The sequence below is a fragment of the Enterobacter cloacae complex sp. FDA-CDC-AR_0132 genome (assembly GCF_003010695.1).
In the GTDB taxonomy this organism is placed as follows: Bacteria; Pseudomonadota; Gammaproteobacteria; order Enterobacterales; family Enterobacteriaceae; genus Enterobacter; species Enterobacter ludwigii.
Genome location: NZ_CP027618.1, coordinates 2992422 through 3050092, shown reverse-complemented (window position 1 = coordinate 3050092; position 57671 = coordinate 2992422). Strand labels below are relative to the sequence as shown.

Here is a 57671-nt window from a genome sequence, read left to right as displayed (position 1 = left end):
ATAAATTTACCGTCGCTGCTCACATCTGCGTTTTGGTTCTGCGAACCTTCCCAGGTAATACGCTGTGGAGCACCGCCGTTGACGTTCACTTTATAGATTTGTGGACGACCTGCCTGGTCAGACGTAAATGCCAGGTTCTGGCTGTCCGGGAACCAGGACGGTTCGGTGTTGTTGCTACGACCATCGGTCACCTGGCGAATTTGACCAGAGCCAATGTCCATCACGTACAGGTTCAGGCTACCGGTTTTAGAGAGCGCAAACGCCAGTTTGGTACCGTCCGGAGAGAACGAAGGCGCACCGTTGTGACGAGGGAACGACGCAACCTGGCGAACAGCACCGTTAGCCAGCGTCTGGATAACCAGCGCTGAACGACCGCTTTCGAAGGTAACATAAGCCAGTTTAGAACCGTCCGGAGACCAGGCTGGAGACATCAGCGGCTGAGAAGAACGTTTCACCAGGAACTGATTGTAACCATCGTAGTCAGATACGCGCAGCTCATACGGGAACTGACCGCCATTGGTCTGTACCACATAAGCAATACGGGTACGGAACGCACCTTTAATGCCGGTCAGTTTTTCAAATACCGCATCGCTGGCAGCGTGTGCCGCGTAGCGCAGGTACTGTTTAGTGACCTTGTAAGAGTTCTGTGCCAGAACGGTACCCGGTGCACCGCCGGTATCAACCAGCTGCCAGGCAACGTTGTAAGAGCCGTCCGGGTTAGGTGTAACCTGACCAACAACGACAGCATCAATACCGAGTGCAGACCATGCAGCAGGCTGTACTTCCTGCGCGCTGCCCGGCTGCTGAGGCAGACGAGAACGATCTAATGGGTTGAATTTACCGCTGTTACGCAGGTCAGCCGCAACGATGCCACCGGCATCTTCAGGCGCAGCGCCAGGACCGGCCCACTGGAACGGAACAACACCGATTGGTCGTGCCGAATCCACCCCCTGGGTGATCTCGATACGTACTTCTGCGTGCAGTACTGCTGCCCACAGCATTAAAAAACCAAATGCTACACGTAATGCCTGCTTCATCATATCTCCCTTATCCGGGTAACCTTACCCACGATAATTTAGCAGAATGTTAACAAACCCAAATAGACAAAACTACTAAACCCTGTGACTAACCCTGGTCTATTTTTCCCCGTTTGCACGGGGAAAATGTAACTTAAGGTTTGAAGTCCAGCGGTGCATTTTTAAAGACTTCGTAGACTGCCTGTGACGGCGGCTTAGGCATCTTAGCCTGCCGCGCTGCGGCAAGTGCTGCAGTACATAAAGCGGGATCGCCACCTTCGGACTTAATATCAAGGAGCATGCCATCCGGCGCCAGTTTTATACGCAGCGTGCACGTTTTACCGGTGTAGGAAGACGCATCATAGAATCGGCTTTCGATAGCGGATTTAATCTGCGCGGCATAACCGTTGATTTCTGCACCAGAAGCACCGTTACTCTTAGTGTTACCACTTCCTGTTGGTGCTGCATTGTTTCCTTTCGCACCACCGCCCGCTTTCGGCGCATTCTTACCAGAACTCAGGTCGCCCAGGAGATCGTCAACGCCAGCGGCATCCGCGGCTTTCTCAGCGGCGGCCGCTTTTTTGGCGGCGGCTTTCTCTGCAGCTGCTTTCTTATCGGCAGCAGCTTTTTCTGCTGCAGCTTTTTTGTCAGCAGCCGCTTTCTCGGCGGCGGCTTTCTTCTCTGCTGCGGCTTTTTCAGCAGCGGCCGCTTTTTCTGCTGCAGCCTTCTCGGCAGCAGCCGCTTTCTTCGCAGCATCGGCAGCAGCTTTCTTCTCTGCTTCCTGAGCGGCTTTCTTCGCGGCTTCCGCTTCAGCTTTTTTCTGAGCATCAGCAGCAGCTTTTTTTGCCGCTTCCGCTTCAGCTTTCTTCTGAGCATCAGCAGCGGCTTTCTTCGCCGCTTCGGCTTCAGCTTTCTTCTGAGCATCGGCTGCGGCTTTCTTCGCTGCTTCCGCCGCTAATTTTGCCTGGGCATCAGCTTGTGCTTTCGCGTCCGCCGCGGCTTTGGCTGCCGCCTCTTCCGCCTGCTTCTGCTGTTCCTGAGCTTTCTTCGCGGCCTCTTCAGCTTGCTTCTGCTGTTCCGCCTGCTCTTTCGCCGCTTCCTGCGCCTGCAAACGTTCTTTCTCAAGCTGCTTCAGTCGCTCCTGCTCAGCGGCCTGCTTTTCACGCAGTTCTTCCGCTTGCTGTTGCGCCTGTTTTTCACGCTGCTCTTCAGCCCGTTTTGCACTCGCCTTCTGCTGTTGCTCGCGGTTATAGTTCTGCACTACCGCACCGGGATCCACCATGACGGCGTCAATGGAAGAGCCTCCACCGCCGCCCGATGATGCATCAATGTGCTCGTCGAACGAACTCCAGATCAGCACTGCAAAAAGAATAACGTGCAGCACTGCGGAGACGATTATCGCTCGCTTAAGCTTGTCGTTCTGTTCGGTTGCCTTTGACACTATCGGTTCCCAAAAACTACGCAGATGATCAAATAGGCTGAGTCATTAAGCCAACTGACTTAACGCCCGCGCTATGTAGCAAGTTCAGCGCTTTAATAATTTCATCGTATGGTACGTCTTTCGCGCCACCGATTAAGAAGACCGTTTTCGGATTTGACTCCAGGCGTCGCTGCGCTTCAGCAATAACCTGCTCAGGTGGCAGTTGATCCATACGATCTTTTTCTACCACTACGCTGTATTGCCCTACACCGGAAACCTCAATGATGACCGGAGGATCGTCATTGGTGCTTACCGCCTGTGATTCTGTCGCATCCGGCAGATCAACCTCCACGCTCTGGGTAATGATGGGTGCTGTCGCCATGAAGATCAGCAGCAGTACCAACAGAACGTCCAGCAGTGGAACGATATTGATTTCGGACTTGAGCTCGCGACGATTTCGTCCACGCGATCTGGCCATGGTTTACCCCTTGTTACTCTCGGTACTGGTAAACGCCTGACGGTGCAGAATCGCGGTGAACTCTTCCATAAAGTTGTCGTAGTTCAGTTCCAGTTTATTCACGCGCTGGTTCAGACGGTTGTAAGCCATAACCGCCGGGATCGCCGCAAACAGACCGATAGCGGTCGCAATCAGTGCTTCTGCAATACCCGGGGCAACCATCTGCAACGTCGCCTGCTTCACCGCCCCCAGGGCGATAAAGGCGTGCATAATCCCCCAGACCGTACCAAACAGACCGATATACGGGCTGATGGAACCAACGGTCCCCAGGAAAGGAATATGCGTTTCAAGGTTTTCCAGCTCGCGATTCATGGAGATACGCATCGCACGCGAGGCACCTTCCACGACCGCTTCGGGCGCGTGGCTGTTTGCGCGATGCAAACGAGCAAACTCTTTGAATCCGCTATAGAAAATCTGTTCGGAGCCTACGAGGTTATCACGGCGTCCCTGGCTTTCCTGATACAGACGAGAAAGCTCAATACCCGACCAGAACTTATCTTCAAACGCTTCTGCTTCACGGCCAGCCGCATTGAGGATACGCGTTCTCTGGATGATGATGGCCCAGGATGCGATTGAAAAACCAATCAAAATCAACATGATAAGTTTAACCAGAAGGCTTGCCTTCAGGAACAAATCAAGGATATTCATGTCAGTCACTGCTTAAACTCCGCGACAATAGACTTAGGAAGCGCACGAGGCTTCATTATGGTTGGATCAACACAGACGATCAGGACTTCAGCTGAGTTCAGTACCGTATTTTCTGCATTGACTATCCGCTGCGTGAAAACCATTGAGGTTCCGCGCATTGATGTAATTTCAGTTTGGACTTCGAGCATATCGTCGAGTCTGGCAGGCGCAAAATACTCAAGCGTCATCTTGCGAACCACGAAGGCAACTCGCTCAGCCAACAGCTCCTGTTGACTAAAGTGATGATGGCGCAGCATCTCTGTGCGTGCCCGTTCATAAAAAGCAACGTAGCTGGCGTGGTAAACCACACCCCCGGCATCGGTATCTTCGTAATAGACACGAACCGGCCATCGAAACAGCGTTGTATTCACTTTACATCCCGGTAATGCAACAAAAGTTAGAGCTTTTAAACTTCGCTACTATACGCGCGGGAAAGATGGTTTGGAATGGGAGAAAGTAAACGGAGAGTAAATTTTTATGGGCCAGGGTAAGCCCATATCATTAACGGACATTTCTTATTCAGAAGAAGAAGAAAATCAAGCCAGCGAGAAGCACCAGATCGGCGATAAGTGGGCAGAAAATCCCCTGCCAGTGCACCGCTTTCGGACGAAAGCCTACGCCGTGGATCACACCTGCGCACACCGCCCACATAATGAGGAAGCCGTGCCAGATCTCAAGCTCGCTGGTCTTCGCTGCAAAGCGCGAAGGGTCCCAGAAGATACAACCTGCCAGCAGTAATGCCATCACTAAAGAAAGCGCCCTTAACGGGCGCTTATCCATTACCGCGTAAAGCGTCGCGATAATGTTCATTAGTGTTTGTCTTCACCTGCTTTAGACGCTTCGACGTGCTCAAGCGCCAGGGCAGTAATGACACCAAATGCACAGGCAAGAAGCGTCCCTAAAATCCATGCGAAATACCACATATTCAGCTCCTTACTTAGTACAGAGAATGAGTGTTGCTTTCAATATCTTCTTTCGTGATACGACCGAACATTTTCCAGTAACACCAGGCGGTGTACAGCAGGATAATCGGTACGAACACGCAAGCAACATACGTCATCAGGTTAAGCGTCAGCTGGCTGGACGTTGCATCCCACATGGTCAGGCTTGCATTCATCATCGTGCTGGACGGCATGACGAATGGGAACATCGCGATACCTGCAGTCAGAATAATGCACGCCAGCGTCAGTGAGGAAAATACAAATGCCAGGGCACCTTTTTCCAGACGTGACGTCAGTATCGTCAGCAGCGGCAGCAACACACCCAGAGCCGGAATAGCCCACAGAACAGGCATATTGTTGAAGTTCACCAGCCACGCGCCAGCCTGACGCGCCACTTCTTTCGTCAGCGGGTTAGACGGTGCCGTGTGGTTAATTGCAGACGTAATGACATAACCGTCGATACCGTACATCACCCATACGCCGGCCAGTGCGAAGCACACCAGGGTAATAAGCGCAGCAACCTGCGCCGTTGCACGAGAGCGAAGATGCAATTCACCTACGGTACGCATCTGCAGATAGGTCGCACCCTGAGTAATGATCATTGCCACACTCACCACGCCTGCCAGCAGACCAAACGGATTCAGCAACTGGAAGAAGTTACCGGTGTAGTAAAGACGCATGTATTCATCGATGTGGAACGGTACACCCTGCAGCAGGTTACCGAACGCCACGCCAATCACTAGCGGTGGAACGAAGCTACCAATGAAGATGCCCCAGTCCCACATGTTGCGCCAGCGGGTGTCTTCAATCTTGGAACGGTAGTCGAAACCAACCGGACGGAAGAATAAAGAAGCCAGCACCAGAATCATCGCCACATAGAAACCGGAGAACGCAGCCGCGTAGACCATCGGCCAGGCAGCGAACAGCGCGCCGCCTGCGGTGATCAGCCACACCTGGTTACCGTCCCAGTGCGGGGCGATGGAGTTAATCATGATTCGACGCTCGGTGTCATTACGACCGAGGAAACGGGTGAGCATCCCCACCCCCATGTCGAAACCGTCAGTGACTGCGAAACCGATCAGCAGAATACCGACCAGCAGCCACCAGATAAAACGCAATACTTCATAATCGATCATTTGATGACTCCTGTCTTAGCGTGCCGGCTGAGTAGTCGCACCGGACTGCTCGTAGTGATAGCGACCGGTTTTCAGGCTGCTTGGGCCAAGGCGCGCGAACTTGAACATCAGGAACAGTTCAGCCACCAGGAACAGGGTGTACAGACCACAAATCAGCAGCATGGAGAAGATCAGATCGCCTGCAGTCAGAGAGGAGTTCGCTACCGCCGTTGGCAGCACCTCACCGATCGCCCATGGCTGACGGCCATATTCCGCAACAAACCAGCCGGATTCGATAGCAATCCACGGCAGTGGGATACCATACAGCGCGGTACGCAACAGCCATTTTTTCTCACCGATGCGGTTACGAATCACGGACCAGAAGGACGCCGCAATGATCAGCAGCATGATGATGCCGCAGCCCACCATGATACGGAATGCGAAGTACAGTGGCGCCACGCGTGGAATGGAGTCTTTGGTCGCCATCTGGATCTGCGCTTCCGTCGCGTCGGAGACGTTCGGGGTATAGCGTTTCAGCAGCAGACCGTAACCCAGATCTTTCTTCACATCGTTGAACTGGTCACGCACGGCCTGGTCGGTAGAACCCGCACGCAGCTGCTCCAGCAGCGCGTAGGCTTTCATACCGTTACGGATACGGCCTTCATGCTGCACCATCAGCTCTTTCAGACCCGTCACCTGCTTGTCGACGGAGCGGGTAGCAATGATGCCGAGCGCGTAAGGAATTTGAATGGCGAAGCGGTTTTCCTGTGCATCCTGGTCGGGAACACCGAACAGAGTAAAGGCAGCAGGCGCGGGTTGGGTTTCCCATTCGGCTTCGATAGCGGCCAGTTTGGTTTTCTGCACGTCACCCATTTCGTAACCGGATTCATCACCCAGCACGATAACAGAGAGGATTGCAGCCATACCGAAGCTTGCAGCGATAGCAAAGGAGCGCTTAGCAAACGCGAAGTCACGACCACGCAGCATGTAGTAAGAGCTGATGCCCAGTACAAACATCGCACCGCACACATAGCCAGACGCCACGGTGTGAACGAATTTAACCTGTGCGACCGGGTTCAGCACCAGTTCGGCAAAGCTGACCATCTCCATACGCATAGTTTCGAAGTTGAAATCAGACGCGATAGGGTTCTGCATCCAGCCGTTCGCGACCAGGATCCACAGTGCGGACAGGTTCGAACCGAGTGCCACCAGCCAGGTCACCGCCATATGCTGGACTTTGCCCAGACGGTCCCAACCGAAGAAGAACAGACCTACAAAGGTGGATTCGAGGAAGAAGGCCATCAGACCTTCAATGGCCAGCGGCGCACCGAAGATATCCCCAACGTAGTGAGAATAGTAAGACCAGTTAGTCCCGAACTGGAACTCCATGGTCAAACCGGTAGCCACGCCCAGTGCAAAGTTGATACCAAACAACTTGCCCCAGAACTTGGTCATATCTTTATAAATCTGTTTGCCGGAGAGGACGTAGACCGTTTCCATGATGGCCAGCAGGAACGCCATACCGAGCGTTAGTGGCACAAACAGGAAGTGGTACATCGCGGTCAAGGCAAACTGTAAGCGCGACAGTTCGACTATATCTAACATCATGACTCCTTGCTCATCGCATGAAGACTCCGAGAGTGAACCCCGTTAGAAAAGGATTCACACACATGCCCCAATACAAATTATTCGCATCCATGTCGTCGCGCTTAGCCTGAGAAAGGATAAAAGCAATGACGATAGGTTACAAATACGTTAATAAAAAACTCAAATTGATCCCGCAAATATAATACGCTGCAAAACCCTTACAATAAACAGGTTTTTATTGAATCACATTTACGTTTTTCGACGGCGATCAATTTATAGCAAAATTACCACTTTTCAGCCATTTTGATCGGGGACAATTTACCGCCTTTCGACACCTTTTTCCAAGGATTAAACTTTGATTTAAATCAAAAAGCACCGTTTCTGTTAACCATGTTTAAATGTGGTGTGAATGGTAAAAACCTTGTTAATGCTATGTGTACGACGAGATATTTGGAGTTATCAAAAGCAAGAAAGAATATAAACAGACGTGATTTATTTTAACGCTGAAGAACAACGCATCTTTACATTCGCGTTAACGTATAAAGGTAGTCGTCAGCGCGTTTTTTTTCCATTATGCGACGACAGCCGCAGATAATTACATTTATTTTACCTGCGACACGCTTAAAATTAACACCTCAATGTGACTATTCAATAAAAAAGGCTGCCCTGCGTGCAGCCTTTTGTTCACTTCAGACGCTACCTTTCCGTTTTCAGGCTAAAAGTCCGCGATTGCCCAGGCCTGAACAGGCCCGTAATGCCCTTTTCTTCTCCCCTGCCTGCCAGCACCTGTTCATTTAAATCCGTCTCGCAACAGCCTTTAAGGGTCTGATTCCACGATAAAGAGGCATCACAGGACACAGATTCCGACGGATTGAACAGACGAAGGATAAGCGCGTCCCGATCCTCCGCCTTTTTTATCGCGCTCATAACACAGCCTGTCGGCGAAAGGGTCAGCAGGCTGTATCTGTCCGGCGTGCTGAACGGCGCACGGTTAAGCTTCATGGCATCCCAGGGGATTTTGTTATAACACTGGACGGGGGTAAGCCACGCTTTCGCCTGCTGAGCAACGCCGGCGTTCTCGGGAGAGCCGCTAAAACTCAGAAGGCTAAAACGGCAATCGAGCCTGCCCCGAAGCTGCGAGTCCGGAACGGCCATTTTTATGCCGGACGGTCGGCCCGGGCGCAACAGCAAATCTTTCTTTCCCAGCACGCCCACACCGCGTAGAAGGGTCAGAGCAAACGCTTTTTCTGCCTCCCCGACCACTTCAAATTCGCGTAACCCTTCTGTGAACAGGGCAAGCCCGTTTCGTTTCTGCTGCAGCACGGCGTAGTTAAGTAAATTCCAGACGGGAACCGGTGCCTCTTTCCAGCCCTCTTCTTGCCAGTTAGCCATCGCGTCATCGCGAACCGGGCGCGTTATGGAGCCAAACTGCGTATCTGACAGTACCTGCTCCGTCATAAACGGCGTCGGGATAAGCACGCGGACCCGGTGATCGTCAGCCTGATTATCCAGACGCGCCACAACATCTACACGCCTGCTGTTATGGCTGAGTGTAACCTCAAATTCCACCGCAAGAGCGCCATTGCGCAGGCGGGCCGACCGCTCGGCCAGGTTTGCCGGAACGGCGATGCGATGCTGGATCACCGCCCTGCTCTGCCAGGCTTCCTGTATCACCTCAACATGATGCTGCCCGTGCGCTGAAGTGAGCCGCCACTCTTCCCGGGAAGGCGAGTAGTCGTACTCATCGCCATCATCCGACCCCTCTTCAATTTCCAGTACGCGGTCATAAATAAGTCCGGATTCTTTATCACGCAGGCGCAGCGTGCCATCGTCATTTATATCAATTTGCCAGAAGGCGTTTTCCAGCAGAGCATCCGTTTTTGCCCTCGCGGGAAGCCTCTTTTCAGGAGCCTGGGGCTCGATGTAAAGCGTGCGGTATCCCATCGCGGGCAGGATCTGACAGATTTGGATATCAAACTCCATAAACGGATCGTAATTACCATAGTGCACGATTTGCCGGTCAATCAGCCCCGGGTCAATTTCCCGGGCGCGGCGAATAAAACAGGGGATCTCATTGCCTTTATCATCCCGCAACCGGAACTGGCTCGCGCGCAGACGAAGGGTGGTGTTAATCACCTCTTCACGGGGCCAGGGCATCAGATTGAACATCACCAGCTTGTCGGCCTCGCTTTGCGGCATATTGTCGACAATCTTGCGCATCGAGAAACGCGTGAGGTTATCGGCCATGTCTTCAGCGAGCGCAAACCGGGCCATAATCTCACGATGCACTTTGTCGCTGCAGCAGCAGCCAATGCTGTCGTGAGCATGATTCTTGAGGATCTCTTTCCACATTTTCTCCAGCAAACCGTGGTGATACTCGAAGCCCAGCATCCAGGCGAGGGCCGCCAGCGGTTCGAGGATATTCACGATTTTGTTTTCAATGCGGGCATGGGCAATTTTGATGTCCATCCGTGTGGAGCCGATTGTCCGGTGTACACGCATGTATTTGCCGTCGATAAACTCCCCTTTCAGCGTCGCCAGTTCGTCACGGTGCGCTTCAGTATGTTCAAAGACCTCCTCAAACCGGCTCATCACAAATTTCCGCTGCGGGTAAATCTTTCGAAGGGTATCCATCACCGCGAAAATGTTCTGCTGGAGGGGCATCTGGTCGTGACCGTTAGGCAGCAGAATCTCTTTCGTCACGGAAGCGTTCTCCAGCAATGTAAGCCAGGTATCGAGCCGTTTACGCAGCCCCGCTTCATCCTCCGGTAAGTACTTACCAATCGCGTAGCCCAGCGGTAGTACCTGCGCCGTAACTTCGCTGCCGTCTGCGCTCTGCCATAAAAATTCTGTTTTATCGGTGCCGTGACGCTCAGAACATCCGCGCCAGAACAGCGTGCGGGTGATACCAAAGCCGTTATAGATATGCGGAAGTTGCCCGGACATGCCAAACGAATCCGGCAGATACCCTATTTTCATCGGCTCACCAAATTCCATGCAGTCGCGCATCCCATACATCAGATTGCGAACGATCGATTCGCCGCTGACTATCGTGGTGTCGGTCTGGGTATACCACGGCCCGATAATCAGCTTTCCGCGCTCAACCAGCGCTTTTATCCGGGGCCGGTTGTCCGGCACGACGGCGAAGTAATCCTCCAGTACCGCGGTCTGTCCATCAAGAACGTAGTATTTATACTCTTCGTCCTGCTCCAGACGGGTCAGGATCTCCTCCATGTTATTGACCAAAAGGATCCGTGACGCTTCGGTGGTGAAATACCACTCACGGTCCCAGTGCATATGTGGCGTGATATGAACGCGAGATACAGCTTTCATCTTCGTTTCCTGTAAATGAATTTATGGCGTGACGTCTTCCGTCAGGTATTTGCCTTTTTTTACGCCCTGACGTCGCCAGAACAGTAAGATGAGCGTAGAGAGCGTCGTTCCCCCCAGCGCAGCGCCAAACCAGCCTGCCGCCGCGATCGCGCCACCCATCCCCGCGTCATGCAGTAAAAAGAGAGAGAAGATGCCCGCTCCCGGCGTAGACAACCCGATGCCCATTGCACCGATAATCGCCCCTGTTGCCATCGAGCCAACAACAAACGAGCCAATCACCCGCAGCGGATCTTCAATGGCCATCGGAATTGCCCCTTCGGTGATCCCCGCAAGGCCCAGCAGCCACGTCGACTTGCCGGTTTCGATTTCAAACGGTTTAAAGAGATGCGGTGCCAGCATGGTTGAAGCCGTGACGGTAAAAGCCGAGACCATTTTGACGGAAGCAAAAATGGCATACGGCCCGTAAACGCCGTTGGCCATGGCCCCCAGACAGAACGCATAGGCCGCTTTGTTGACCGGTCCCCCTAAATCGAACGAGCACATAAAACCGAGCAGAGTGCCCAGTAGCAGCGCATTGGCACCGGAGAGCCCGTTAAGCCATGCCGTGAGGGAGGTGTTGATCCACGCGACCGGCTCGCCGATCACGAACAGCATCAGGCTGCCCGCGCCCAGCACGCCAATCACCGGGTAGAGGTAATAGGTTAAAAAACCGTTATAGCGCTGACTCAGACGGATATGGTTTTTCACCCAGCGCATCAGATAGCCGGCAATCAGGCCACCTGCAATCGCCCCTAAAAAACCTGAACCGATCATATTGGCGGCAAGACCGGCCGCAAAACCCGACGCCAGAGCAGGTTTATCTGCCAGCGAGTAGGCGGTATACGCGGCCAGTACCGGCACCATTAACGTGCCTAACATCCCCCCGCCGAGTTTGCGATACATCCACAGCCATGAGTTCTCTTGCTCAAACAGATGCTGTAATCCCAACATCTGTGCCAGCAATACCGCGACGGCCAGCACCGTGCCTCCCGCCACAATCAGCGGCACGGCAAAGGAAATACCGCTGAGCAGGGCCTGCTTAAGCTCCGTTTTAAGGCTTTTGCTCACATCATTGCCGGTTTGCACATGGCGATGCGTTCCCTCGGGGGGTAAGGCCAACGCACGCTTAATAAGCGCTTCGGCATGGCGAAGCGGTTCCGCGACCGGCACGGACAGCGTCGGGATACCCTGAAAACGCTCGCTCTCTTTGAGGGCCACTTCTGCGGCAATGATACAGGCCTGCGCAGTGCGTAACTGCTGCGCGGTCAACCGCCCTTCGATACCGTTCGCCCCCTGCTTTTCCACCACCACGTTTACGCCAAGCTTACGCCCCGCTTTTTCCAGATACTCAGCGGCCATATAGGTATGCGCAATGCCGGCGGGGCATGCAGTTACACAAACGATGGTTGGCGCATCCACGAACGCGACAACGTCATCTTCCTGTGGCGCATCGTCCAGCGCGGCGAGTAGCGCTGCTGCCGTGGTAGCCGCCATGACGCGCGCCCGAAGAGTTTCATCCGCCAGACGAGAAGTAAGTTCCGTCAGCACCTGGATATGGGTTGAGCCAGCTTCAGTCGGCGGAATGGCAAGCAGGAAAATCAGCTCGACATTTTCCGGGCCATCCACGCCTTCCCAGTTCAGCGGTTCACGCAGGGTGGCTACGGCAAAAGCCGCCTCTTTCACCACCGCTGATTTACCATGCGGGACTGCCAGCCCTTCGCCGAGCGCGGTAGGGCCTAGCGATTCCCGATGAAAGACTTCGGTTAAAAACGCATTGCCGTCGGTAATTTTGCCGAGCGTCACCAGCCGCATCGTGAGCTGGCGTATTGCTTCATCACGACTGGTGTACTGCGCCTGCACGCAGACAGCGTCGGGATGGGTCAGGGTCGTCAGGTTCATCAGGATCCTCACACTCAAGGGGAATTATTCCGGAGCAATTGTGACAGACAAACTAATACCTTTATGTGATCATTTTCACTAACACCAACAATTTGTATTTAATTTGTATTATTTACAAATTCTGTGCTGGAGGCATAATTCCGTGAAAAGGTATTAGAAGGCAGACGACATGGGCAATAAACCGATGTACCGGCAGATAGCGGATGCGCTTCGCGAGAAAATTACCGCCGGCGAGTTAAAACCCGGTGACGCGTTACCGACGGAATCCAGCCTGCAGGAGACATTTAGCGTCAGTCGCGTCACGGTGAGGCAGGCACTGAAGCTCCTCACTGAAGAGCAGATTATCGAGAGCATTCAGGGCAGCGGTTCCTATGTGAGAGAGGAGCGCGTCAATTACGACATTTATCGGCTTACCGGCTTTTATGAAAAACTGGCGGACCGAAACGTCGATACCCACAGCGACGTAAAAACATTCGAAGTGATCAAAGCGGATGTGAAACTGGCTGAGACGCTTAACATTCGCCCGGATGACAAAGTGTGGCATGTCAAACGGGTCCGCTTTATTAAGCAAAAACCGGTGAATCTGGAAGAGACGTGGATGCCGCTGGCGATGTTCGCCGACCTCACCTGGGAGGTGATGGAAAATTCCAAATATCACTACATCGAACAGATCAAGAAAATGGTTATCGATCGCAGTGAACAGGAACTGGTTCCGATCATGCCCTCTCAGGAGGCGATCGACGCGCTGGCGCTGGATCCGGCAAAACCGATACTGGAAAAGGTGTCACGCGGCTTTCTGAAGGATGGGCGGGTGTTTGAATACAGCCGTAACGTGTTTAACAGCGACGATTACAAATTCACGCTGGTCGCGAAACGCAGGCATTAAAAAAGGCCGCTTTACAGCGGCCAACCATGTCGAAACGGACACTTATTACTTCAACGCTCCCTTTTACAGGGAGCAGAGAGGATTTACTTAATGATGGATTTCAGTGCTTCGCCGATATCCGCCAGGCTGCGAACGGTTTTCACGCCTGCGGCTTCCAGCGCGGCGAATTTCTCATCAGCCGTACCTTTACCGCCTGCGATAATCGCGCCTGCGTGACCCATACGCTTACCTTTCGGCGCTGTCACACCTGCAATATAACCGACCACCGGCTTGGTCACATGTTCTTTGATATACGCAGCCGCTTCTTCTTCTGCGCTACCGCCGATTTCACCGATCATCACGATCGCTTCGGTCTGCGGATCTTCCTGGAACATTTTCAGGATATCAATGAAGTTAGAACCTGGGATAGGGTCACCACCGATGCCCACACAGGTGGACTGGCCGAAACCGTAGTCGGTAGTCTGCTTAACCGCTTCGTAGGTCAGCGTACCGGAACGGGAGACGATACCCACTTTACCCGGTTTGTGAATGTGACCCGGCATGATGCCGATTTTGCATTCGCCTGGGGTGATAACGCCCGGGCAGTTCGGGCCGATCATGCGCACGCCCGCTTCATCCAGCTTCACTTTCACGGTCAGCATATCCAGCGTCGGGATACCTTCGGTGATGGTGATGATGAGCTTGATGCCCGCGTCAATCGCTTCCAGAATCGAGTCTTTGCAGAATGGAGCCGGAACGTAAATAACGGTCGCGGTCGCGCCCGTCGCTTCAACTGCTTCGCGCACGGTGTTGAATACCGGCAGGCCCAGGTGCGTGGTGCCGCCTTTACCTGGCGTTACGCCACCAACCATCTGCGTGCCGTAGGCAATCGCCTGTTCGGAGTGGAAAGTCCCCTGGCTACCGGTGAAGCCCTGGCAGATAACCTTGGTATCTTTATTAATTAAAACTGACATTATTTCCCCTCCACTGCGGCAACAACCTGCTGAGCTGCATCCGTCAGACTTTTCGCTGCAATAATATTCAGGCCGCTGTCAGCCAGTTTTTTCGCGCCGAGTTCAGCGTTGTTACCTTCCAGACGCACCACAACCGGGACGTTAACACCCACTTCTTCTACCGCACCGATGATACCGTCTGCGATCAGGTCGCAACGCACGATACCGCCGAAGATGTTAACCAGCACGGCTTTGACGTTGTCATCAGAGAGGATGATTTTGAACGCTTCGGTTACACGCTCTTTGGTTGCGCCACCGCCCACGTCGAGGAAGTTTGCAGGCTCACCGCCGTGCAGCTTAACGATGTCCATGGTGCCCATCGCCAGGCCTGCGCCGTTAACCATGCAGCCGATGTTGCCATCCAGCGCCACGTAGTTCAGTTCCCACTGTGCAGCCTGCGCTTCACGCGGGTCTTCCTGAGACTGGTCGCGCATTTCACGCAGATCCGGCTGGCGGAACAGTGCGTTGCCGTCAGCGCCCAGTTTGCCGTCGAGGCAGATCAGGTCGCCCTGAGTGGTGATGACCAGCGGGTTGATCTCGATCAGCGCCAGGTCGCGCTCCAGGAAGATGGTGGCCAGACCCATGAAGATCTTGGTGAACTGCTGAACCAGCTTGCCTTCCAGACCCAATTTGAACGCCAGCTCACGGCCCTGGTAAGGCATTGGGCCTGCCAGCGGATCGATCGCCACTTTGTGGATCAGGTGTGGCGTCTCTTCTGCCACTTTCTCGATTTCCACGCCGCCTTCGGTAGACGCCATGAACACCACACGACGGGAGCTACGGTCAACAACCGCGCCCAGGTACAGTTCTTTCGCGATGTCAGTTGCAGCTTCAACCAGGATCTGGTTGACAGGCTGACCGTTCGCATCTGTCTGGTACGTTACCAGACGCTTGCCGAGCCAATGTTCAGCAAACGCACGAATCTCTTCTTTACTCTTAACAACCTTCACACCGCCCGCTTTACCACGGCCACCAGCGTGAACCTGACACTTAACTACCCAAGGGCCGGAACCGATTTTAGATGCGGCTTCTTCTGCTTCACGCGGGGTAGTACAGGCATAACCCACCGGAGCCGGTAAGCCATACCGGGCAAACAGCTGTTTGGCCTGATATTCATGTAAGTTCATGTGTTCTATCCATCCTTCAGGTAATCGTTAGGTAGTGCTTTTGTAGGCCCGGCAGACAACGCGCCGCCGGGCAAGACTGCTAAAACTAGACGTCCAGCAGCAGACGCGTTGGATCTTCCAGCAGCTCTTTAATGGCAACCAGGAAGCCCACGGACTCGCGGCCGTCGATCAGACGGTGATCGTAAGAGAGTGCCAGATACATCATTGGCAGGATCTCCACTTTGCCGTCTACCGCCATTGGACGATCTTTAATGGCATGCATACCCAGGATCGCGCTCTGCGGCGGGTTGATGATCGGGGTAGACATCAGTGAACCGAAAACGCCGCCGTTGGTAATGGTGAAGTTACCGCCGGTCAGATCGTCTACGGTCAGCTTGCCGTCGCGACCTTTTACAGCCAGCTCTTTAATCTTTTTCTCGATGTCAGCCATACCCAGAGTATCGACATCACGCAGAACCGGGGTAACCAGACCACGTGGCGTAGAGACTGCCATGCTGACGTCGAAGTAGTTGTGGTAAACCACGTCATCGCCATCGATAGAGGCGTTAACTTCCGGGTAGCGTTTCAGCGCTTCAACAACCGCTTTCACGTAGAAGGACATAAAGCCCAGACGGATACCGTGACGTTTTTCAAACGCGTCACCGTACTGCTTACGCAGGTCCATGATTGGCTTCATATTCACTTCGTTGAAGGTGGTCAGCATCGCGGTGGAGTTTTTCGCTTCCAGCAGACGCTCAGCCACACGCTTACGCAGGCGAGTCATCGGCACGCGTTTTTCGCTACGGGCACCCAGCGCAGGCTGTGCTGCCGGCGCCGCTGCCGCTGCCGCTGCTGGCGCTTTAGCTTCTGCCTGAGCAGGGGCTTTCGCCAGGTGCTTCTCGATATCTTCACGGGTCAGACGACCACCGACACCGGTGCCTTTAATGGCAGCCGCATCCAGGTTGTGCTCGGCCAGCAGGCGACGGATCGCCGGGCTGAGCGCGTCGTTAGTTTGCTCTTCCAGAGAGGCCTGCTGACGCTGGGCTGGGGTAGACGCTTTTTCGTCAGACTTCGCGCTGGACTCTTTGCCCGCGCTGTTGCCTTCACGCAGGCGACCCAGGATCTGACGGGAGGTTACGGTTGTCCCTTCGTCTTCCAGGACTGCATCCAGAATGCCATCCGCTGAAGCCGGTACTTCCAGTACCACTTTGTCAGTTTCGATTTCTACCAGCACTTCATCGCGCTTAACGCTATCGCCCGGTTTTTTGTGCCAGGTGGCGACGGTCGCATCTGCTACGGACTCAGGCAGGTCGGGAACAAGAATATCTACGCTACTCATTATGTATCCTTTAATTAATCGACGTTCAGCGCGTCATTGACCAGATCTTGTTGCTGCTTCTGGTGAACGGACATATACCCTACCGCCGGAGAGGCGGAGGCCGGGCGACCTGCATAACGCAGGGCAGACCCAAATGGAATGACTTCACGGAAATGATGCTGACTGCAGTACCAGGCGCCCTGGTTGAGCGGCTCTTCCTGGCACCAGACAAAATCATGCACGTGAGCATACGGTTTCAACGCTTCCTGCACCGCCTGGTGCGGGAATGGATAAAGCTGTTCGATACGCACGATGGCGACATCTTTCTGGTCGTTCTTACGGCGCTGTTCCAGCAGGTCGTAATAAACCTTACCAGAACACATCACAACACGCTTAACGGCCTGCGGATCCAGTTCGTCAACCTCACCGATGGCAGGCAGGAAGGTGCCGTTCGCCAGTTCGTCCAGGCTGGACACCGCCAGCGGGTGGCGCAGCAGGGATTTTGGCGACATGACCACCAGCGGACGGCGCATACCGCGCAGCGCCTGACGACGCAGCATGTGGTAGACCTGAGCCGGAGTAGACGGCACGCAGACCTGCATGTTCTGCTCAGCGCAGAGCTGCAGATAACGTTCCAGACGAGCAGAGGAGTGCTCCGGACCCTGACCTTCGTATCCGTGTGGCAGCAGCATCACCAGGCCACACATACGGCCCCATTTCTGCTCGCCGGACGAGATGAACTGGTCGATAACGACCTGGGCACCGTTGGCGAAGTCACCGAACTGCGCTTCCCAGATAGTCAGGGTGCGCGGTTCCGCGGTGGCGTAGCCGTATTCGAATGCCAGTACCGCTTCTTCAGACAGGACGGAGTCCCATACCTTGAACTGACCCTGACCGTTATGGACATGCTGCAGCGGAGTATAGGTTGAACCGTTAGTCTGGTTGTGAACTACCGCGTGACGGTGGAAGAAGGTGCCACGGCCCGCATCTTCACCGGACAGACGAACAGGAATGCCTTCATCAACCAGCGTTGCGTAAGCCAGTGTTTCCGCCCCGCCCCAGTCGAACAGCTTCTCGCCCGCCGCCATTGATTGACGGTCAGCATAAATTTTCGCTACGCGAGACTGCATCTCGATAGCGTCTGGTACGGTGCTGATGCGTTTAGCCAGCTCCTGCAGGCGCTTCATCTCTACCTTATTCGGGTAGCTCTCATCCCACTCGTGGTTGAGGTACGGCGACCAGGTAAAGGAGTGCATGTTCATCGGGCGCAGCTCTTTCACTACGCATTCACCCGCATCCAGCGCGTCGCGGTAGAGGTTGACCATTTCGGTCGCATCTTCCAGCGTCGTCACGTTGTCGCCTTCCAGCTTGTCAGCATAGATTTTGCGTGGCGTCGGGTGTTTTTTGATTTTCTGATACATCAGCGGCTGCGTTGCACTTGGCTCGTCAGCTTCGTTGTGGCCATGACGGCGGTAGCAGAACAGGTCGATGAACACATCGCGTTTGAAGGTGTTACGGTAGTCCAGCGCCAGACGGGTAACGAACGCCACGGCTTCCGGGTCATCCGCGTTAACGTGGAAGATCGGCGCCTGAACCATCTTACCGATGTCGGTGCAGTACGGGGTAGAACGCGCATCCAGTGGGTTAGAGGTCGTGAAGCCCACCTGGTTGTTGATAACAATGCGAACGGTACCGCCCACTTCGTAACCACGCGCCTTGGACATGTTCAGCGTTTCCTGAACCACGCCCTGCCCTGTGACCGCCGCGTCACCGTGAATGGTGATTGGCAGAACTTTGTTGCTGCTCGGCTCGTCCAGACGATCCAGACGCGCACGTACAGAACCGATAACCACCGGGCTCACGATTTCCAGGTGTGACGGGTTAAACGCCAGCGCCAGGTGAACCAGACCGCCTTCGGTTTCGATATCAGACGAGAAGCCCATGTGGTACTTCACGTCACCGGTGCCGAGGTGTTCTTTATGTTTGCCCGCGAATTCGTCGAACAGGTCCTGCGGTTTTTTACCCAGCACGTTGACCAGTACGTTCAGACGACCGCGGTGCGCCATACCCAGCACCACTTCACGGGTACCGCTTTTGCCCGCGTGACGAATCAGCTCTTTCAGCATAGGTACCAGCGCGTCGCCGCCTTCCAGCGAGAAGCGTTTCGCACCCGGGAATTTCGCGCCCAGATAGCGCTCAAGGCCTTCTGCTGCGGTCAGTTCGCTGAGGAAGCGTTTTTTCTCTTCAGCAGAGAAATTCGCGTGGCCCGCCACAGATTCGATGCGCTGCTGGATCCAGCGTTTCTCTTCTGTAGAGGTGATGTGCATATATTCCGCGCCGATGGAGCCGCAGTAGGTTTGCTTGAGCGCGTCAATCAGCTCGCCCAACTTCATCGTGTCTTTGCCGATGGCAAAGGAACCTACGTTAAAGCTTTCCTGGAAATCGGCCTCGGTCAGATCGTGATACGCCGGATCGAGATCCGCCACACGATCTTGTTTCCACAGTCCCAGCGGATCGAGATTCGCATGCTGGTGACCACGGAAGCGATAAGCGTTGATAAGCTGCAGGACTTTAACCTGCTTCGCATTGGTGTCAGGGTCGGAAATCGCAGAAGAGTAACGTGAGGCATCCTTCGCCAGACGACGGAAATAATCACGTGTTTTGGAATGGAATTGATCCGGTTTGACTCCAGTGCCAGGTAACTGCTGGAACATGGAACGCCAGTTTGCGTCCACTGAGTCAGGATCGGTTAAGAAGTCTTCATAGAGCTGTTCTATCCAGCTCTGGTTTGAACCAGAGAGGTAAGAAGAGTCCAGCCAGGCTTTCATTGCGCCGTTCTGCATCGTGATCCCTTAAGCATTTTTATGCTTACTTTCGCCGTAGAAACTACCACGTACAACACGTACGTGCCGGGGTTCACCTGCGAGCTCTTATGTTGTCTTGGGCTCGCGAAGGAACCTTTAAAAACTGTCTGCACCTCGGGGCAGTTTTTAGAGGTTTCCTACATTTTATCCCCTCTCCTGTCAGGAGAGGGTCAGGGTGAGGGGAACAACGCTCCCCTCCTGTTACTTATGCACTGCGCTGCAGCAGCATCGACTTAATATGGCCGATGGCGCGCGTCGGGTTCAGTCCCTTAGGACATACACTGACGCAGTTCATGATGCTATGGCAGCGGAATACGCTGAAAGCATCACTCAGTCCTTCCAGACGACTGTCGGTTTCGGTGTCGCGGCTATCGATCAGGAAGCGATAGGCAGCCAGCAGACCGGCCGGGCCGATAAACTTGTCCGGGTTCCACCAGAACGACGGGCAAGAGGTCGAGCAACATGCACAGAGAATACACTCGTACAAACCGTCGAGTTTTTCACGCTGCTCAGGAGACTGTAAGTGCTCACGAGCCGGTGGATTTTGCCCATTATTCAATAAGTAAGGCTTAATCTTCTCATATTGTGCATAGAATTGCCCCATGTCTACCACCAAATCACGAACGACTGGCAGACCTGGCAAAGGACGGATAACAATTTTCTGGCCCGCGCGCTGCAACGCTGAAATTGGCGTGATGCAGGCCAGACCATTTTTACCGTTCATGTTCACACCGTCAGAGCCACAAACGCCTTCACGGCATGAGCGACGGAACGACAGTGTCGGATCTTTTTCTTTCAGCTGGATTAAGGCATCCAGCAGCATCATGTCACGGCCTTCTTCCGCTTCCAGGGTGTAATCCTGCATACGCGGAGCATCATCTACATCCGGGTTATAACGATAAACTGAGAATTCGAGTTTCATTATCCTGTCTCCGCATTAGTAAGTACGAATCTTCGGCGGGAACGCCGGACGCAGTTTCGGTTCCATATTGACGCTACGACGCGTCATGGATTCCGACTCTGGCAGATACAGGGAATGGCACAGCCAGTTTTCATCGTCACGATCCGGGAAGTCGAAGCGGCTATGCGCGCCACGGCTCTCGGTACGGAAGTTTGCCGACATCGCGGTAGCGAACGCCGTTTCCATCAGGTTATCCAGCTCCAGACACTCAACGCGCTGGGTATTGAACTCGCTGGATGTGTCGTCCAGACGGGCATTTTTCAGACGCTCGCGGATCGCTTTCAGCTGCTCAAGACCTTTGGCCATCGCATCCCCTTCACGGAATACCGAGAAGTTGTGCTGCATACATTCCTGCAGCGCTTTGCGGATTTCCACCGGATCTTCACCATTACGGTTGCCGTTCCAGCGGTTCAGACGCTCAAGCGACGCATCAATTTCATCGTCGGTGGCATCACGCAGCGCACCCTGCTCGGCAATAGACTCTTGCAGATGCAGACCTACAGCACGACCAAATACCACCAGGTCAAGCAGGGAGTTCCCGCCCAGACGGTTTGCACCGTGTACGGATACGCAGGCAATTTCACCGACGGCAAACAGGCCCGGGATAACAACGTCTTCACCCTGCTCGTTCACGGTCAGCGCCTGGCCGGTCACTTTGGTCGGAATACCGCCCATCATGTAGTGACAGGTTGGGATTACCGGGATAGGCTCTTTCACTGGATCGACGTGCGCGAAGGTACGAGACAGCTCCAGAATGCCTGGCAGACGTGATTCCAGAACCTCTTTACCCAGATGGTCGAGTTTCAGCTTCGCGTGTGGACCCCATGGGCCGTCACAGCCGCGGCCTTCACGGATTTCGATCATGATGGAACGCGCCACCACGTCACGACCCGCCAGGTCTTTCGCATTCGGGGCATAACGCTCCATGAAGCGCTCGCCGTGTTTGTTCAGCAGGTAACCCCCTTCACCACGGCAGCCTTCTGTTACCAGCACGCCGGCACCGGCGATGCCGGTTGGGTGGAACTGCCACATTTCCATATCCTGCACCGGTACGCCGGCGCGGATAGCCATACCTACGCCGTCACCGGTGTTGATGTGGGCGTTGGTGGTAGATTGATAAATACGGCCTGCACCGCCGGTCGCCAGCACGGTAGCACGCGCTTTGAAGTAGACCACTTCACCGGTTTCAATACACAGGGCAGTACAACCCACAACGGCGCCATCGGCGTTTTTCACCAGATCCAGCGCATACCACTCGGAGAAAATAGTCGTGTGGTTTTTCAGGTTCTGTTGATACAGCGTGTGCAGCAGTGCGTGACCGGTACGGTCAGCCGCAGCTGCGGTACGTGCCGCCTGCTCGCCGCCGAAGTTTTTCGACTGGCCGCCAAACGGACGCTGATAAATGGTGCCATTTTCCAGACGGGAGAACGGCAGACCCATGTGGTCCAGCTCCAGAATCGCTTCCGGGCCAGTCTTACACATATATTCGATAGCATCCTGGTCGCCGATGTAGTCGGAACCTTTGACCGTGTCATACATGTGCCATTCCCAGTTATCTTCATGGGAATTGCCCAGCGCAACGGTAATACCGCCCTGCGCGGAGACAGTGTGGGAACGGGTCGGGAAGACTTTAGAGAGCAGCGCACAGGTCTGGCCGCTCTGGGAAATTTGCAGTGCTGCACGCATACCTGCGCCACCAGCACCAATCACAACAGCATCAAATTCTCTGACTGGCAGTTTCATTACACACCCCACACCACAACGAATCCATAAATAACGTAAACCACCAGTGCAACGACAATGACCAGCTGCAGAGGAAGGCGAATCGCCAGTGGTTTAACGTAATCGGTCAACACCTGCCACATACCAATCCAGGCATGAATAAGGATGGAGAACAGAGCCAGCAGGGTGAACACTTTGGTGAAGGCAGATCCGAAGAACCCACTCCAGATTTCCCACGTCAGCGTGCCGCTGGTCGCGAAGAAACCAATCATATAGATGATATAAAGGGTGAGAACGATGGCGGTAGCACGGACCAGAATGAAGTCATGTACGCCGTTGCGTCCTAATGCGGAGGCGTTGCTTACCATACGAGAACTCCTGCGAGAAGTGAAAGCACGACAGTCAATACAAATGAAATATTAGCGGAGCGTTTACCGGCTTCGAAAGTCTCTTCCAGGTAGCCAAAGTCCATCAGCATATGACGAATGCCCACAACAACGTGGTACGCCAGCGCAGTCAGAATGCCCCACATGATAAATTTCACGAAGAAGCTGTTCATGATGGCAGAGGCCTGGAGGAATCCTTCAGGAGAAGAGAGGCTGGTACCCAGTAACCACAGCAGAATGCCGACCGCCACAAACGTAATCACACCAGAAACGCGGTGCAGAATGGACGCTATTGCTGTTACAGGGAACCGGATCGTTTTGAGATCCAGATTGACAGGTCTTTGTTTTTTCACATTTCTTATCATGAATAACGCCCACATGCTGTTCTTATTGTTTCCTTCCTCCGGACTGCGATGCGGGTCAGACAGCGTTCCTTTTCTATAACTGCGCGTCATGCAAAACATTGCTTCCAAATGCTAAAACGACACGTTACAACGCTGGGTGGCTCGGGATTGCAGGGTGTTCCGGAGACCTGGCGGCAGTATAGGCCGTTCACAAAATCATTACAATTAACCTACATACAGTTTGTCGGGTTTTCTCTGGAACAGTGATCAGGGTCACGATAACAACATCTTTTTAATTTTTAATCATCTGATTTGACAAATGTTAAACAATATTGTTACAAACGTCATCAGAAAAGGCATATAATGCGCAAAAGTTATGAGGTCTCACTTTCACCTGACAAATAGTTATGTAACAGTGTGATGGTATTGACCGAAGTTATCAGGACAGTTATTAGTGATATACAGGTTTGAATAATTCGGACTGCGAAGACACTGATTTGCTGTTGTTTCACTGATTTTTCATGTTTTTACCTGCAAGGCGCCATAGCTCTGTACCCTGGTTTCTCCTCGTGAGCTGAGCGGTAAGCCAAATAACAAACTGGTAACGGTGAGAAATCAGCAGAATGCAAATCCGGTAATTGGCAGTCTTAAGCAATAAGGCGCTAAGGAGACCGTAAATGGCTGATACAAAGGCAACGCTCACCCTAAATGGTGACACTGCTGTTGAACTGGATGTGCTAAAAGGCACGCTCGGTCAGGATGTTATTGATATCCGTACGCTGGGTTCTAAAGGTGTATTCACCTTCGACCCTGGATTTACCTCTACCGCATCTTGCGAATCCAAAATCACCTTCATTGATGGTGACGAAGGTATCCTGCTCCATCGCGGCTTCCCCATCGATCAGTTAGCCACCGAATCCAACTATCTGGAAGTGTGCTACATCCTGCTGAACGGCGAAAAACCGACGCAGGCACAATACGATGAATTCAAAACCACCGTGACCCGTCACACCATGATTCATGAGCAGATTACCCGTCTGTTCCATGCTTTCCGTCGTGATTCTCACCCAATGGCGGTGATGTGCGGTATTACCGGTGCGCTGGCAGCGTTCTACCACGACTCGCTGGACGTGAATAATCCACGTCACCGCGATATCGCGGCGTTCCGCCTGCTGTCCAAAATGCCGACAATGGCAGCGATGTGTTACAAATACTCCATCGGCCAGCCGTTTGTTTATCCACGTAACGACCTCTCCTACGCCGGTAATTTCCTGCGCATGATGTTCTCCACGCCGTGTGAAGAGTACGAAGTGAACCCGGTACTGGAACGTGCGATGGACCGTATTCTGATCCTGCACGCCGACCACGAACAGAACGCCTCCACCTCCACCGTCCGTACCGCAGGCTCCTCAGGCGCGAACCCGTTCGCCTGTATCGCTGCGGGTATCGCCTCCCTGTGGGGACCGGCGCACGGCGGCGCGAACGAAGCGGCACTGAAGATGCTGGAAGAGATCAGCTCCGTTGAGCACATTCCTGAATTCGTGCGTCGCGCGAAAGACAAGAATGACTCCTTCCGTCTGATGGGCTTCGGTCACCGTGTGTACAAAAACTACGACCCACGCGCTACCGTTATGCGTGAAACATGCCACGAAGTGCTGAAAGAGCTGGGTACAAAAGACGATCTGCTGGAAGTGGCGATGGAGCTTGAGCACATCGCGCTGAACGACCCGTACTTCATCGAGAAGAAACTCTACCCGAACGTCGATTTCTACTCTGGCATTATTCTGAAAGCGATGGGCATTCCGTCTTCCATGTTCACCGTGATCTTCGCCATGGCACGTACCGTTGGCTGGATTGCGCACTGGAACGAAATGCACAGCGAAGGCATGAAAATCGCCCGTCCTCGTCAGCTGTATACTGGCTACGAGCAGCGTGATTTTAAGTCTGACATCAAACGCTGATGTTAACGGGGTGTGGCCTGATGTCCTCACCCCATCTCTCTCTTACTCCGAGAGAGTGAAGACATTAAAAACGGTAACCCCCTGGGTTACCGTTTTCATTTTACTTCTGGCAGTGCGGACACCAGTAAAACGGTCTCGACGACAGCGTGGTTTTCGCAATTAACCCGCCGCACCGTTCACACGCCTTCCCTTCACGATGAAACACCTTAAAGCGGAACAATGCCCCATGGTGCCTGTTGTCATCCACAACGCCACGCGTGTTGTACGACAGGCGCGGGATATCCAGCAGTGCGTGGGATAACGCCTCCAGCTGTTCATCACTGAGTTGCGATGCCTTATGCTGCGCCGCCAGGCCCACTTCCCAGAGGATTTCCACCCGCAGGTAATTTCCTAATCCAGCCAGAAACGCCTGATCGAGCAACAGTCCGGAAAACTGTCGGTTACGAAACCGAGGTGATACCAGACGGGCTTTCACCTCGCCCGGGGTCAGGCTCATATCCAGCACATCCGGCCCGACGCGCTGCAGGAACGGATGAGTGAGCAGCTGCTCTGGCGTTAACATTTCGATATCGGATGCGCTGTAGAGCAGAATCGCGTTGTCTGCCGTCTGTAGCCTGACGCGCAGCACGCGGGTAGTTTGCGGTTGCTCGTTTGCCTTCACCACGCGCCAAACGCCGTACAGCTGATTATGGCTATATAACGTCAGGTTATGGGAGAAATGCGTGAGCAGCGCTTTGCCGCGCGTTTCAATGTGCGTCACCGTCTGCCCCACCAGCTGGGCTTCAAACGGTTTCAGTTGAGGAAAAGCAAACCAGACATCCGTCAGCGGTTCGCCCTTTATCGCCGCCTCGAGGCTATCCGCAGCACGGCGGATCTCCGGGCCTTCAGGCATTTTTCTGTCCTTATCGTTATGTCATGCACTCACGAGAATACCCTGCTCCGCAAAGGCCGCCCGTAAGCGGCGTGCAAACTGCAGCGCATGCTCACCATCACCGTGTAAACACACCGTATCCGCCTGGACTCTGGCCGTTGAACCATCAATTGCCTTTACCGACCCCTCACATACCATCGCCAGCGTTTGCGCCAGCGCCTGTGATTCATCGGTAATAAGCGCACCGGGCAGTGAACGGGGAACCAGGCTGCCGTCCGGCTGGTACCCTCTGTCAGCAAAAACTTCCTGACGGGTGGTTAACCCCAGCCGCTGTCCGGCGCGAATAAGCTCGCTCCCCGCCAGCGCCACCAGGATGAGCTGCGGGTTGCAGTCCCGCACCGCGCGGGCAATGGCATCCGCGAGAGCCGGATCTTTGGCCGCCTGATTGTAGAGCATGCCGTGGGGTTTCACATGGCGCAGCACGCCCTGCTGGGAACGCACAATCGCCTCCAGCGCGCCCGTTTGATAGAGCGTCTGGGCATACACCGTCTCAGGAGGGAGATCCATTGCCGTGCGGCCAAAATTATCCCTGTCAGGAAAACTGGGATGTGCCCCTATCGCCACGCCGTGCTTAATCGCATTACGCACGCTGACCAGCATGGTTTGCGCGTCACCCGCGTGAAACCCGCAGGCAATATTGACCGAAGAGACCAGCGTCATCAGTTCAGCATCGGCACTTCCGCCCTCACCCAGATCGGCGTTTAAATCAATCTTTGCCATCGAGCCTCCATGCCAGTTGTTCCAGATAACGCTGCTGATCCTGGCGTGCCTTCAGCGCCTCCTCCAGCGAACATTGCACAAAATGAATCGGCTGTCCGAGAGGAATTTGCGCCAGATGGTAGCGATCCGCTTCAATGATGCAGGCAATACGCGGGTATCCCCCCGTTGTTTGCGCATCGTTCATCAGCACGATCGGCTGACCGTTACCCGGCACCTGAATGACGCCAGGTAATAAACCGTGTGAGAGCAATTCCCGATCTGTCGTACGGGTCAATGGCTGCCCCTGCAGGCGGTATCCCATACGGTTACTTTGCGGGCTGATCTTCCACGGCGAACGCCAGAACGTCTCCTGAGCGACTTCATCGAACTCCTGATATTCCGGCCCCGGTAAGGCACGGATCTGGTTGGTCCATAACAGCTGTTTTACCCCCTGGGCCGTTGAGAAGTGGCGCGTTGAGGGTTTAACCGCCAGACGATCGCCGTCACGCAGCAGGCGCCCTTCATGACCGCCAATGCCGGCTTTCTGATCGGTACTGGATGAACCCAGAACCTCTGGCACATCAATCCCTCCTGCGACCGCAAGATAGCTTCGCACGCCGTGCACAGGACGTTTGAGGGTCAGACGCTGCCCGGCTTTCGCTCGCAGCCGCCAGCCTGTCCAGACCGCTTTGCCATCCAGCTCGGCGTCACAGGCGGCCCCGGTTAAGGCAAACCAGGTCTCCTCGCCGAATTCAATCACACACTGGCCAAGCGTAATTTCGAGTGCCGCCGTGCTGCCAGGGTTGCCCACCAGCACGTTAGCAATCTCCAGCGCAGGCCTGTCCAGCGCACCACAGTAGCTCACGCCCGACTGACGCATGCCAAAGCGGCCGGCATCCTGTACGGACGTGTAAAGCCCGGCGCGAATCAGCGTTAACATACCCCCTCCTTCTGCGGGATAAAGCGCAGGGTATCGCCGGGACGAAGGAGTATGGGAACCTCCTGCCCTGGTTCAAATAACGGCCTGGACGTATGCCCGATAAGCTGCCAGCCCCCCGGTGACGTCAGAGGATAAATGCCGGTCTGTTCACCACCGATAGCCACCGTGCCCGCCGGCACGCTCAGGCGGGGTTCGGCGCGACGCGGCGTATGCAACTGCGGTGAGAGCCCCCCCAGATAGGGGAAGCCCGGCTGGAAACCTAAGAACCAGACCACGTAATCAACGCAGGCGTGCAATTCAACCACCTGCTTTTCCGTTAATCCGCAGTGTTCCGCCACCACGCCAAGATCGGGTCCATGCTCGCCGCCATACACCACCGGGATCTCAATTGTCCGGGAATCCGGCTCCAGCGCCTCGCTCTCTTCCCACCAGCGCTGCAAACGTTCAATAGCATCCAGCGCCAGCGTATGCGGATTACGCAGCACCACGGTGATGTTATTCATACCCGGAATCGCTTCAACCACTTCAGGCACATCGGCCAGGCGCTGCGTTAGCCGCCAGATACGCTTTTGCGTGGCAAGGGTCACTGGCGGTTCCAGCTCCAGAACCACTGCCGTTTCCCCCAGAAGATAACAACGCGCTCGCTGCACTCAGATACCTCTCATCAGGCCGGGTTAGGGATATCAATAAACGTGACATCCAGATCGGTATTTTCGGTCAGCCATTCACTGAGGGCGCGAATTCCGCCACGCTCGGTGGCATGGTGACCTGCCGCGTAAAAATGCAGACCTTGTTCACGCGCCGAATGGACGGTCTGCTCGGACACTTCTCCAGTGATGAAGGCGTCGACACCAAAGCGTGCCGCGCTGTCAATAAAGCCCTGACCACCACCAGTACACCAGGCAACCCGCTTCACCGTATCCGGACCGGTGTCACCGCACCAGAGCGGACGGCGTCCCAGACGCGCTTCAATCCAGGAAGCCAGCTCCAGGCCGGGCACCGGCATGGCCAGCTCTCCCCAGGGCACCAGCGGCTCAATTTCACCCATTACGGTAATCCCCAACAGCTGCGCGAGCTGTACGTTATTGCCCAGCTCCGGGTGCGCATCCAGCGGCAGATGGTAACCGTACAGGTTGATATCATTTGCCAGCAGCGTTTTCAGGCGGTTTCGCTTCATACCGCGAATGATCGGTGCTTCGTTTTTCCAGAAATAACCGTGATGGACAATAACGGCATCCGCTTCCTGACGGACGGCTTCGTCCAGCAGCGCCTGGCTTGCCGTCACGCCAGTGATAATTTTCTGCACCGTTTCGCGTCCTTCAACCTGGAGGCCGTTCGGGCCGTAATCGCTGAAGGAGGCGCTGTTCAGTTTTTCGTTAATCAGGCTTTCCAGTTCGCTGTTTTTCATCATCACTCTCTTAAGCTTTGCGGGCGGCCTCGTACGCCGCCAGCGTGGCGACACGCGCCTGTTTATGGTCAACAATCGGACGGGGATAATCGAGCTTCACACCCTGTTTATCCGCCCATGCCCACGGGTCGTGGATCGCTTTTGCAGGGACATTGCTCAGCGCGGGCAACCAGCGGCGGATAAACTCGCCGTCTGCATCAAATTTTTGTCCCTGCGTGGCAGGATTAAAAATACGGAAATAGGGCGCGGCGTCGGTTCCGGTGGACGCCGCCCACTGCCAGCCGCCGTTATTCGCCGCCAGATCGCCATCGATCAGCTGAGAAATAAAATACCGCTCCCCGACACGCCAGTCGATAAGCAGATCTTTCACCAGGAAGCTGGCGGTAATCATTCGCAGCCGATTGTGCATCCATCCGGTTTCATTGAGCTGGCGCATCGCGGCATCAACAATCGGGAAGCCCGTTTCGCCTTTCTGCCAGGCCTGTAAGTGGCTCTCGTTGTGTTGCCAGTTTACGTTATCAGTCCAGGGTATAAACGGTCGATGCTTACATAAATCAGGGTGATACGTCATCAAATGGCGATAAAACTCGCGCCAGATAAGTTCGTTAAGCCAGACGGAGCCGGGCCCCCCGTCCAGTGCCTGCGGTTGTTCCGCCAGAAGACGATGCAGACACTGGCGCGGAGAGAGCACGCCCAGTGCCAGACAGGCCGATAAACGGCTGGTGCCCTCAGTCGCGGGAAAATCTCTGCGCGCGTCGTAATCGCCAGCCCCCGCTTTACAAAACTGGCGCAGCTTCGCGATAGCGTTTTTTTCGGTAGCCGGGAACAGAGTCTCATCAAACGCCTGTTGCGGATAGTCAAACTCCCGCTGGGGTATCTCCGTTATGGCCTCTCCCCTCACGGTGGGTGCAGCCACGCATTCCGGCAGTGCCTCCTTCAGTCTTTTAATGAAGGCATTTTTAAACGGCGTAAAGACTTTATACATCTCGTGGTTGCCGGTCATGACACTGCCCGGCGGCAGCATGACGCTGTCATCAAAACCCTGACACTCTACACCCTGCAGGATTTTCTCCAGCTGACGATCCCGCTGACGTTCATTGAATTCGTACTGATAGTTGTAAAAAAGGTGGGTGACATCGTACTGCTCACAGATTGCCTTCACAGCCTGGCATTGCGCGGAGAAGTCACTGACCTCTTTATAAATGAGCGGGATCCCTTTTTCGGCAAGCGAACACTGCAAACCATTCAGATGTGAGCTGAGGTAAGCCGCCTGGCGTGGTGCCATAGCATGCTGCTGCCACTGCCCGGGGGTGGCGATAAACACCGCCAGCACGCGGGCTTCCGGGGAGCGGCAGGCAGCCGCAAGGGCGAGATTGTCATGTACGCGCAGGTCCGCGCGAAACCAAACCAGATGGGTGGGCATAAAACTCCTGTCAATTATCCATTATGTCCGTAAGGCCATGCCACTAAAGAGAAAATGCGGCTGGCTTTTATCTACTTTGCCATGAAGTGTAGACGCGATGAAATAAAAAAGGCCGCCCGGGGCGGCCTTAACGCTACGTGTCCTGCGCCAGCATGGTAAAAGCAATAAACAGTGTCGGTTCATCACGTCTTACCACGAGTACGCTGGCGATAATGAACGCAATGCAAAAAGAGCGTTTCATCATGCGGTCCCTGCTGCTAACCGCTCCACCGTTCACCACTGGTGATAAGTCGGTGGACACACGCTCTGACGAGAGCCCAAAAACGGCCCAACGGACCGCGGACCCTGAGGAATAAAAAAAACCGCCACATTGCTGTAGGCGGTTTTTTTTATTGCTGTGTGTCGTCTTCGTATCAGTAAAAATCGCAGGTCGCTTTCTCGGCCTGATCCATCCACACCGGCTTCTCGCTGGTTTTGGCCCAGACGCGGTGCAAATAGCTATAAAAACGTGCGCGGTCTTTCCAGAAGAGCATCACCGGCAGGGCCAGCACGCCAGCCACTACGGCGAAAGTGCGACGCATGAAAACGATATGAGCCGGATACGCTTTATAAAGATCCATATTTTCTCCCCTATAGTTGGCCGGAAACATGCTCCGGAAAATTTGAAATCTGTGATCTGGCTAAAATAATACCGCTTTGTTTGTAATTTTACTACTCATCAGACCAGTTATTTTCATCCATTTAGTGAATATTTACATTTCCGCCGTAAGTAAGTTACAAAAAAGTTAACGATTTACTTACCAATAGTTAAATTGTGCCTTTTCCATTTTTATACTTTTTTTACACCCACCCTGCCGATTTTTGCGAAATCTTTGCGCCATAAATCCTACCGTTAACACAAATACAAATGTCACTCGGAGGTGGATTGTGAGTGCAGGTCTGATTACCGGCATCGTGCTGGTGTTCCTGTTATTGGGTTATCTGGTATACGCCCTGATTAATGCGGAGGCCTTCTGATGGCTGCTCAGGCGTTTTTACTTATAGCCAGCTTTTTACTGGTCTTATTGGTGCTTGCCAGACCGCTGGGAACGGGGCTCGCGCGGCTGATCAACAACGTGTCCTTACCGGGTACGGGAAGTATCGAAAAAGGGATCTGGCGCGTACTGGGAATACGCGATCAGGAGATGAACTGGCGTCAGTATCTGGTCGCTATTCTGCTGCTGAATATCGTTGGACTGGTCGCGCTCTTTGTCATGCTGATGTTGCAGGGTAGCCTGCCGCTGAATCCGCAACAGTTACCGGGCCTGTCCTGGCATCTTGCGCTGAATACGGCCGTCAGCTTTGTCACCAATACCAACTGGCAATCCTACGCCGGCGAAACCACGCTGAGCTACTTCAGCCAGATGGTGGGATTAACCGTACAAAATTTCCTCTCAGCAGCCAGCGGTATCGCGGTTGTCTTCGCGCTGACGCGTGCGTTTGCACGTCAGAATATGGGTACGCTGGGCAATGCCTGGGTTGATCTCACGCGCATTACTCTGTGGGTCTTACTTCCGATTGCTCTGCTCATCGCGCTGTTCTTTATTCAGCAAGGTACGCTGCAAAACCTGCTGCCTTACGCCCCTTATACCTCGCTTGAAGGGGCAAAACAGCTTCTGCCGATGGGGCCTGTGGCCTCACAGGAAGCCATTAAGATGCTCGGTACGAATGGTGGCGGTTTCTTCAATGCCAACTCATCGCATCCGTTTGAAAACCCAACGGCACTGACCAACGCTGTGCAAATGCTGGCGATCTTCCTGATTCCCGCAGCGCTGTGCTTTGCTTTTGGCGATGTAGTGAACGATCGTCGTCAGGGCCGCACCCTGCTCTGGACCATGTCGCTCATCTTTGTCGTCTGTGTTGCGCTGGTGATGTGGGCCGAATGGCAAGGTAACCCGCATTTCCTGACGCTGGGCGCTGACGGCACCATGAATATGGAAGGGAAAGAGAGCCGCTTTGGCATTCTCGCCAGCAGCCTTTATGCCGTGGTCACGACGGCGGCATCCTGCGGGGCGGTCAATGCTATGCACGACTCCTTCACAGCACTGGGCGGCATGATCCCGATGTGGCTGATGCAGATTGGTGAAGTGGTGTTCGGCGGCGTAGGCTCGGGTCTTTACGGCATGCTGCTGTTTGTTCTGCTGGCGGTGTTCATTGCGGGTCTGATGATTGGTCGCACCCCGGAATATCTGGGCAAAAAAATCGATGTCCGTGAGATGAAGTTAACCGCGCTGGCGATTCTGGTCACCCCCGCCCTCGTGCTGGCTGGTACCGCACTGGCACTGATGACGGAGGCCGGACGCAGCGGCATCTTCAACCCTGGCATCCACGGCTTTAGCGAAGTGCTTTATGCCGTCTCTTCTGCTTCTAACAATAACGGTAGTGCCTTCGCAGGCTTAAGCGCTAACTCACCGTTCTGGAACTGTCTGCTGGCGTTCTGCATGTTCGTGGGCCGTTTCGGGGTCATTGTGCCGGTGCTGGCGATTGCCGGGTCGCTGGTGAGCAAAAAAATTCAACCGACCACCAGCGGGACGTTGCCGACCCACGGCGCGCTGTTTATCGGACTGCTGGCCGGTACCGTGCTGCTGGTCGGTGCCCTGACCTTTATCCCCGCCCTCGCGTTAGGCCCGGTCGCGGAATACCTCTCTTTACGCTGATTTTGCGGAGAATTTGTCATGAGTCGTAAACAAATGGCCCTGTTCGAACCGTCGTTAGTTCGACAGGCCCTCATGGATGCGGTGAAAAAGTTGAGCCCGCGCGTGCAGTGGCACAACCCGGTGATGTTTATCGTCTGGATAGGGAGTTTACTCACCACCGCGCTGGCAATTGCCATGGGAACGGGTCATCTGCAGGGGAATGCGATGTTCACCGGCGCTATCAGCCTGTGGCTGTGGTTCACCGTACTGTTTGCCAACTTTGCGGAAGCGCTGGCGGAAGGCCGCAGCAAAGCGCAGGCCAATAGCCTCAAAGGGGTGAAAAAGACCGCTTTTGCGCGCAAATTACGCGAACCGAAATACGGTGCCCAGATGGACCATGTCCCGGCAGATGAACTGCGTAAAGGTGACGTGGTGCTGGTCGAAGCCGGGGACATTATCCCCTGCGATGGTGAAGTCATCGAAGGCGGCGCGTCGGTAGATGAAAGTGCCATCACCGGGGAATCCGCTCCCGTCATACGTGAATCCGGGGGTGATTTCGCCTCCGTAACGGGCGGGACACGCATTCTCTCCGACTGGCTGGTGATCCAGTGTAGCGTCAACCCGGGTGAAACCTTCCTTGACCGTATGATTGCCATGGTGGAAGGCGCGCAGCGTCGTAAAACACCAAACGAAATTGCCCTGACCATCCTGCTGGTGGCGCTGACAATTGTCTTTCTGCTGGCAACCGCCACGTTGTGGCCATTCTCCGCTTACGGCGGTACCGCGGTCACCACCACCGTCCTGGTGGCGCTGCTGGTCTGCCTGATCCCGACCACCATCGGGGGGCTGCTGTCGGCCATCGGCGTGGCCGGTATGAGCCGTATGCTGGGCGCGAACGTCATCGCGACCAGCGGACGTGCGGTAGAGGCCGCAGGGGATGTAGACGTTCTGCTGCTGGATAAAACCGGGACAATTACCCTCGGTAACCGCCAGGCGTCAGAGTTCTTACCTGCCCCCGGCGTGGATGAAAAAACGCTGGCGGATGCGGCGCAACTCTCTTCGCTCGCCGATGAAACGCCGGAAGGCCGCAGTATCGTGATCCTCGCCAAGCAGCGCTTTAACCTGCGCCAGCGCGACGTTCAGAGTCTCCATGCGACTTTCGTTCCCTTCACGGCACAAACCCGAATGAGCGGCATCAACATTCAGGACCGCATGATCCGTAAAGGCTCCGTCGACGCAATTCGTCGCCATATTGAAGCCAACAATGGTCATTTCCCACCAGAAGTGGACAACCTGGTCGAGAGCGTGGCACGTCAGGGCGCGACGCCGCTGGTGGTGGCTGAAGGGGCACATGTGCTGGGGGTGATTTCGCTGAAGGATATCGTAAAAGGCGGGATCAAAGAGCGCTTTGCCCAGCTGCGGAAAATGGGGATCAAAACGGTGATGATCACCGGGGACAACCGTCTGACCGCCGCCGCGATTGCTGCCGAAGCAGGCGTGGATGATTTTCTCTCGGAGGCAACGCCTGAAGCCAAGCTGGCGTTAATTCGTCAGTATCAGGCGGAAGGCCGCCTGGTGGCGATGACGGGTGATGGCACCAACGATGCCCCAGCCCTTGCGCAGGCCGACGTGGCGGTGGCCATGAACTCCGGTACCCAGGCGGCGAAAGAGGCGGGCAACATGGTCGACCTCGACTCGAACCCGACCAAGCTGATTGAAGTTGTGCACATCGGTAAGCAGATGCTGATGACGCGCGGTTCACTGACAACGTTCAGTATCGCCAACGACGTCGCAAAATACTTTGCCATCATTCCCGCGGCGTTTGCGGCCACCTATCCGCAGCTTAATGCGCTGAACGTGATGCATCTGCACTCGCCAGCATCAGCCATTCTCAGTGCGGTTATTTTTAACGCCCTGATTATTGTCTTCCTGATCCCGCTGGCGCTCAAAGGGGTGAGCTATAAACCGCTGACCGCGGCCGCCATGCTGCGCCGCAACCTGTGGATTTACGGGCTGGGTGGGCTGATTGTCCCCTTCATCGGTATCAAGGTTATCGACCTGCTGTTGACGCTGTTTGGGCTGGTTTAAAAGGTGAATCAAATGACGATGTTACGTCCCGCTATACTTCTGTTTATTCTGTTGTCGCTTATTACCGGCGGGCTTTACCCGCTGGTGACCACCGCGCTGGGCCAGTGGTGGTTTAAGGATCAGGCCAACGGCTCGCTGATCATGCAAAACGGTGAAAACCGCGGTTCGCGTCTGATTGGACAGAATTTTACCGACGCCCGTTACTTCCAGGGACGCCCTTCCGCCACTGCCGAAAGCCCGTATAATCCGATGGCATCCGGTGGCAGTAACCTGGCCGGCAGCAACCCGGAGCTGGATAAAGCCATTGCCGAACGTGTAGCTGCCCTGCGCGCCGCAAATCCACAGGCCAGCCGGGAGGTGCCTGTGGAACTGGTGACGGCCTCTGCGAGCGGGCTGGACTACAGCCTGACGCCGAAAGCGGTGGCATGGCAGATCCCCCGCGTCGCAGCGGCCCGTCAGCTGACGGTGGAACAGGTGAGCAAGCTGGTCGCAGAGCATACGCAAAAACCGCTGGTCAGCTTCATCGGCATGCCCGTGGTGAATATTGTTGAGCTGAATCTGGCGCTGGACGCGCTAAGGAAAAACTAAATGACCGACGAGCCCATGCGCCCGGATCCGGACAGGCTGCTCGAACAGACGGCTGAAGCCCATCGCGGCAAACTGAAAATCTTCTTCGGCGCCTGTGCTGGCGTCGGGAAAACCTTCGCCATGCTGACAGAAGCCCAGCGGCTTCGGGCGCAGGGGCTCGATATTCTTATCGGCGTGGTGGAAACCCACGGCCGGAAAGAGACGGCAGCACTGTTGAAGGGGCTGGCGACACAGCCGCCTCGCCGTATCAGCCATCGTGGGCGTCTGGTCACGGAGTTCGATCTCGACGCCGCCCTCGCCCGCAGGCCCGCGCTTATCCTGATGGACGAACTGGCACACAGTAATGCTTCCGGCTCGCGCCACCCCAAACGCTGGCAGGACGTTGAAGAGCTGCTTGAAGCAGGCATTGATGTTTTCACCACGGTAAATGTTCAGCATCTCGAAAGCCTGAACGACGTGGTCAGCGGCGTGACCGGGATTCAGGTTCGCGAAACCGTACCCGATCCCTTTTTCGACTCTGCGGACGAAGTGGTGCTGGTCGATCTGCCTCCAGACGATCTGCGCCAGCGACTGCATGAAGGAAAAGTCTATATTGCAGGTCAGGCCGAACGCGCCATCGAACATTTCTTTCGCAAAGGCAACCTGATAGCCCTGCGCGAGCTGGCCCTGCGTCGCACGGCGGATCGCGTGGACGATCAGATGCGCGCCTGGCGTGACCTGCAAGGGCAGGAGCGCGTCTGGCATACGCGGGATGCCATTCTGCTGTGTGTGGGTCACGGCAGCGGCAATGAAAAGCTCGTCCGCACCGCCGCGCGCCTGGCGGCTAAGTTTGGCAGCGTCTGGCATGCGGTCTATGTCGAGACGCCGCAGCTTCACGCGCTGCCTGAAAACCAGCGCCGCGCGATCTTAAGTTCGCTGCGTCTGGCACAGGAGCTGGGCGCAGAAACCGCCACCCTCTCCGATCCCCAGGAAGATAAAGCCATTCTGCGCTACGCGCGTGAGCACAATCTCGGGAAAATTGTCATTGGCCGTCGTCAGCATCGTCGCTGGTTTAGCCGCGAATCCTTTGCTGACAAACTGGCCCGGCGTGCTCCCGACCTCGATCTGGTGATTGTCGCACTGGATGACAAACCCACCCCTTTACCCAACCGCGCACCGGACAGCCGCACTTTTAATGATAAATGGCGAATTCAGATCCGCGGCTGTCTTGTCGCCGTCGTGCTCTGCGCGCTGATCACCGTGATTGCCAGCCACTGGCTGATTGCCTTCGACGCGGCCAATCTGGTGATGATCTACCTGCTCGGCGTGGTCGTGGTGGCGCTCTTTTACGGGCGCTGGCCCTCGGTACTGGCAACGTTCATCAACGTCATCAGCTTCGATCTGTTCTTTATCGCGCCCCGCGGAACGCTCGCCGTTTCGGATGTGCAGTACATTCTCACCTTTGCCGTGATGCTCACCGTCGGACTGGTGATCGGTAATCTGACGGCGGGTGTGCGTTATCAGGCCCGTATCGCCCGCTACCGCGAACAGCGCACACGGCATCTCTATGAGATGTCTAAATCGCTGGCGGTTGGCCGTACGCCGCTGGATATTGTGCAGACCAGCGAGCAGTTTATCCGCTCGACCTTTCACGCCAGCAACCTGATTTTACTCCCGGACGAACACGGGAAACTGCGCCCGCTGACCTCGGCCTCAGGCATGACGCCCTGGGATGAAGCCATTGCACGCTGGAGCTTTGATAAAGGACTCCCTGCGGGTGCAGGGACGGACACCCTGCCCGGCGTACCGTATCAAATTCTGCCGCTGCGCAGTGCCGATAAAAATCAGGGGCTGGTGATCGTTGAACCTTCGAATCTGCGCCAGCTGATGATCCCCGAACAGCAGCGATTGCTGGAAACATTTACCCTGCTGGTGGCAAGCGCGCTGGAACGGCTGGCGCTTACCGCCAGCGAAGAACAGGCCCGTCTGGCAAGCGAGCGCGAGAGCATTCGTAACTCATTGCTGGCCGCCCTCTCCCACGACCTTCGCACCCCACTCACCGTGCTGTTTGGCCAGTCAGAAATTTTGACGCTGGATTTGGCAGCGGAAGGCTCGAAACATGCGTTGCAGGCCAGCGAGATCCGCCAGCATGTGCTGAACACCACACGCCTGGTAAATAATCTGCTTGATATGGCGCGTATTCAGTCGGGCGGATTTAACCTCAAAAAAGAGTGGCTCACGCTCGAAGAGGTAGTGGGTAGCGCCTTGAAAATGCTGGAGCCGGGCCTCGGTGGGCGCCATATTGCGCTGAACATGCCCGAACCGCTGACGTTAATTCACGTTGATGGCCCGCTGTTTGAACGCGTGCTGATCAATCTGCTGGAAAATGCCGGCAAATACGCAGGAGCAAACGCCCGGATTGGGGTGGATGCCACAGTGGAAGATCACACGCTACGGCTTGACGTCTGGGATACCGGGCCGGGTATCCCTGCCGGACAGGAGTTCGCTATTTTCGAGAAATTTGCCCGCGGTAATAAAGAGTCGGCCATTCCCGGCGTGGGTCTGGGTCTGGCGATTTGCCAGGCGATTATTGACGTTCATGGCGGTACCATTTCGGCGGAGAATCGCCCGGAAGGCGGCGCACGTTTTTGTGTTAAACTTCCTCTGGAAGCCCCGCCAGAACTTAATGAATTACCAGAGGATTTGTGATCAACGTTCTGATTGTTGAAGATGAGATCGCCATTAGCCGGTTTCTGCGTGCTGCGCTGGAAGGCGATGGCCTGCGCGTTCATGACGCCGGCACGCTCCAGCGGGGTTTGATTGAAGCGGCCACGCGCAAACCTGATCTGGTGATCCTCGATCTCGGCCTGCCGGATGGCGACGGCATCGATTTTATTCGTGAGGTTCGACAGTGGAGTCAGATGCCCATTCTGGTGCTGTCAGCCCGTACCGAAGAGTCGGATAAAATCGCGGCGCTGGATGCCGGAGCGGATGACTATCTGATTAAGCCTTTTGGTATTGGCGAACTGCAGGCTCGCCTTCGTGTCGCACTGCGTCGTCACAGCGCCACCACCCCTGCCGATCCAACATACACGTTTGGTGATATTCGGGTTGATCTGGCAGCACGGCGCATTGTTCGCGGTGAAGAGGAAATCCATCTCACCCCCATCGAGTTTCGGCTACTCGCCGTTTTGCTCAATAATCACGGTAAGGTACTCACCCAGCGCCAGCTGTTGAGTCAGGTGTGGGGGCCAAACGCCGTGGAACATAGTCACTATTTGCGCATATATATGGGACACCTTCGACAAAAACTGGAAGTTGACCCCGCGCGTCCTCGTCATTTATTAACTGAAACCGGTATCGGTTATCGGTTCATGCTTTGAATAACTATTCAGTTTATTTTTAAATAAACACCTACCCTCCTATAAAATACGCGCGAAAATAATCTCAGAGTTATTTTTTGGTGTATTTATGTCCATTCAGCACATTCATAACACAATCCGTTAACGCAACATCAACATATCAGCATTTTGATCTGCGATATTCACCAAAAGCGAATATTTATTTCTGATTTGATCGGTTAACGGTGATCTGTTTCACAGTTAATCGCTTTTTCCAGGATAAAATGTCCATGCTTTCAATTACTGAAAGGAAATGAAACATGGAAAACAATAATCGTTTAATGCCCCATATAAGGCGGACAACTCATATCATGATGTTTGCCCACCGAAACTGTTTTGACTTTCATATCTTTAATGCCCGGTAGTCCTTCGACTTCCGGCGCACCCGCTTACAGGTTATCCTGAAACACCCTATTTTACAGGCCTTTGCCTGTGAACCCGTGCGCTCATTCATCTTAATTCAGGCTCATCCGCGACCGGGCGGACTGAATTCTATTCAGCAAAAAACGCATTACTGATTTTTTTAATCAGCAGCCTCCTTTTGCTGTTTTCCGGCATATTATCGATTTCTTTTCTGCAAGAAATCGAGGGACTGTTATTACCTAAAATAAAGAGAGAAAGATGAAAAGTTTAAAAATTGCAGCCAGCCGCGCCTGCCCTGATTGCTTTACCACTCACCGTGAACTGGTGGATATCAACGCCACGGATTATATTGATGTTGCCGCCATTGTTCTGGCCGTCAGCGATATTTTCACTGGTCGTATAGAAGAAATAGAAGCAACCGGATTTGGCATTCCTGTTTTTGTCGCGACGCATAAAGAAGAAATTATCCCGGCAGAGTATTTATCGCGGATCCACGGCGTATTCGAAGCATCAGACACCAGCAACGACTTCCACGGACGCCAACTGGAAGCAGCCGCGCAGAAGTATGAAACCCAACTGCGTCCGCCGTTTTTCCGGGCTCTGGTCGACTATGTCAAACAGGGTAACAGCGCCTTCGACTGTCCGGGTCACCAGGGCGGGCAATTCTTCCGCCGTCACCCTGCCGGCAATCAGTTTGTCGATTTCTTTGGCGAAACCCTTTTCCGCTCAGACCTGTGCAACGCCGACGTGGCGATGGGCGATCTGCTGATCCACGAAGGGGCCCCCTGCATTGCGCAGCAGCATGCGGCGAAAGTCTTTAATGCCGATAAAACCTACTTCGTGCTGAACGGAACCTCATCGTCCAACAAAGTGGTGCTCAACGCCCTTCTCACTCCGGGCGACCTGGTCCTGTTCGATCGCAACAACCATAAATCCAACCACCACGGAGCACTTCTTCAGGCGGGCGCAACGCCGGTCTATCTGGAAACCGCACGTAACCCGTACGGCTTTATTGGCGGCATCGACGCCCACTGCTTCGAGGAGAATTATCTGCGTGAGCTGGTGTCCGAAGTGGCGCCGGGCCGTGCCCGCGATGCGCGTCCGTTCCGCCTGGCGGTGATCCAGCTGGGTACCTACGATGGCACCATCTATAACGCTCGCCAGGTCGTGGATAACATTGGCCATCTGTGCGACTACATCCTGTTTGACTCTGCCTGGGTGGGTTACGAGCAGTTTATACCGATGATGGCCGATTGCTCTCCGCTGCTGCTGGAGCTGAATGAAAACGATCCGGGGATCCTGGTCACCCAGTCAGTCCATAAACAGCAGGCCGGTTTCTCACAGACCTCGCAAATCCACAAGAAGGACAGCCACATCAAAGGCCAGCAGCGCTATGTTCCGCATAAGCGGCTGAATAACGCCTTCATGATGCACGCGTCCACCAGCCCGTTCTATCCGCTGTTTGCTGCACTGGATATCAACGCCCGCATGCATGAGGGACAGAGCGGCCGCAACATGTGGATGGACTGCGTGGTGACCGGTATCGAAGCCCGTAAGCTGATCCTGCAGAACTGCCAGTATCTTCGCCCGTTTGTGCCGGAACTGGTTGATGGCCGTCCGTGGGAAAGCTGGGACACCGCTGAGATTGCCACGGACCTGCGCTTCTTCCACTTCGTGCCCGGTGAACACTGGCACGCCTTCGAAGGCTATGCCGAACATCAGTATTTTATCGACCCGTGCAAACTGCTGCTGACCACGCCGGGTATTAACGCCCGGACCGGTGAGTACGAGGATTTCGGCGTCCCCGCCACTATTCTTGCCAACTTCCTGCGTGAAAACGGCATCGTGCCGGAAAAATGCGATCTCAACTCCATCCTGTTCCTGCTCACGCCTGCCGAGGATATGGGCAAACTGCAGCAACTGGTCGCGCAACTGGTGCGCTTCGAAAAACTGCTCGAGACGGATGCCCCCCTCAAAGAGGTACTGCCCTCTGTCTGTAAACAGTATCCGGAGCGCTATGCAGATTACACCCTGCGCCAGATTTGCCAGGAAATGCATGAGCTGTACGCCCGCCACAACGTGAAGCAGCTGCAAAAAGAGATGTTCCGCAAGTCTCACTTCCCGCGCGTCATGATGAACCCGCAAGAGGCGAACTATGCCTACCTGCGGGGTGAGGTCGAGCTGGTCTCTCTGCGCGATGCGGAAGGTCGCATTGCCGCCGAAGGTGCCCTTCCTTATCCACCGGGGGTGTTGTGCGTTGTGCCGGGTGAAGTCTGGGGCGGTTCCGTGCTGCGCTACTTTGCTGCGCTGGAAGAGGGTATCAACCTTTTACCGGGCTTCGCGCCGGAACTGCAGGGCGTTTACGTTGAGGAGTGTGACGGTCGTAAGCAGGTTCGTTGTAACGTCATCAAACACGCTGCCGCTCAGCCATCGCTGCTGAAAGGAGAAAAATTATGAGCAAGTCCAATAAAATGGGCGTGGTGCAGCTGACCATTCTCACCATGGTAAACATGATGGGGTCCGGGATCATCATGCTGCCCACCAAGCTTGCGGAAGTAGGAACCATTTCGATTATCTCCTGGATGGTGACCGCCGTGGGGTCAATGGCACTGGCCTGGGCATTCGCCAAGTGCGGTATGTTCAGCCGCAAGCCCGGGGGGATGGGCGGCTACGCCGAATATGCCTTTGGCAAATCCGGTAACTTCATGGCCAACTACACCTACGGCGTCTCTTTGCTGATCGCTAACGTGGCGATTGCCATTTCCGCCGTGGGTTACGGTACGGAGCTGTTCGGTGTGGCGCTGACCCCCGTGCAAATCGGGCTGGCGACCATCGGCGTGCTGTGGATCTGCACCGTGGCAAACTTTGGCGGCGCGCGCATTACCGGACAGATCAGCAGTATTACCGTCTGGGGGGTCATTATCCCGGTGGTTGGGCTGTGCATCATCGGCTGGTTCTGGTTTAGCCCCACGCTGTACGTCAACTCCTGGAACCCACACCATGTTCCGTTCTTCACCGCGGTGGGCTCTTCCATCGCCATGACGCTGTGGGCCTTCCTGGGGCTGGAATCTGCGTGTGCTAACGCCGAAGTGGTGGAAAACCCGGAGAAGAACGTACCGATTGCCGTGCTTGGCGGTACGCTGGGCGCTGCGGCCATTTACATTGTCTCAACCAACGTGATTGCAGGGATTGTACCGAACATGGATCTTGCCAGTTCCACGGCACCGTTCGGTCTGGCCTTTGCGCAGATGTTTACGCCGGGTGTCGGGAAAGTGATCATGGGGCTGATGGTGATGTCCTGCTGCGGCTCGCTCCTCGGCTGGCAGTTCACCATCGCTCAGGTCTTTAAATCATCCGCTGACGAAGGGTATTTCCCGAAAATCTTCTCCCGGGTCAGCAAAGCAGAGGCACCGGTTCAGGGCATGCTGGCGATTGTTATCTTCCAGAGTGGGTTATCTTTGATGACCATCAGCCCGTCGCTGAACAGCCAGTTCAACGTGCTGGTCAACCTGGCGGTAGTGACCAATATCATTCCGTATATTCTGTCGATGGCGGCGCTGGTCATCATTCAGAAGGTGGCGAAGGTGGACGCAGGCAAAGCGAGGGTGGCGAATATTGTGGCGCTGATTGGGGCAATTTACAGCTTCTATGCGCTCTACTCTTCCGGCCAGGAAGCCATGCTGTATGGTGCGATGGTGACCTTTATGGGCTGGACGCTGTACGGTCTGGTATCGCCGCGGTTTGAATTGAAAAATAAACACAGTTAATGCAAAAGCAAAACGGCAACCCTGGGGTTGCCGTTTTGACTGCATCGTGAGGGCATCAGCCCACCGCGATTTACGCGTTTTTCAGCACTTCGCTGACAATCTCTACCGCTTCTTTCTCAATCAGCTTACGGTGTTCGTCGCCGAGGAAGCTCTCACAATAGATTTTGTATGCATCTTCCGTACCGGATGGACGCGCGGCAAACCAGCCGTTTTCGGTCATCACTTTCAGACCACCGATAGAGGCACCGTTACCCGGGGCCGCCGTCAGACGGGCCGTGATAGGGTCACCGGCCAGCGTGCTGGCACTGACCATCTCCGGAGAGAGTTTAGACAGCGCCGCTTTCTGCGCGGAGGTCGCGCCAGCCTGAATACGGTTATAGCTTGGTGCGCCAAAGCGTGCCGCCAGCTCGTTATAGTGTTCCTGCGGATTTTTACCGGTGACAGCGGTGATTTCCGCCGCCAGCAGGCACATGATGATCCCGTCTTTATCGGTAGACCATGGCGTGCCGTCGAAACGCAGGAAGGATGCGCCCGCGCTCTCTTCACCGCCAAAACCGAAGCTGCCGTCGTGCAGACCGTCAACAAACCATTTGAAGCCTACCGGTACTTCCACCAGCTTACGGCCCAGCGCCTCAACCACGCGGTCAATCATCGCCGAGGAGACCAGCGTTTTACCTACAGCCACCTCTTTGCCCCACTGTGGACGATGCTGGAACAGGTAGTTGATGGCAACCGCAAGATAATGGTTCGGGTTCATCAGCCCTGCCGGGGTGACAATACCGTGGCGGTCATAATCCGGGTCGTTGGCAAACGCCAGGTCGAATTTATCACGCAACGCCAGCAGGCCCGCCATCGCGCACTCGGAAGAGCAGTCCATACGGATTGCGCCGTCTTTATCCAGGTGCATAAAGCGGAAGGTCTGATCAACGTGATCGTTAACGATGGTCAGGTTCAGCTTGTAATGCTCTGCGATGCGTTTCCAGTATTCGATACCGGAGCCGCCGAGAGGGTCAACGCCCAGCTTCAGACCGGCTTTCTGGATGGCCGCCATATCGACGATATCCGCCAGACCTTCCACAAATGGCTGTACCAGATCCTGCTCTTTCACATGGCCGGATGCCATGGCCGCATCCAGAGAGAGGCGTTTCACCCCTTTCAGGCCATCCGCCAGCAGCGCATTGGCACGATCTTCAACCACTTTCGTGACGTTCGTGTCTGCCGGTCCACCGTTAGGCGGGTTGTATTTGATCCCACCGTCTTCCGGCGGGTTGTGTGATGGAGTAATCACAATCCCGTCAGCCAGCGCGCCGCCTTTTTTGTTGTGGACAAGGATCGCGTTAGAGACCGCAGGGGTCGGCGTGAAGCCGTTATTTTCCTGAACAATGACGTCAACGCCATTCGCCGTCAGCACTTCCAGCACGGAAATGAACGCCGGTTCAGACAGAGCATGGGTATCTTTTCCCACATAGCACGGACCGGTAACGCCGTTTTTAGCGCGCTCTTCCGCGATGGCCTGAGCAATAGCCAGAATGTGCGGTTCGTTAAAGCTATGGCGCGCCGCGCTACCGCGGTGGCCAGATGTACCAAACTTCACTGCGTGTTCTGCGTTGCCCACGACCGGTTTCAGCACGTAATACTGCGCGGTCAGCTGAGCGACGTTAATCAAATCGCTTTGTTGTGCAGGTTGGCCTGCACGGCTGTGATTTGCCATTACCGGGTCCTTCTGATGCAAGGGTTAAATTGTACCGCAAACCTTTTCAATCAATTCCGCCGGGAACTGCATGGACTGCATGATGTGTTCAACCATGCTGCACTTGCGGCCCGTATTGGTATTGGTGATGACCCAGTACGGTGTGCCCGGGACATGTTTAGGTTTGGTTTGGTTGCCATTTTGCAGCAGCGTTTGCTCGTCGCCTGCGAAATAGACGCGGGTACGACCGTGCAGCGACTCGGTCGCTTCAGCAAACGCTTTGTTATCCAGTGAATAGAGTGTAGACAGCACCAGCATGAAGCGATTAACCGCTTTTTTCTGCTCGGCGTACTCATCAGAGAGCAGCAACTCGCGCATCGCACGTACTTTGTCTTTCACTTGCGCGACGGCAGGTTTTGCTTGTGCAACAACGTTTTGTTGAGACACGACATCTTTAGTGACTGGGGTAGCAGGCTGTGAGGCGGCGGAAATTTTAAGCATGCGCCGTAAAATGTCGGACGCACTCTCCCCGATATGCCGCGTCTGGCTGGCAATATACTGATAGAGTTCGTCATCAACTTCGATTGTTTTCATCTTAATCCAGTGCGATATCTTATCTGAATACAAGTCGTTGGGATTATAAAGTTAAATTCCAACAGCGGATAGCGTCAAACCAGGTTGGCGGCAAAAGTCAGATTAAACTGGAACCTTGCAGCCGGGCGGCAGAATGGTCAACATGATACCCTAACCTGACATACGTAAAAAAAGAACTTTGCCATGAAATTGAATACCCGAGCGCAAACTGCACAATCGCCGAACAATAATTCTCCCATCGTACTGGTTCACGGGCTTTTTGGCAGCCTGGATAACCTGGGGGTGCTGGCGCGCGATCTGGTTACCGATCACGATATTTTGCAGGTCGATATGCGAAATCACGGTCTTTCCGGACGTTCAGAGGAGATGACCTACGCGGCACTGGCCCAGGATCTGCTCGATACGCTTGATGCCAACCATCTTCAGAAGGTGACGCTCATCGGGCATTCTATGGGCGGTAAGGCGGTAATGGCCCTGACGGCGCTGGCACCGGACAGAATCAACGGTCTGGTCGTGATCGACGTTGCCCCGGTGGATTACGACGTGCGCCGTCATGACGACATTTTTGCTGCCATCAATGCGGTGACAGAGGCTGGGGTTTCAACCCGCCAACAGGCCACAGCCGTCATGCGCGAACATCTTAATGAAGAAGGCGTTATTCAGTTTCTGCTGAAGTCGTTTGTCGACGGCCAGTGGCGTTTCAACGTGCCGGTACTCTGGGCGCAGTACAACAACATCGTCGGCTGGGATACGGTGCCCGCCTGGCAACACCCTACCCTCTTTATTCGCGGCGGTAACTCCCCTTATGTCACCGACGCCTACCGCGACACCTTGCTGGCGCAATTCCCGCAGGCGCGCGCCCATGTCATCGCCGGTGCCGGACACTGGGTTCACGCGGAAAAACCTGACGCCGTGTTACGCGCCATCCGCCGCTATCTCTCTGATACTGCGAATTGATTAAAAAGAGAGCGACTGGAAGGTTGCGGGCTTCCAGTCGTTGGCGTGCCGTTTTTGGTGATGTATGATGGCGCGCTCATCGCCCGGGCAATAGCAGGGCGGCTTGTTTCCCCCGAAGTCTCAGAATCATGGCCAAAGAACAAACGGACCGTACGACACTAGATCTGTTCGCGAATGAGCGTCGACCGGGACGACCGAAAACGAATCCGCTTTCGCGCGATGAACAGCTGCGTATTAATAAACGCAACCAGCTTAAACGCGATAAAAATCGTGGGCTTAAGCGTGTCGAACTGAAGCTCAATGCCGACGCCGTCGATGCGCTTAACGAACTGGCCGAAGCGCGTAATATCAGCCGTAGCGAGCTCATTGAAGAGATGTTGATCGCCCAGCTTGAGACGTTGCGCCGCCAGGCATAAGTCTGAAAATCCCCTTTCTTACCCTTTTCATGTAGCACAGAGTGCAGTCCTGCGCGATAGCTGTTTCCGCGGGGTTGCCAGTTCTGCTATTATTGCCCTTATCCGTGGACAAATTGCGCCACCATACCATTAAGTTTCAAGAGGTTATTTTACTCATGGCAATCATCGGCATTTTCTTCGGCAGTGATACCGGCAATACCGAAAATATCGCAAAAAACATTCAAAAACAGCTCGGTAAAGACGTTGCCGATGTGCATGACATCGCCAAGAGCAGCAAAGAAGATCTCGAAGGCTATGACATCCTGTTGCTGGGTATCCCAACCTGGTACTACGGTGAAGCCCAGTGTGACTGGGATGATTTCTTCCCGACGCTGGAAGAAGTGGACTTCAACGGCAAGCTGGTCGCCCTGTTTGGCTGCGGCGATCAGGAAGACTACGCTGAGTACTTCTGTGACGCGCTGGGCACTATCCGCGATATCATTGAACCGAATGGTGCAGTTATCGTAGGCCACTGGCCGACTGCCGGTTACCACTTCGAAGCGTCTAAAGGCCTGGCCGATGACGACCACTTCGTGGGTCTGGCGATCGACGAAGATCGTCAGCCAGAACTGACCGCAGAGCGCGTTGAGAAGTGGGTGAAGCAGATCCGCGAAGAACTGCACCTGGACGATATTCTTAACGCCTGATTGTTATTGTGGCGCAACCCCGGTTGCGCCCAGGAACCGGGTCAAACGATTAAATTAATCGCTACAATCTTTTAACTTTTTCGCCCAGACCTGTACAATGTCTCCCAGGTAAAATGGGGTGCCATTGAGCAAGTTTGTCGGTGATACCACGTTTTTATAAGCATACTTTGCCTGAGACTTGCAGTTTTCATTTAGCCATGGCAGTTCTATAATGAGACGCATTATTCCAGGTGCATTTTCTGTCACTTCCTCCAGAAGTGAATCGTTTAGCAACAGGACAGATTCCGCATGACTGACAACAATACCGCATTAAAGAAGGCTGGCCTGAAAGTTACGCTTCCTCGGTTAAAAATCCTTGAAGTGCTTCAGGGTCCAGACAATCACCATGTCAGTGCGGAAGACCTTTACAAGCGTCTTATCGACATGGGTGAAGAGATTGGGCTGGCAACCGTCTATCGCGTGCTGAACCAGTTTGATGACGCGGGCATTGTTACCCGTCATAATTTCGAAGGCGGTAAATCTGTATTCGAACTGACCCAGCAGCAGCACCACGATCACCTGATCTGCCTGGATTGTGGCAAGGTCATTGAATTTAGCGATGATTCCATCGAAGCACGTCAGCGTGAAATCGCTGCTCGTCATGGTATCCGCCTGACCAACCATAGTCTGTATCTGTATGGTCACTGTGCTGAAGGTGATTGCCGCGAAGACGATCACGCACACGACGCCAAATAAGTCGAACTTTCATACTCTGAGCCAGCCGCAAGGTTGGCTTTTTTTTGCCTGTCACCCGGCGAAAAAAAGCCCGGTAAGCACAGCGCCACCGGGCCTTAACACACTTAATTAATTTCCGTTGTTACTGCGTATTTCCTTCCAGATCTGGTCGCAATGCTTCGCCACTTCCTGATCGTTACCGGTTTTACGCGCCTGAATGCAGGCCTGATAGTCCATCACGCGAACATTTTCCTGCGTCGCAAACTGCTCATGCGCCTTCTCTTTCTTCAGCACATTCAGCACGCTCTGGCAGGCTTCAATTTTCTCCGGTGAGCCTTCAGCGGTGTTAATGCAGGCGCTGTAAGCCTCCTTCAGGCGAGAATCTTCTTTCGGTGCCGGGTCCTGGGCGCAAGCCACCAGCCCCGAGGCCAGCAACGCGACGATTACCATTTTTTTCATCATGTGCAGTCTCCATTCCGGCGGGACGGAACCCGCCGGAGCGTTCATCAGAAGATAGTGAATGGTGCGATAACCATGAATTTCACGTCACGTTCATCCTGGAAGATGTTGCCGTAACCGCCCGCGTAGCTTGGAATATCAGAGTGGTTGTCATACTGCGTGAAGTGCAGCTTGAACATCGTGCCTTTCGCACGTCCATCCTGCACGGTATAGATGGCATCCAGGCTGTAAGAGGACTCTTTCAGACGGTAGTTCGGATCGTAGTACGCATCCGGTGTGGCCATGTCGCCCGGTTTGGCATCCCAGGCATACGCATAGGAGGCGCCCACCGCCCAGCCCGGCAGGTTCCAGTTTTTCAGGTCATACATTGCGCCGAAGAAGACCGCTTTTTCGCCGTCGGCGTTGAAGTCAGAGCGGTTATCCCACCAGATATCCAGACGACCGTTTGAAGATGCGTAAGTCGGGGTCATACGCTGCAGGAAGTAGCCCTGCTGCCCTTCCGCCTTCACCCATGTTCCTTCCAGACGCAAATCCACCTGACCCACTTTATAGCCAAAGGTCAGCGCCTGCAGCCAGGCCGTGCCGTCATAAATATCGTTGACGCCACCATCGCTGACTTTGTCTCGCGTGCCGTAGAACTGGTAACTGGTACTCAACGGACTCCCTGCGATATCAAATTTGTAGCTGGCTTTGGCAAAATACTGATCGATATAGCCTTCAGCCTGACCAAAGGCAGCTTCTAACACGAGGTCGTTTTTAAAATCGTACTTCGCACCCAGCGAGTGGAGGTAATCCACTTTGGTCTTTTTATCGTTCTGGTAAAACTTATCCATTTCGATATGCCACGGGGCTTTGTATTCGTTGGTCCACATATAGGAGAAACTCAACGCACCCGCATCACCGTAGTCAAAGTTAGCGCCAGCTTCAGCGCCCTGGTAAGTACCAGGCATAAAACTCCAGTGTGGCGCTAACAGGGTTTGGCCAGTTGGCTGAATATATCCGCCGCGCGCCCAGACTGGACCATATTTGAATTTTGCAGCGGCTTTATACAGGCTGATACCGCTTTTATCGCCGGACCAGTCTTCTTTATAGGCCTTATTGCTGGACGAGAAGGCAATTTCGTTCGGATGTCCGCTGTCGCCATTTTCCGCCATTTCAATTGCCGTGAATGCGGCAATATCCAGGCCGAACATATCGGCGGCATAGCCTGACTGGAAGTCGAGGTTGGCGTTCCAGGTAGAGTGAGAAAGGTTGGTTTTGTATTTGTCTTCGGTAACGTCTTTACGGTCACGTTCACGCTGCCAGTAATAAATACCGCCCGTGAGGGTAGAATCTTCGATGAAACCTGCTGCCTTAGCCTCTGGCGCAATCACCAGGCCTGACATTGCTGTCACACCGGCGATAGCCAGCGCCAGCGCACTACGTTTGCCACTGAACGTACGCATAGATTATTCCTCTTTGACGAATTAAAACGCCTGAACGGCGAAAAATATAAAAGACCAAAAGGTCAGGGGTAGTCAGAAATACCCTCGAATTAACTACCGCCTTTAGGTTATTTTTCGCGACGCGAATTATCAATGCTTTTCCGTGGGCAAAAGTCAGGATTATGACGAAGTGCACATAATTAGTAGTGCTTTGTAACATTTAGCGGGAGACGAGATTTGGCGGGGCAAGTCATTAAATTTAAGCCAGTAATTGTGTAAATTACTGGTTATTTTCAGGCCTTCACTATTTTCAGAAATATACAAACTTTTTTTAGAAAAATAAGTAGCACCACATTGACCTGAATATTGCGCAGACATTATTTTTGCTCGCGCTTAACGATATGATCATTCAATAAAAAAACGCCGCATTACGCGGCGTTTGTCTCTCATTGACCAGAGCAGCGTTATTATTCGCCGACTTTAGTCCAGGTATCACGCAGACCAACGGTACGGTTAAACACCGGTTTTTCCGAGGTACTGTGACGGCTGTCGAGGCAGAAGTAGCCTTCACGTTCGAACTGGAACGCTTTGCCCGCTTCAGCGGCTTTCAGAGACGGCTCAGCATAACCCTGCTTGATGACCAGAGATTCCGGGTTGATTGTCGCCAGGAAGTCTTCTGCTGCACCTGGGTTAGGCACGCTGAACAGACGATCGTACAGGCGAATTTCAACCGGCAGCGCATGTGTTGCACTTACCCAGTGGATCACGCCTTTCACTTTGCGGCCATCTGCCGGATCTTTGCTCAGGGTTTCAGCGTCGTAAGAGCAGAAGATGGTGGTGATATTCCCTTCTGCATCTTTCTCAACACGCTCAGCTTTGATCACGTATGCGTTACGCAGACGCACCTCTTTACCCAGCACCAGACGCTTGTACTGCTTGTTCGCTTCTTCGCGGAAGTCAGCACGATCGATCCAGATTTCACCGCTGAACGGCACGTCACGGGTGCCCATTTCCGGCTTGTTCGGATGGTTAGGCATGGAGACCATTTCGCTCGCGCCCTGCGGGTAGTTTTCGATAACCAGTTTAACCGGATCGATGACGGCCATTGCGCGCGGCGCGTTGTCGTTCAGATCTTCACGGATGCAGGATTCCAGAGAGGCGATCTCAATGGTGTTATCCTGCTTGGTCACGCCGATGCGCTTACAGAACTCGCGAATAGACGCAGCAGTATAACCACGGCGACGCAGACCCGAGATGGTTGGCATACGCGGATCGTCCCAGCCCTCAACGTGCTTGTCGGTCACCAGCAGGTTCAGCTTACGCTTGGACATCACCGTGTATTCCAGATTCAGACGAGAGAATTCGTACTGACGCGGATGCACCGGGATCGTGATGTTATCCAGAACCCAGTCGTACAGACGGCGGTTGTCCTGGAACTCCAGCGTACACAGGGAGTGCGTAATGCCTTCCAGCGCATCGCTGATGCAGTGGGTAAAGTCGTACATCGGGTAGATGCACCACTTGTTACCGGTCTGATGGTGTTCAGCGAACTTGATACGGTACAGAACCGGATCGCGCATCACGATGAACGGTGATGCCATGTCGATTTTGGCACGCAGGCACGCTTTACCTTCCTCGAAGCCACCCGCACGCATTTTTTCAAACAGCGCCAGGTTCTCTTCAACGCTGCGATCGCGGAACGGGCTGTTTTTACCCGGCGCGGTCAGCGTGCCGCGGTATTCGCGGATCTCTTCAGCAGACAGCTCGTCGACATACGCCAGACCTTTATTGATAAGCTCGACCGCATAGGCGTAAAGCTGATCAAAATAGTCAGAGGAGTAGCAGATATCGCCAGACCAGTTGAAGCCCAGCCATTGCACGTCATTCTTAATAGACTCAACGTATTCGATGTCTTCTTTTACTGGGTTGGTGTCATCGAAACGCAGGTTGCACTGTCCCTGGTAGTCTTGCGCGATGCCAAAGTTCAGGCAGATCGATTTTGCATGACCAATATGCAGGTAGCCGTTTGGCTCCGGCGGGAAACGGGTATGAACTGTGGTGTGCTTACCACTGGCCAGATCTTCATCGATGATCTGACGAATAAAGTTACTCGGGCGGGCTTCAGCCTCACTCATCGTGGATTCCTCAAAGCGTAAACAACGTATAACGGCATATGATCTTATAAGCCGGACGTAGTGACAACCCTTAAAACGTCTCTGAAGAAAATAATGGGGGCAATTGCTGCAAAAAAAAGCGGCGGAGGAAAACCCCCGCCGCTTAAGGCATGACTCTACTCAGGAGCGATTACTTGCCTTTAATCTCATACAGTGGCGTCTGGCCCGCAACGACCTGACCTTTCGCCTGAATCACCAGGCCGCTGAAGTCGTCGATATTGCTGCAAACGACCGGGCTAATCATGGAGCGCGCGTTAGCGTTCAGGTAATCCAGATCCATTTCCAGAATCGGCTGACCTGCCACCACGTCGGCCCCCTCTTCCACCAGGCGAGTGAAGCCCTGGCCGTTCAGCGCGACGGTATCGATACCCATATGGACAACGATCTCCGCGCCCTTTTCAGTTTCGAGGCAGAACGCATGGTTGGTGTTGAAGATTTTAACGATGGTCCCGGCAGCCGGTGACACCACGGTTTTGTCCGTTGGTTTCACCGCCACACCGTCACCGACAGCTTTGCTGGCAAACGCTTCGTCAGGCACCTGCTCAATCGCAACCACTTCACCGGTAATCGGTGAAACCAGCGCGGCAATGGTCGTTGCGTTAGGGACGGCCTGCGGTTTTGCCACCGGGGCTTCCGTCACTGGCGCGCTGTTCGCTGCTGAAGCCGCGATCGGTCCACGGGCAACCACTTTCTTCATTTCATCGCCAATCGATTCCGCTTTCGCACCCACGATAACCTGGATGGTCTGCTTGTTCAGTTTCACCACGCCGGATGCGCCAAGGCGTTTACACATGGCATCGTTAACACGCGCAGAATCACCTACCGTCAGGCGCAGACGAGTGATACATGCATCGATAGCTTTCAGGTTATCCGTACCGCCTACTGCGGCAATATAATTGGTTGCCAGCTGGGTCAGCCCTTCTTCGGTATTGCTGTTAGCTTCGCCAGTAACGATGTCGTCTTTCGTATCTTCGCGGCCTGGTGTTTTCAGGTTAAACATACGAATGACTGCGCTGAACAGAACGAAGTAGATAACGAAGAACACCAGACCCATTGCGACCAGCATCCAGACGTTCTTGCTCGCCGCGGGCAGGTTGTACATCAACACGTAGTCGATCGCGCCGGCGGAGAAGGAGAAGCCCGCATGGATACCCAGCAGCGTTGCAACAAACAGGCTAATACCCGTCAGCACAGCGTGCATGAGGTACAGCAGCGGAGCCAGGAACATGAACAGGAATTCCAGCGGCTCAGTAACACCGGTCAGGAACGCGGTGATGGCAACTGACAGCAGCATCCCGCCAACCATTGGACGACGCGCTTTCGGTGCGGCCAGGTACATAGCCAGCGCCGCGCCCGGCAGACCAAACATCATGATAGGGAAGAAGCCCGACATGAACATGCCCGCGGTGCCGTCACCTGCATAGAAGCGGTTGATATCCCCGTGGAATACCGCGCCCGCGGCGTTGGTAAACTCACCAATCTGGAACCAGGCAATGGTGTTCAGCACCTGATGCAGGCCGGTTGGGATCAACAGACGGTTGATGAAACCGAAGATACCCGCACCCACTGCGCCAGCGGAAACAATCCACTCACCGCCCGCATGGATAGCGTGCTGCACCGGTGGCCAGATGTAGCCAAAGATCGCGGCCAGAATCAGACAGAAGAAGCCTGTCGCAATCGGCACAAAACGTTTTCCGCCGAAGAAGCTCAGGAAGTCTGGCAGTTTGATCCCCGCCCAACGGTTATAAACAGCCCCGCCGACCAGACCGGTAATGATACCTGCCAGAACGCCCATGTTAATTTCTGGGTTTATCGTCACCATCGCTTTCGTCAGGATGAAGTAACCGACAGCCCCGGCCAGCGCCGCTGCACCCGCGCTGTCTTTTGACCAGCTGGATGCCACACCGATGGCGAAAATCAGCGCCAGATTGTCAAAAATCGCGCCACCCGCTTGCGCGATAAATGGCACATTAAGCAGATCGGGTTGCCCAAATCGCAGCAGCAGTGCTGCAACCGGTAGCACGGCGATAGGGAGCTGCAAAGCCCTACCGAGGCGCTGGAAAAAACCTAAAATATTCATCCTATTCCCCCTACGAGACCCTTATTAAGGCTCGTGCATAAACTATGTTTTTATTGTGTCGACAACGATAAATACAGTTGATGATTCACTGGCATTGTGAGTGTGTGAAAAATTAATTCGTATCGCAAATTAAACACGTATTTTTTGTGATTTTTGTCACCAAATATCGTTAATAACCCTCCCTTTCTCTGGCTAACAGTGAAAACTTATTTTATCATTCAAAAAATCAAGACGGATTGATCCGGCCTGAAAGGTTCCAGGTTACGCTTAGTTCAGGTTCCGATAGCCATCCGCCCACTCTTCTACTTTAACTCTTGAGGTGAACAATGAGACTGATTCCCCTGGCAACTGCTGAACAAGTCGGTAAATGGGCCGCCCGTCATATCGTTAACCGTATTAACGCGTTCAAACCCACCGCCGATCGTCCTTTCGTTCTCGGCCTTCCTACCGGCGGCACGCCGCTGACCGCGTATAAAGCCCTGGTTGAGATGCATAAAGCAGGCCAGGTTAGCTTCAAACATGTTGTGACCTTCAACATGGATGAGTATGTCGGCTTACCCAAGGATCATCCGGAAAGCTACCATAGCTTTATGCACCGTAATTTCTTTGATCACGTTGATATTCCGGCTGAAAACATTAACCTGCTGAATGGAAACGCGCCTGATATTGACGCAGAATGCCGTCAGTATGAAGAAAAAATCCGTTCCTACGGTAAAATCCACCTGTTCATGGGTGGCGTGGGCAACGATGGTCATATCGCGTTCAACGAACCGGCCTCTTCTCTGGCTTCCCGTACGCGTATTAAAACCCTGACCCATGACACGCGCGTGGCAAACTCCCGCTTCTTTGACGGTGATGTTAACCAGGTTCCAAAATACGCCCTGACCGTAGGCGTAGGCACCCTGCTGGATGCCGAAGAAGTGATGATTCTGGTTCTGGGCGGCGTGAAAGCGCAGGCGCTCCAGGCTGCCGTTGAAGGCAACGTTAACCACATGTGGACCATCAGCTGCCTGCAGCTGCATCCAAAATCAGTCATCGTGTGCGACGAACCGTCCACGATGGAGCTGAAAGTGAAAACGCTGAAATACTTCAACGAGTTAGAAGCTGAGAACATCAAAGGTCTGTAATTGAATAACCGCCTCTTCATCAAGAGGCGGCCGCTTTTTTTAACCGGGGGTCGTTATGTACGCTTTAACCCACGGTCGGATTTATACCGGCCATGATATTCTGGATGACCATGCGATTGTTATCGCCAATGGCCTGATTGAACGTGTTTGCCCACTGGCAGAGCTGCCGCCGGGGATTGAACAGCGCTCACTCAATGGAGCAGTAATCTCCCCCGGTTTCATCGACGTACAGCTGAACGGCTGCGGTGGTGTGCAATTTAATGATACCGCGGACGCGGTGACGGTCGACACGCTGGAAATCATGCAGAAAGCCAACGAGAAATCGGGCTGCACCAGCTATCTGCCAACCCTCATCACCAGCAGTGATGATCTCATGAAACAGGGTATCCGCGTGATGCGCGACTACCTGGCAAAACACCCTAATCAGGCGCTGGGTCTGCATCTTGAAGGACCGTGGCTGAACATCGTGAAAAAAGGGACGCATAACCCGGATTACGTGCGAAAACCTGACGCTGAGCTGGTCGACTACCTGTGTGCCAACGCCGATGTGATCACCAAAGTGACGCTGGCTCCTGAAATCGCGGGACCTGACGTTATCAGCAAACTGGCCGCCGCCGGGATTGTCGTTTCAGCGGGCCATTCAAACGCAACGCAAAAAGAAGCGAAAGCAGGTTTCCGCGCCGGCATTACCTTTGCGACGCACCTGTACAACGCGATGCCGTATATCACCGGTCGTGAACCTGGGCTGGTCGGGGCGATTCTCGATGAGCAGGACGTTTACTGCGGCATTATTGCTGACGGCTTGCACGTTGATTACACCAACATTCGCAACGCCAAGCGCCTGAAAGGTGACAAACTCTGTCTGGTAACCGATGCCACCGCACCGGCAGGGGCAAATATTGAGCAGTTCATTTTTGCCGGTAAAACAATATACTACCGCAATGGACTGTGTGTTGATGAAAACGGTACGCTGAGTGGTTCCTCCCTGACGATGATTGAAGGGGTGCGTAACCTGGTTGAACATTGCGGGATTGCGCTTGATGAAGTCCTGCGTATGGCGACCCTTTATCCTGCGCGCGCGATGGGCGTAGATAAACAGCTTGGCGGAATTGCACCAGGTATGGTTGCAAACCTGACGGCATTCACACACGATTATAAAATTATCAAGACCATCGTTAATGGTAACGAGGTCGTCACTGAGTAAGTAAAAGTATGACACCAGGCGGACAAGCTCAAATCGGTAATGTCGATCTCGTTAAACAACTTAACAGCGCGGCGGTTTATCGTCTGATTGACCAACACGGGCCAATCTCGCGCATTCAGATAGCCGAACAAAGCCAGCTTGCTCCCGCCAGCGTGACAAAAATTACCCGTCAGCTCATTGAGCGCGGACTGATCAAAGAAGTCGATCAGCAGGCCTCCACCGGAGGCCGCCGCGCCATCTCCATTATTACCGAAACCCGCAATTTTCAGGCGATCGGCGTCCGTCTTGGTCGTCATGACACCACCCTTACGCTCTATGATCTGAGCAGCAAAGCCATCGCGGAAGAACACTACCCGCTTCCGGAGCGCACTCAGGAGACGCTGGAACACGCGCTGCTGAATACCATTGAACACTTTATCGAGAGCTGTCAGCGCAAAATCCGTGAACTGATTGCGATCTCGGTGATCCTGCCAGGCCTGGTAGACCCCGAAAGCGGCGTGATCCGTTATATGCCCCATATAAAGGTTGAGAACTGGGGGTTGGTAGATGCGCTGGAAAAACGCTTTAAAGTGACCTGTTTCGTGGGGCACGACATCCGCTCTCTGGCCCTGGCAGAGCACTACTTTGGTGCGAGCCAGGATTGTGAAGATTCGATTCTGGTGCGCGTACACCGCGGTACAGGGGCAGGCATCATCTCTAACGGGCGCATTTTTATTGGCCGCAACGGTAACGTCGGTGAGATTGGTCATATTCAGGTAGAGCCGCTTGGCGAACGCTGCCACTGCGGAAA

50 protein-coding genes (2 of these 50 cut by a window edge) are annotated in these 57671 nt (G+C 54.3%); 18 read left to right on the top strand and 32 right to left on the bottom strand.

What is annotated here, in order from left to right; translation table 11 throughout:
- From tolB to mngA, 11 genes are all read right to left on the bottom strand, one after another.
- Positions 1-1037: the 5' portion of a Tol-Pal system beta propeller repeat protein TolB gene (gene tolB / locus AM379_RS14645; protein ID WP_025204648.1), read on the bottom strand. It extends 256 nt beyond the left edge of the window; only the first 1037 of its 1293 coding nucleotides appear in the window; the start codon lies at positions 1035-1037; its stop codon lies beyond the left edge, outside the window.
- Between the two features lie 133 nt (positions 1038-1170).
- Complete coding sequence (gene tolA, locus AM379_RS14640; RefSeq protein WP_025204649.1) at positions 1171-2457, bottom strand: cell envelope integrity protein TolA; 1287 nt, start codon at positions 2455-2457, stop codon at positions 1171-1173.
- Positions 2458-2485: 28 nt separating this feature from the next.
- Entirely contained in the window at positions 2486-2914 is a 429-nt protein-coding gene (gene tolR / locus AM379_RS14635) for a colicin uptake protein TolR (protein WP_014169185.1), read from the bottom strand.
- Positions 2915-2917: 3 nt separating this feature from the next.
- Complete coding sequence (gene tolQ, locus AM379_RS14630) at positions 2918-3610, bottom strand: Tol-Pal system protein TolQ (protein WP_014169184.1); 693 nt, start codon at positions 3608-3610, stop codon at positions 2918-2920.
- The gene (ybgC, locus tag AM379_RS14625) at positions 3607-4011 is read right to left on the bottom strand and encodes a tol-pal system-associated acyl-CoA thioesterase (RefSeq protein ID WP_014169183.1); all 405 of its coding nucleotides are present in this window, start codon (positions 4009-4011) and stop codon (positions 3607-3609) included. The genes tolQ and ybgC overlap by 4 nt, the downstream gene beginning before the upstream one ends.
- Before the next feature lie 148 nt (positions 4012-4159).
- Positions 4160-4450, bottom strand: coding sequence for a cyd operon protein YbgE (ybgE, locus tag AM379_RS14620; RefSeq protein ID WP_010428735.1), 291 nt, complete (start codon positions 4448-4450; stop codon positions 4160-4162).
- Entirely contained in the window at positions 4450-4563 is a 114-nt protein-coding gene (cydX, locus tag AM379_RS14615) for a cytochrome bd-I oxidase subunit CydX (RefSeq protein ID WP_014169181.1), read from the bottom strand. Before cydX ends, ybgE begins: the two co-directional genes overlap by 1 nt.
- Positions 4564-4577: 14 nt before the next feature.
- A complete protein-coding gene (gene cydB, locus AM379_RS14610; protein WP_014169180.1) occupies positions 4578-5717 on the bottom strand; it encodes a cytochrome d ubiquinol oxidase subunit II in 1140 nt (379 codons plus the stop codon).
- A 15-nt stretch (positions 5718-5732) separates the two neighbouring features.
- Entirely contained in the window at positions 5733-7301 is a 1569-nt protein-coding gene (cydA, locus tag AM379_RS14605; RefSeq protein ID WP_020884962.1) for a cytochrome ubiquinol oxidase subunit I, read from the bottom strand.
- 678 nt (positions 7302-7979) lie between these two features.
- Entirely contained in the window at positions 7980-10616 is a 2637-nt protein-coding gene (mngB, locus tag AM379_RS14600) for a mannosylglycerate hydrolase (protein WP_032677701.1), read from the bottom strand.
- A gap of 21 nt (positions 10617-10637) precedes the next feature.
- Positions 10638-12554, bottom strand: a complete 1917-nt coding sequence (mngA, locus tag AM379_RS14595; protein ID WP_032677700.1) for a PTS 2-O-a-mannosyl-D-glycerate transporter subunit IIABC — start codon at positions 12552-12554, stop codon at positions 10638-10640.
- Positions 12555-12723: 169 nt separating this feature from the next.
- On the opposite strand from mngA, the gene AM379_RS14590 reads away from it, so the two are divergent.
- A complete protein-coding gene (locus AM379_RS14590; protein ID WP_032677699.1) occupies positions 12724-13440 on the top strand; it encodes a GntR family transcriptional regulator in 717 nt (238 codons plus the stop codon).
- Positions 13441-13523: 83 nt separating this feature from the next.
- Here AM379_RS14590 and sucD read toward each other — a convergent pair whose 3' ends face one another.
- From sucD to sdhC, 8 genes are all read right to left on the bottom strand, one after another.
- On the bottom strand, positions 13524-14393 hold the full coding sequence (gene sucD, locus AM379_RS14585; RefSeq protein WP_014169173.1) for a succinate--CoA ligase subunit alpha: 870 nt from the start codon (positions 14391-14393) through the stop codon (positions 13524-13526).
- A complete protein-coding gene (gene sucC, locus AM379_RS14580; protein WP_006809579.1) occupies positions 14393-15559 on the bottom strand; it encodes an ADP-forming succinate--CoA ligase subunit beta in 1167 nt (388 codons plus the stop codon). The genes sucD and sucC overlap by 1 nt, the downstream gene beginning before the upstream one ends.
- Positions 15560-15644: 85 nt before the next feature.
- Positions 15645-16877 (bottom strand): 2-oxoglutarate dehydrogenase complex dihydrolipoyllysine-residue succinyltransferase, encoded by a 1233-nt coding sequence (odhB, locus tag AM379_RS14575; RefSeq protein ID WP_032677698.1) that lies wholly within the window; start codon positions 16875-16877, stop codon positions 15645-15647.
- A gap of 14 nt (positions 16878-16891) precedes the next feature.
- Positions 16892-19699, bottom strand: a complete 2808-nt coding sequence (gene sucA, locus AM379_RS14570) for a 2-oxoglutarate dehydrogenase E1 component (RefSeq protein WP_014169171.1) — start codon at positions 19697-19699, stop codon at positions 16892-16894.
- A gap of 226 nt (positions 19700-19925) precedes the next feature.
- Entirely contained in the window at positions 19926-20642 is a 717-nt protein-coding gene (gene sdhB / locus AM379_RS14565) for a succinate dehydrogenase iron-sulfur subunit SdhB (RefSeq protein ID WP_014169170.1), read from the bottom strand.
- A 15-nt stretch (positions 20643-20657) separates the two neighbouring features.
- Positions 20658-22424, bottom strand: a complete 1767-nt coding sequence (gene sdhA, locus AM379_RS14560) for a succinate dehydrogenase flavoprotein subunit (RefSeq protein WP_014883036.1) — start codon at positions 22422-22424, stop codon at positions 20658-20660.
- Entirely contained in the window at positions 22424-22771 is a 348-nt protein-coding gene (gene sdhD, locus AM379_RS14555; RefSeq protein WP_010428702.1) for a succinate dehydrogenase membrane anchor subunit, read from the bottom strand. The genes sdhA and sdhD overlap by 1 nt, the downstream gene beginning before the upstream one ends.
- Positions 22765-23169: a succinate dehydrogenase cytochrome b556 subunit gene (sdhC, locus tag AM379_RS14550; RefSeq protein WP_025204654.1), complete on the bottom strand. Its 405-nt coding sequence runs from the start codon at positions 23167-23169 to the stop codon at positions 22765-22767. The genes sdhD and sdhC overlap by 7 nt, the downstream gene beginning before the upstream one ends.
- A gap of 641 nt (positions 23170-23810) precedes the next feature.
- On the opposite strand from sdhC, the gene AM379_RS14535 reads away from it, so the two are divergent.
- Positions 23811-25094: a citrate synthase gene (locus tag AM379_RS14535; RefSeq protein ID WP_014169167.1), complete on the top strand. Its 1284-nt coding sequence runs from the start codon at positions 23811-23813 to the stop codon at positions 25092-25094.
- Positions 25095-25194: 100 nt separating this feature from the next.
- On the opposite strand, the gene nei is transcribed toward AM379_RS14535, so the two are convergent.
- The 7 genes from nei to AM379_RS14500 form a co-directional block, all read right to left on the bottom strand.
- Positions 25195-25986, bottom strand: a complete 792-nt coding sequence (gene nei, locus AM379_RS14530) for an endonuclease VIII (protein ID WP_032677697.1) — start codon at positions 25984-25986, stop codon at positions 25195-25197.
- Positions 25987-26007: 21 nt separating this feature from the next.
- Entirely contained in the window at positions 26008-26745 is a 738-nt protein-coding gene (gene pxpA, locus AM379_RS14525) for a 5-oxoprolinase subunit PxpA (protein WP_073395766.1), read from the bottom strand.
- Positions 26732-27664, bottom strand: coding sequence for a 5-oxoprolinase subunit PxpC (gene pxpC, locus AM379_RS14520; RefSeq protein ID WP_032677695.1), 933 nt, complete (start codon positions 27662-27664; stop codon positions 26732-26734). Before pxpC ends, pxpA begins: the two co-directional genes overlap by 14 nt.
- Positions 27658-28314: a 5-oxoprolinase subunit PxpB gene (pxpB, locus tag AM379_RS14515; RefSeq protein WP_014169163.1), complete on the bottom strand. Its 657-nt coding sequence runs from the start codon at positions 28312-28314 to the stop codon at positions 27658-27660. The genes pxpC and pxpB overlap by 7 nt, the downstream gene beginning before the upstream one ends.
- A 14-nt stretch (positions 28315-28328) precedes the next feature.
- Positions 28329-29072: a type 2 GTP cyclohydrolase I gene (locus AM379_RS14510; RefSeq protein WP_020884971.1), complete on the bottom strand. Its 744-nt coding sequence runs from the start codon at positions 29070-29072 to the stop codon at positions 28329-28331.
- 10 nt (positions 29073-29082) lie between these two features.
- Complete coding sequence (gene phrB, locus AM379_RS14505; RefSeq protein ID WP_106503840.1) at positions 29083-30495, bottom strand: deoxyribodipyrimidine photo-lyase; 1413 nt, start codon at positions 30493-30495, stop codon at positions 29083-29085.
- 413 nt (positions 30496-30908) lie between these two features.
- The gene (locus AM379_RS14500) at positions 30909-31115 is read right to left on the bottom strand and encodes a YbfA family protein (RefSeq protein WP_014883027.1); all 207 of its coding nucleotides are present in this window, start codon (positions 31113-31115) and stop codon (positions 30909-30911) included.
- 307 nt (positions 31116-31422) lie between these two features.
- On the opposite strand from AM379_RS14500, the gene kdpF reads away from it, so the two are divergent.
- The 9 genes from kdpF (at position 31423) to potE (ending at position 43356) form a co-directional block, all read left to right on the top strand.
- A complete protein-coding gene (gene kdpF, locus AM379_RS14495; RefSeq protein WP_015386886.1) occupies positions 31423-31512 on the top strand; it encodes a K(+)-transporting ATPase subunit F in 90 nt (29 codons plus the stop codon).
- A complete protein-coding gene (gene kdpA / locus AM379_RS14490; RefSeq protein WP_020884973.1) occupies positions 31512-33191 on the top strand; it encodes a potassium-transporting ATPase subunit KdpA in 1680 nt (559 codons plus the stop codon). Before kdpF ends, kdpA begins: the two co-directional genes overlap by 1 nt.
- Before the next feature lie 18 nt (positions 33192-33209).
- Entirely contained in the window at positions 33210-35258 is a 2049-nt protein-coding gene (kdpB, locus tag AM379_RS14485; RefSeq protein ID WP_014169157.1) for a potassium-transporting ATPase subunit KdpB, read from the top strand.
- A 12-nt stretch (positions 35259-35270) separates the two neighbouring features.
- Positions 35271-35846, top strand: coding sequence for a potassium-transporting ATPase subunit KdpC (gene kdpC / locus AM379_RS14480; protein WP_020884974.1), 576 nt, complete (start codon positions 35271-35273; stop codon positions 35844-35846).
- Positions 35847-38534, top strand: coding sequence for a two-component system sensor histidine kinase KdpD (gene kdpD, locus AM379_RS14475; protein ID WP_014169155.1), 2688 nt, complete (start codon positions 35847-35849; stop codon positions 38532-38534).
- The gene (gene kdpE / locus AM379_RS14470) at positions 38531-39208 is read left to right on the top strand and encodes a two-component system response regulator KdpE (protein ID WP_014169154.1); all 678 of its coding nucleotides are present in this window, start codon (positions 38531-38533) and stop codon (positions 39206-39208) included. Before kdpD ends, kdpE begins: the two co-directional genes overlap by 4 nt.
- A 278-nt stretch (positions 39209-39486) precedes the next feature.
- Positions 39487-39591, top strand: a complete 105-nt coding sequence (gene speFL / locus AM379_RS14465) for a leader peptide SpeFL (protein ID WP_106503839.1) — start codon at positions 39487-39489, stop codon at positions 39589-39591.
- A gap of 256 nt (positions 39592-39847) precedes the next feature.
- Positions 39848-42046: an ornithine decarboxylase SpeF gene (gene speF / locus AM379_RS14460; RefSeq protein ID WP_020884975.1), complete on the top strand. Its 2199-nt coding sequence runs from the start codon at positions 39848-39850 to the stop codon at positions 42044-42046.
- Positions 42043-43356, top strand: coding sequence for a putrescine-ornithine antiporter (potE, locus tag AM379_RS14455; protein ID WP_014169152.1), 1314 nt, complete (start codon positions 42043-42045; stop codon positions 43354-43356). Before speF ends, potE begins: the two co-directional genes overlap by 4 nt.
- A 70-nt stretch (positions 43357-43426) precedes the next feature.
- Here the strand turns inward: potE and pgm are convergent, their stop codons facing one another.
- Positions 43427-45067, bottom strand: a complete 1641-nt coding sequence (gene pgm / locus AM379_RS14450) for a phosphoglucomutase (alpha-D-glucose-1,6-bisphosphate-dependent) (protein ID WP_020884976.1) — start codon at positions 45065-45067, stop codon at positions 43427-43429.
- A gap of 24 nt (positions 45068-45091) precedes the next feature.
- Positions 45092-45640, bottom strand: coding sequence for a replication initiation negative regulator SeqA (gene seqA / locus AM379_RS14445; RefSeq protein ID WP_020884977.1), 549 nt, complete (start codon positions 45638-45640; stop codon positions 45092-45094).
- Between the two features lie 183 nt (positions 45641-45823).
- On the opposite strand from seqA, the gene ybfF reads away from it, so the two are divergent.
- The 4 genes from ybfF (at position 45824) to fur (ending at position 48434) form a co-directional block, all read left to right on the top strand.
- Positions 45824-46597: an esterase gene (gene ybfF, locus AM379_RS14440; protein WP_106503838.1), complete on the top strand. Its 774-nt coding sequence runs from the start codon at positions 45824-45826 to the stop codon at positions 46595-46597.
- 128 nt (positions 46598-46725) lie between these two features.
- Positions 46726-47013, top strand: coding sequence for a LexA regulated protein (gene ybfE / locus AM379_RS14435; RefSeq protein ID WP_014169148.1), 288 nt, complete (start codon positions 46726-46728; stop codon positions 47011-47013).
- A gap of 155 nt (positions 47014-47168) precedes the next feature.
- Positions 47169-47699, top strand: coding sequence for a flavodoxin FldA (gene fldA / locus AM379_RS14430; RefSeq protein ID WP_008501067.1), 531 nt, complete (start codon positions 47169-47171; stop codon positions 47697-47699).
- A gap of 288 nt (positions 47700-47987) precedes the next feature.
- Positions 47988-48434 carry a ferric iron uptake transcriptional regulator gene (gene fur / locus AM379_RS14425; protein WP_014169146.1) on the top strand — a complete coding sequence of 149 codons (447 nt, stop codon included), beginning with the start codon at positions 47988-47990 and terminating at the stop codon, positions 48432-48434.
- A 108-nt stretch (positions 48435-48542) separates the two neighbouring features.
- On the opposite strand, the gene chiQ is transcribed toward fur, so the two are convergent.
- The 4 genes from chiQ to nagE form a co-directional block, all read right to left on the bottom strand.
- A complete protein-coding gene (gene chiQ / locus AM379_RS14420) occupies positions 48543-48872 on the bottom strand; it encodes a ChiQ/YbfN family lipoprotein (protein WP_106504359.1) in 330 nt (109 codons plus the stop codon).
- A 47-nt stretch (positions 48873-48919) separates the two neighbouring features.
- Positions 48920-50317: a chitoporin ChiP gene (chiP, locus tag AM379_RS14415; protein WP_020884980.1), complete on the bottom strand. Its 1398-nt coding sequence runs from the start codon at positions 50315-50317 to the stop codon at positions 48920-48922.
- A gap of 446 nt (positions 50318-50763) precedes the next feature.
- Entirely contained in the window at positions 50764-52431 is a 1668-nt protein-coding gene (gene glnS / locus AM379_RS14410) for a glutamine--tRNA ligase (protein WP_025204665.1), read from the bottom strand.
- Between the two features lie 169 nt (positions 52432-52600).
- Positions 52601-54550 (bottom strand): PTS N-acetyl glucosamine transporter subunit IIABC, encoded by a 1950-nt coding sequence (nagE, locus tag AM379_RS14405; protein ID WP_032677692.1) that lies wholly within the window; start codon positions 54548-54550, stop codon positions 52601-52603.
- Positions 54551-54876: 326 nt separating this feature from the next.
- Between nagE and nagB the strand changes: the two genes are divergently transcribed.
- The 3 genes in view from nagB to nagC are tightly spaced (at most 55 nt apart) and all read left to right on the top strand, a layout consistent with a single transcriptional unit that may run on beyond the window.
- A complete protein-coding gene (gene nagB / locus AM379_RS14400; RefSeq protein WP_008501061.1) occupies positions 54877-55677 on the top strand; it encodes a glucosamine-6-phosphate deaminase in 801 nt (266 codons plus the stop codon).
- A 55-nt stretch (positions 55678-55732) separates the two neighbouring features.
- The gene (nagA, locus tag AM379_RS14395) at positions 55733-56881 is read left to right on the top strand and encodes an N-acetylglucosamine-6-phosphate deacetylase (protein WP_032677691.1); all 1149 of its coding nucleotides are present in this window, start codon (positions 55733-55735) and stop codon (positions 56879-56881) included.
- 8 nt (positions 56882-56889) lie between these two features.
- Positions 56890-57671: the 5' portion of a DNA-binding transcriptional regulator NagC gene (gene nagC, locus AM379_RS14390; protein WP_032677689.1), read on the top strand. It continues 439 nt past the right edge of the window; only the first 782 of its 1221 coding nucleotides appear in the window; its start codon is at positions 56890-56892; the stop codon falls past the right edge of the window.

Excerpts from the sequence above, each read along its gene's own strand:
- kdpA (WP_020884973.1), top strand. The coding sequence starts at position 31,512 with ATGGCTGCTCAGGCGTTTTTACTTATAGCCAGCTTTTTACTGGTCTTA.
- AM379_RS14500 (WP_014883027.1), bottom strand. The coding sequence starts at position 31,115 with ATGGATCTTTATAAAGCGTATCCGGCTCATATCGTTTTCATGCGTCGC.
- seqA (WP_020884977.1), bottom strand. The coding sequence starts at position 45,640 with ATGAAAACAATCGAAGTTGATGACGAACTCTATCAGTATATTGCCAGC.
- AM379_RS14590 (WP_032677699.1), top strand. The coding sequence starts at position 12,724 with ATGGGCAATAAACCGATGTACCGGCAGATAGCGGATGCGCTTCGCGAG.
- cydB (WP_014169180.1), bottom strand. The coding sequence starts at position 5,717 with ATGATCGATTATGAAGTATTGCGTTTTATCTGGTGGCTGCTGGTCGGT.
- sdhB (WP_014169170.1), bottom strand. The coding sequence starts at position 20,642 with ATGAAACTCGAATTCTCAGTTTATCGTTATAACCCGGATGTAGATGAT.
- sucC (WP_006809579.1), bottom strand. The coding sequence starts at position 15,559 with ATGAACTTACATGAATATCAGGCCAAACAGCTGTTTGCCCGGTATGGC.
- phrB (WP_106503840.1), bottom strand. The coding sequence starts at position 30,495 with ATGCCCACCCATCTGGTTTGGTTTCGCGCGGACCTGCGCGTACATGAC.
- kdpC (WP_020884974.1), top strand. The coding sequence starts at position 35,271 with ATGACGATGTTACGTCCCGCTATACTTCTGTTTATTCTGTTGTCGCTT.
- sdhC (WP_025204654.1), bottom strand. The coding sequence starts at position 23,169 with ATGTGGGCGTTATTCATGATAAGAAATGTGAAAAAACAAAGACCTGTC.
- AM379_RS14510 (WP_020884971.1), bottom strand. The coding sequence starts at position 29,072 with ATGAAAAACAGCGAACTGGAAAGCCTGATTAACGAAAAACTGAACAGC.
- sdhA (WP_014883036.1), bottom strand. The coding sequence starts at position 22,424 with ATGAAACTGCCAGTCAGAGAATTTGATGCTGTTGTGATTGGTGCTGGT.
- cydX (WP_014169181.1), bottom strand. The coding sequence starts at position 4,563 with ATGTGGTATTTCGCATGGATTTTAGGGACGCTTCTTGCCTGTGCATTT.
- nagA (WP_032677691.1), top strand. The coding sequence starts at position 55,733 with ATGTACGCTTTAACCCACGGTCGGATTTATACCGGCCATGATATTCTG.
- glnS (WP_025204665.1), bottom strand. The coding sequence starts at position 52,431 with ATGAGTGAGGCTGAAGCCCGCCCGAGTAACTTTATTCGTCAGATCATC.
- chiP (WP_020884980.1), bottom strand. The coding sequence starts at position 50,317 with ATGCGTACGTTCAGTGGCAAACGTAGTGCGCTGGCGCTGGCTATCGCC.
- fldA (WP_008501067.1), top strand. The coding sequence starts at position 47,169 with ATGGCAATCATCGGCATTTTCTTCGGCAGTGATACCGGCAATACCGAA.
- cydA (WP_020884962.1), bottom strand. The coding sequence starts at position 7,301 with ATGTTAGATATAGTCGAACTGTCGCGCTTACAGTTTGCCTTGACCGCG.
- sucD (WP_014169173.1), bottom strand. The coding sequence starts at position 14,393 with ATGTCAGTTTTAATTAATAAAGATACCAAGGTTATCTGCCAGGGCTTC.
- sdhD (WP_010428702.1), bottom strand. The coding sequence starts at position 22,771 with ATGGTAAGCAACGCCTCCGCATTAGGACGCAACGGCGTACATGACTTC.
- kdpD (WP_014169155.1), top strand. The coding sequence starts at position 35,847 with ATGACCGACGAGCCCATGCGCCCGGATCCGGACAGGCTGCTCGAACAG.
- sucA (WP_014169171.1), bottom strand. The coding sequence starts at position 19,699 with ATGCAGAACGGCGCAATGAAAGCCTGGCTGGACTCTTCTTACCTCTCT.
- ybfF (WP_106503838.1), top strand. The coding sequence starts at position 45,824 with ATGAAATTGAATACCCGAGCGCAAACTGCACAATCGCCGAACAATAAT.
- mngB (WP_032677701.1), bottom strand. The coding sequence starts at position 10,616 with ATGAAAGCTGTATCTCGCGTTCATATCACGCCACATATGCACTGGGAC.
- nagB (WP_008501061.1), top strand. The coding sequence starts at position 54,877 with ATGAGACTGATTCCCCTGGCAACTGCTGAACAAGTCGGTAAATGGGCC.
- pxpA (WP_073395766.1), bottom strand. The coding sequence starts at position 26,745 with ATGGCAAAGATTGATTTAAACGCCGATCTGGGTGAGGGCGGAAGTGCC.
- potE (WP_014169152.1), top strand. The coding sequence starts at position 42,043 with ATGAGCAAGTCCAATAAAATGGGCGTGGTGCAGCTGACCATTCTCACC.
- kdpB (WP_014169157.1), top strand. The coding sequence starts at position 33,210 with ATGAGTCGTAAACAAATGGCCCTGTTCGAACCGTCGTTAGTTCGACAG.
- pgm (WP_020884976.1), bottom strand. The coding sequence starts at position 45,067 with ATGGCAAATCACAGCCGTGCAGGCCAACCTGCACAACAAAGCGATTTG.
- mngA (WP_032677700.1), bottom strand. The coding sequence starts at position 12,554 with ATGAACCTGACGACCCTGACCCATCCCGACGCTGTCTGCGTGCAGGCG.
- speFL (WP_106503839.1), top strand. The coding sequence starts at position 39,487 with ATGGAAAACAATAATCGTTTAATGCCCCATATAAGGCGGACAACTCAT.
- chiQ (WP_106504359.1), bottom strand. The coding sequence starts at position 48,872 with ATGAAAAAAATGGTAATCGTCGCGTTGCTGGCCTCGGGGCTGGTGGCT.
- tolR (WP_014169185.1), bottom strand. The coding sequence starts at position 2,914 with ATGGCCAGATCGCGTGGACGAAATCGTCGCGAGCTCAAGTCCGAAATC.
- pxpC (WP_032677695.1), bottom strand. The coding sequence starts at position 27,664 with ATGTTAACGCTGATTCGCGCCGGGCTTTACACGTCCGTACAGGATGCC.
- AM379_RS14535 (WP_014169167.1), top strand. The coding sequence starts at position 23,811 with ATGGCTGATACAAAGGCAACGCTCACCCTAAATGGTGACACTGCTGTT.
- odhB (WP_032677698.1), bottom strand. The coding sequence starts at position 16,877 with ATGAGTAGCGTAGATATTCTTGTTCCCGACCTGCCTGAGTCCGTAGCA.
- speF (WP_020884975.1), top strand. The coding sequence starts at position 39,848 with ATGAAAAGTTTAAAAATTGCAGCCAGCCGCGCCTGCCCTGATTGCTTT.
- nei (WP_032677697.1), bottom strand. The coding sequence starts at position 25,986 with ATGCCTGAAGGCCCGGAGATCCGCCGTGCTGCGGATAGCCTCGAGGCG.
- fur (WP_014169146.1), top strand. The coding sequence starts at position 47,988 with ATGACTGACAACAATACCGCATTAAAGAAGGCTGGCCTGAAAGTTACG.
- ybfE (WP_014169148.1), top strand. The coding sequence starts at position 46,726 with ATGGCCAAAGAACAAACGGACCGTACGACACTAGATCTGTTCGCGAAT.
- ybgE (WP_010428735.1), bottom strand. The coding sequence starts at position 4,450 with ATGAACATTATCGCGACGCTTTACGCGGTAATGGATAAGCGCCCGTTA.
- nagE (WP_032677692.1), bottom strand. The coding sequence starts at position 54,550 with ATGAATATTTTAGGTTTTTTCCAGCGCCTCGGTAGGGCTTTGCAGCTC.